The organism is Pseudomonas trutticola BRTCR10 (genome assembly GCF_056155105.1).
Map to the genome: position 1 here is coordinate 6,357,857 of NZ_CM149552.1, position 56,851 is coordinate 6,414,707.

A 56,851-nucleotide genomic window follows, 5' to 3' on the forward strand; every position below is an offset into this window, starting at 1 on the left:
GTCGGTGTAGTCGAAACCGACGAACAGCACCGCAATCACCTTGCCGCTGCCATCGCGCACCGGGGTGTATTGAGTCATGTAGGAGCGATCGAACAACAAGGCGCGGCCGACATAACCCTGCCCCGCCATCAACTTCGCGTAAGCCGGGTGCGCGTGATCGAGCAAGGTGCCGATAGCGCGAGTGCCATCCTGTTTGGTCAGCGAGGTGCTGACCCGCACGAAGTCTTCGCCGCTGCGCACGAACAGCGTGGCGACGCCGGCCGTCATCTGCTTGAACTCGTCAACTTCCTTGAAGTTGTTGTTCAGCACTTCGCCGCCCAGGTGCAGGCCCGGGGTCTGGGTGCCGGCAACGGTCACCGGCTCACTCGGGTGAATGCTCAGACCTGCGCTGAAGCGCTTCTCGAACAACCCGCTCAGACGCTGGGTGCTTTCACGCAGCGTGCCGTGAAAGGTGCTCAGTTGGTCGGCCAGCAGCCGCGCCTCACTGGCCAAGTGCTCTTCACGGGTGGCGAGGTTGGCGGTATCCAGCGAACGCAGGGCGAACACCGTACTGCCGCTGATGACAATCGCCAGTATCACGGCGAGCGCGAGGCCCAGCTGCGAGGCGATCCGAGCGCGAGGTTGAGACATGGACAGCTCCTGGCCGAACTTGCCGATCCTCCTTGATCGCAGCTCGGATAATTTTCTAATGGGGGTGAATCGTGGAGACCGGCACGACGGTTCCACATGCACGTATTCGGCGGTAGAACCGAATACTTGAGCGATCAGCAGGGTTATGGCACAAGGCCGGCATTGTGGCGGCTCTAACGTTTCAGCTCAAGCGTGTTACAGCCGGCAGCGCCATGGCGCGGACTTCGCCTTGCAGGAAGTCGCTGAGGCGGCGCAAACGTTCACCTCCCGGACGGGTTTTTGGCCACACGAGGTAATAATTCAGGCCGCTGGCGACGGCGGTCGGCCACGGCAGACTCAAGCGCCCCTGCGCCACATCCTCGGCGACCATCAGCAAATCGCCCATCGACACGCCGTACCCACGAGCCGCCGCGATCATGCCCAACTCCAGGGTATCGAACACCTGCCCGCCCTTGAGCGAGACCTGATCAGACAGCCCCATGTGCTCCAGCCAACTGCGCCAGTCGCGGCGATCCGGTGTCGGGTGCAGCAACTCGGCGCTGGCCAGTCGCGCCACGTCCCAGGGCTGATCGTTCAGCAGGTTCGGCGCACCGACCGGAATCAGCTCCTCGGGAAACAGCTGGCTGGCCTCCCAGTCTGGCGGGAAATGTCCGTCGCTCAGAAGCACCGCACAATCGAACGGCTCATTGTTGAAGTCCACCGAATCCACGTCCATCCACGCGCTGGTCAATTGCACTTCGTTGCCCGGCTGCAAATGACGGAAGCGACTGAGCCGCGCCAGCAACCAGCGCATGGTCAGGGTCGACGGCGCTTTCATGCGCAGGATGTCGTCCTCGGCACGCAAGGTATTGCAAGCGCGCTCCAAAGCGGTGAACCCGTCACGGATGCCCGGCAACAGCATCCGCGCCGATTCGGTCAGTTGCAGATTACGCCCGCTGCGGTGAAACAGCCGGCAGGCGAAATGTTCCTCAAGCGTACGAATATGCCGACTGACCGCACTTTGAGTGATCGACAACTCTTCGGCGGCGCGGGTGAACGAGCTATGCCGCGCCGCCGCTTCAAATGCGCGCAGGGCATACAACGGAGGAAGTCGACGGGACATGCACAAAGCTCCTGTTTACGGGATACGGCCAATCTGTCGGCATCTTCTCAGGATGAGTTTTAATCATGCAACCCATCCTTTTTATCCCTTTGTGCAATCCCCTCCAAGCGCCGAGAATCGACGGTCCCTTGTTCCCTCTATTGATGAGTGGTGATGACCATGCAGCATCCTGTGCGTACCGAACTCTGGGCCATCCTGCGGCTATCGGGGCCGTTGATCGCTTCACAGTTGGCGCACATGTTGATGGTGCTGACCGACACCCTGATGATGGCGCGCATCAGCCCCGAAGCCCTGGCCGGCGGCGGGCTGGGCGCGGCGAGCTATTCGTTCGTGTCGATCTTCTGCATCGGCGTGATCGCTGCGGTCGGCACCCTGGTGGCGATCCGTCAGGGCGCCGGCGACATCATTGGCGCGGCACGCCTGACTCAGGCCGGATTGTGGCTGGCGTGGCTGATGGCGCTGGGTGCCGGGTTGCTGCTGTGGAATCTGAAACCGCTGTTACTGCTGTTCGGCCAGACCGAAACCAACGTCACCGCAGCCGGACAATTCCTGATCGCCCTGCCCTTCGCCCTGCCGGGCTATTTGAGCTTCATGGCCCTGCGCGGCTTCACCAGTGCAATTGGCCGGGCGACCCCGGTGATGGTCATCAGCCTTGGCGGCACGGTGGCCAATTTCCTGCTCAATTACGCATTGATCACCGGTATGTTCGGCCTGCCGAAACTGGGCCTGATGGGCATCGGTCTGGTCACGGCGATTGTCGCCAACTGCATGGCGCTCGCGCTGGCCTGGCATATCCGTCGGCATCCGGCCTACGACGCTTATCCATTGCGTACCGGCCTGTCGCGGCCAAATCGCCAATACTTGAAAGAGTTGTGGCGCCTCGGCCTGCCGATTGGAGGCACCTACGCAGTGGAGGTCGGTTTGTTCGCCTTCGCGGCGCTGTGCATGGGCACCATGGGCAGTACGCAAATGGGTGCGCACCAGATTGCCCTGCAGATCGTTTCGGTAGCGTTCATGGTGCCAGCGGGCATGTCGTACGCGATCACCATGCGCATCGGCCAGCATTACGGCGCCGGACAATTGAACGTTGCGCGGATGTCCGGGCGGGTCGGGATCGTCTTCGGTGCGGTGGTGATGCTGGGTTTTGCCATGGTGTTCTGGCTGCTGCCGAATCAATTGGTCGGGTTGTTCCTTGATCACAATGATCCGGCGTTTGCTGAAGTGATTCGCCTGGCAGTGAGCCTGCTGGCGGTGGCGGCGTGGTTCGAGTTGTTCGACGGCACGCAGACGATTGCCATGGGCTGCATCCGTGGGCTCAAGGATGCCAAGACCACGTTCTTGGTCGGGCTCGGTTGCTATTGGCTGATCGGTGCGCCGGCGGCGTGGTGGATGGCGTTCCACTTGAACTGGGGGCCGACGGGGGTGTGGTGGGGGCTGGCGCTGGGGCTGGCGTGTGCGGCAGTGAGTTTGACGCTGGCGTTTGAGTGGAAGATGAAGCGGATGATTCGGCGTGAACCTGCATCCTCAAGTCACTACACGGTCGCGCAGCCTGACTGAGATCCCTTGTAGGAGTGAGCCTTTGTGGCGAGGGGTTTTATCCCCGATGGGTGGCGAAGCCGCCCCAACACCGGTAGCTGAGGTTTATAAGATGTTCCCAGTGCTAAGGTTTGCGACTGCTTCGCAGCCGATCGGGGATAAATCCCCTCGCCACAATGTTGTTCCAAATTGAGTTATGGAGTTAGCTCACGACTTCCAGTGCTGGGTGCTGACTCGATCCGAAGGTCAGGTACGCCACTAGCTCCGCCAACGGCAGCGGCTTGCTGATCAGATAGCCCTGCACCTGATCGCAGCCAAACCCGCGCAGCAATTCGAGCTGCTCCGGCGTTTCCACCCCTTCCGCCACCACCTCCAGATGCAGGTTGTGCGCAAGATTGATCATCGCGTGCACCAGTTTGCGGTTTTCTTCGCGCTGTTCCATGCCGCCGACGAAGCTCTTGTCGATCTTCAGCAGAGTGATCGGCAGGCTGTTGAGGTGCACGAACGATGAGAATCCGGTGCCGAAGTCATCCAGCGAAAAGCGCACGCCAAGACGGCCGAGGGCGTCCATGGTCTGTTTGACCAGATCGCTGCGGCGCATCACCGCAGTTTCGGTCAGCTCGAATTCCAGCCACTGCGCCTCGACCCCACGTTCGGCAATCAGCCGACTGAGGGTCGGCAGCAACTGACTGTCCTGAAACTGACGGAAGGACAGGTTGATCGCCATGTGCAGCGCCGGTAAACCGTGCTCGCGCAGGGCCTGCATGTCGCGCAGCGCACGGGAAATCACCCAGTAGCCCAGCGGCACAATCAAGCCACTCTGCTCGGCCAGCGGCACGAATTCGCTTGGCGGCAGCAAGCCACGCTCACTGTGACGCCAGCGCACCAAGGCTTCGAGGCCGACGATCTGGCCGTCTTCGAGATTCAGCCGTGGCTGGTAATGCAGCTCCAGCTCATCGCGACGCAAGGCCCGGCGCAGCTCGCTTTCGAGGTCGGCCATGCTCCGTGCGTTGCGATTGATGCGTTCGTTGAAGATATGGAAGGTGCAGCCCTGGGTGCTCTTGGCCTGCTGCATGGCGATGTGCGCGTGCCACATCAGCGGGTCGGCGCCACCCTGTGCGCGGGCATGGGCAATACCAAGGCTCGAGCCGATCAACAGGCTTTCGCCGTCGACCCAATAAGGTTCGGCCAAGGCTTCGGTGATGCGTTCGGCCATCCACTCGGCGCGCTGCGGTGCGCGGCGGGTGTCGATCAGCAGGGCAAACTCATCGCTGCCGAGGCGCGCCAGTTGATCGCCGGCCTCCAGCTGGCTTTTCAGCCGCGAGACGACTTGCAGAATCAAGCGGTCGCCGGCCTGATGGCCGAGGGCGTCGTTGGCGTGACGGAAATTATCGAGGTCGAGATGCCCGAGCGCCAGGCCACGACCATCGCCTTCGGCAAGGCGCGCGGTGAGCAAGGTCTGGAAGCCCTGACGGTTGGCGATACCGGTCAGCGGGTCCTGTTCGGCAAGACGTTGCAGGGTGTTTTCGAGAACGCCGCGTTCGCGCACATGGCGCAGGCAACGCCGCAGCATGCCGGCATCGAGCGCGTCGAACACCAGCCAGTCACTGACGCCAACGGGCGCGGTCTCGGGTTCGTGTTCCAGCAGCAATACCGTCGGCAGGCTGCAACGACCGGGCGCCGGCTGCAACGCGGGAAGGGTCAACAGCACCGCATGGCGGTTGTCTTCGAACAAACTGCTGACCGACTCCCAGCTCGGCGCGCTGATCAGCACCGCCGCGCTCCCCATCGGAGCCAGACACTCACGCAATAACGCTGTCCACGCTGGCTCTTCGGCCAGTAGCAGCAAACGCAAGGGTTCGACAGGCGTAGACAAGCTAGCTCCCTAGACTCTGCAATGGTGTGGGCGGGGCATTATGCCGTTGCGCAGTTCAATGACCAAATGACAACGGTTATCAAAACGTTATTTTGTGTCACGAATGAGAACATTAGTCGCAAAATCTCCGCGCATCCTCCGCGAAAGTAACAAAACCGGCAAATTTGAATCGCGTGGTGCGTCACAAGTCGGACAGAGCAGCACAATTCTCTGAGCCTGTTAAAATGCCGGCCCATTTCGTCAACGACTCCCGAATTTTCGTATGTCCCGACTCAATCCCCGGCAGCAAGAAGCCGTGAACTACGTCGGCGGCCCTCTATTGGTGCTCGCCGGTGCTGGCTCCGGCAAGACCAGCGTGATCACGCGCAAGATCGCGCACCTGATCCAGAACTGCGGCATCCGCGCCCAGTACATCGTCGCCATGACCTTTACCAACAAGGCCGCGCGCGAGATGAAGGAGCGGGTCGGCACCCTGCTGCGTGCCGGCGAAGGTCGCGGCCTGACGGTCTGCACCTTCCACAACCTGGGCCTGAACATCATCCGCAAGGAACACGCGCGGCTGGGCTACAAACCCGGTTTCTCGATCTTCGACGAGACCGACGTCAAAGCCCTGATGACCGACATCATGCAGAAGGAATACGCAGGCGACGACGGCGTCGACGAGATCAAGAACATGATCGGCGCCTGGAAAAACGACCTGATCCTGCCGCCGCAAGCGCTGGAGAACGCGCGCAATCCGAAAGAACAGACTGCCGCGATCGTCTACACCCACTACCAGCGCACGCTCAAGGCGTTCAACGCGGTGGACTTCGACGACCTGATCCTGCTGCCGGTAAAGCTCTTCGAGGAGCACGCCGACATTCTCGAAAAGTGGCAGAACAAGGTGCGCTACCTGCTGGTCGACGAATACCAGGACACCAACGCCAGCCAGTACCTGCTGGTGAAAATGCTGATCGGCAAGCGCAACCAGTTCACTGTGGTAGGCGACGACGACCAGTCGATCTACGCCTGGCGCGGTGCGCGACCAGAAAACCTGATGTTGCTCAAGGACGACTATCCGTCGCTGAAAGTGGTGATGCTGGAGCAGAACTACCGCTCCACCAGCCGCATCCTGCGTTGTGCCAACGTGCTGATTTCGAACAACCCGCACGAATTCGAAAAGCAGCTGTGGAGTGAGATGGGCCACGGTGACGAGATCCGCGTGATCCGCTGCCGCAACGAGGACGCCGAAGCCGAGCGCGTGGCCATGGAAATCCTCAGCCTGCACCTGCGCACCGACCGTCCGTACAGCGATTTCGCGATCCTCTATCGCGGTAACTACCAGGCCAAGCTGATCGAGCTGAAGTTGCAGCACCACCAGGTGCCGTACCGCCTGAGCGGCGGCAACAGCTTCTTCGGCCGTCAGGAAGTGAAAGACCTGATGGCCTACTTCCGCCTGATCGTGAACCCGGACGACGACAACGCCTTCCTGCGGGTGATCAACGTGCCGCGCCGTGAAATCGGCTCGACCACCCTGGAAAAACTCGGCAACTACGCCACCGAACGCAAGATCTCGATGTACGCCGCCACCGACGAAATCGGCCTTGGCGAACACCTCGACAGCCGCTTCACCGATCGTCTGGCGCGCTTCAAGCGCTTCATGGACAAGGTCCGCGAGCAGTGCGCCGGCGAAGACCCGATCTCGGCGCTGCGCAGCATGGTCATGGACATCGACTACGAGAACTGGCTGCGCACCAACAGCTCCAGCGACAAGGCTGCCGACTACCGGATGAGCAACGTCTGGTTCCTGATCGAGGCGTTGAAAAACACGCTCGAGAAGGACGAAGAAGGCGAGATGACCGTCGAAGACGCCATTGGCAAACTGGTCCTGCGCGACATGCTCGAGCGTCAGCAGGAAGAAGAGGACGGCGCCGAAGGCGTGCAGATGATGACCCTGCATGCGTCCAAGGGTCTGGAATTCCCCTACGTGTTCATCATGGGCATGGAAGAGGAAATACTCCCGCACCGTTCCAGCATCGAAGCCGACACCATCGAAGAAGAACGCCGCTTGGCCTACGTGGGCATCACCCGCGCCCGTCAGACCCTGGCCTTCACCTTCGCTGCCAAGCGCAAACAGTACGGCGAGATCATCGATTGCGCGCCCAGCCGCTTCCTCGATGAGCTGCCGCCGGACGATCTGGCGTGGGAAGGCAACGACGACACACCGACCGAAGTCAAAGCCGTGCGCGGCAACAACGCATTGGCCGATATACGCGCGATGTTAAAGCGCTAGAATTGACCACTTTTTACTAGACCTTCGGCGCTCAAAGCGCCAAATGAGGACAGCTTCATGGAAGCATTGCAGCAGAAAATCCGCGAACAAGGCATTGTGCTTTCCGACCAGGTCCTGAAGGTCGACGCCTTCCTGAACCACCAGATCGACCCGGCCCTGATGAAGCTGATCGGCGACGAATTCGCCACGCTGTTCAAGGATTCGGGCATCACCAAGATCGTCACCATCGAAGCTTCGGGCATTGCCCCGGCGATCATGACCGGTCTGAACCTCGGCGTGCCGGTGATCTTCGCCCGCAAGCACCAGTCCCTGACCCTGACCGAAAACCTGCTGTCGGCGACTGTTTACTCGTTCACCAAGCAGACCGAAAGCACCGTCGCCATCTCCCCGCGTCACCTGACCAGCAGCGACCGCGTGCTGATCATCGACGACTTCCTGGCCAACGGTAAGGCGTCGCAGGCGCTGATCTCGATCATCAAACAGGCTGGCGCGACCGTGGCCGGTCTGGGCATCGTCATCGAGAAGTCGTTCCAGGGCGGCCGCGCCGAGCTGGACTCGCAGGGTTATCGCGTTGAGTCGCTGGCTCGCGTGAAATCGCTGAAGGATGGCGTCGTTACCTTCATCGAATAACCAAACGACTCAATACCTGTGGGAGCTGGCTTGCCAGCGATGGCGCCCTATCCTTCAACATCCAAGTTGACTGATACACCGCCATCGCGGGCAAGCCCGCTCCCACAGGTTTTTTTGTCGTTTTTTATTGCGCGGTGGCCTTCAGGCCGGTCAACAGCAGGCGCTGGAAAAGGTCTTCCTTCAGGCCTTCCGGGTTCGTGAGCTGCATCCGCTCCAGATGCTCTGGATACAACGAAGCCTCCGGCGCATCCAGCGCTGCTTTGCCCAGCTCCAGAATCTCGGTCAGCTTGAACTTGCTCTTCAGCCAGTTCAGCGCCCGCAGCAAATCCCTCTCTATCACTGTGAAATCACAGCCCAGCGGATACTCCGGAAACAGATGCGGATGCTTCGCTGCAATTGCCTGCAAACGTTGCGGCGTGTTCTCGGCAAATCGCGGATCGATGCGGAAACCCTTCGGCAATTTACCAACCTTCTGCGCCTGCTCGATCAGCCCCGGCTGGAAGCGTGAGTCGCTGATATTGAGCAACGCCTCAATGACCGCCGCGTCGGTCTTGCCGCGCAAATCAGCAATGCCGTATTCGGTGACCACGATATCGCGCAGATGCCGTGGAATCGTGCAATGGCCATATTCCCAGACGATGTTGGAACTGACATCGCCACCGGACTCACGCCAGCTGCGCAGTATCAGAATCGAACGCGCATCGTGCAGCGCGTGGCCCTGGGCGACGAAGTTGTACTGTCCGCCAACGCCGCTGAGCACCCGCCCGTCTTCCAGTTGATCGGCCACGCCTGCGCCCATCAGCGTCATGGTGAACACGGTGTTGATGAACCGCGCGTCGAGACGCTGCAAGCGCTTCAACTCTTCCTGCCCGTACAGCTCGTTGATGTAGCTGATGCGGGTCATGTTGAATTCGAGGCGCTTGCTCTGCGGCAGCTCGCGCAGGCGCTCGTAAAAACTGCGCGGGCCGAGGAAGAAACCGCCGTGCACCGAGATGCCATCGATTTGCGCCGCTTCATCGAGAGTGCCGGCATTGGCCTGTTCCTGCGTCTGCACGTCGGGGTAGACCTTGCGCCGGATGATCCCGGCGTCCGCCAGCACCAGCAGGCCGTTGACGAACATTTCGCTGCAACCGTACAGGCCTTTGGCGAACGGTCCGGTGCCACCCTCGCGCTCGATCAACTGCGCCCACTGGCTGAGGTTTATGTCGTTGAGCAACGCTTGATAACCGCCATTATCGGCCTGACGCGCGAGCAATGCGGCAGTCAGCGCATCGCCCATCGAGCCGATGCCGATCTGCAACGTACCGCCGTCGCGCACCAGCGTACTGGCGTGCAGACCGATGAAATGATCCTGAAAACCGACCGGCATGTTCGGTGTGGAAAACAGCGTGCTGCTGTCCTTCGCGTCGATCAGCAGGTCGAAAGTGTCGATGTCGACCTCGGCATCGCCAGGCATGTACGGCAGATCGGTGTGCACCTGCCCGACCAGCAGAATCGTCTCCCCAGCCTCACGGCGTTTGGCGATCATCGGCAACAGGTCGAGGGTGATGTCCGGGTTGCAACTCAGGCTTAGACGATCAGGATGTTCGCTACTGCTGGCGAGCAACTGCGCCACCAGATTCAGCCCGGCGGCATTGATGTCGCGGGCGGCGTGGCTGTAGTTGCTGCTGACGTAATCCTGCTGGGCCGGCGCGCTGTTGAGCAGGCTGCCGGGCTGCATGAAGAACTGCTCGATGCGGATATTGGCGGGCAGGCTGTCGCGTTGCAGATCGGCGAGGAAATCGAATTCGGGGTAATCACCGAAGACACGCTCGACGAAGGGCTCGATGAAGCGCTTCTGCAGACCGTCGCCCAGGCTCGGCCGCCCCAGGCAGAGCGCGGTGTAGATCGTCAGTTGCCGTTCGGGCAGGTCCTTGATGCGCCGGTACAGCGCGTTGACGAAATGATTGGGCTTGCCCAGCCCCAGCGGCAAGCCCATGTGGATATGCACCGGCAACCGTGCGAGCACGTCGTCCACTGCCTGTTCGATCGAACACAACTGCACCATCTGAAGCCTCCCGCCCGTTCCGTGAATAGAGGTAGACCGAGCTTGCCGGGGATTTACTTCAGAGGGAAGGCAATTACTGCGAAAAAAATGAAATAGGCGAGAGTGGTGTTTGGTGCAAGCACATCCAAAAAAACTTTCAACAATAACAATGAATTAAAAACACCAAGAGAATCATCGTACAAACCTGCAGCTTATTTCCTACATTGGTTCGAATTTAATCATGCAGAACTTCAAGACACTTCTGAATTGAAGTTATTTGAGTCACAGCTAGCATTAAAACGTAACACTTCATTAGCAACCAATGCCTTTAGGCCAAACATAAATTTATGAGGAAACGTTATAGAAATCGACTTCTTAGCAATCCGTAGTGCACGGGCACGCATTTTAAATTCAAGCGCACCTATTTCAACGTTGGCAATTCAAGCATTCAGCAACTTGAGTGCAGCCAGCAGTGGTTCGCGCCCATGCACTAGTTGCTGTTCACAATGTTGGCAGGGATGCTGCTACGCGACTTACATGTAGTTATGAGTCAGGGGCGGTCAATACGTGCCGCCCCTCTTACTTTCTTTAGGATTTTTACATTGAAAACGCCGATTGAGTTTTTAACTGAACCCTTGAACTCCAACCGAAGCCTTACCACTGACTGCCCGGTATGGCCATACCTGTCTTACTATATTTATCATATCGAAAAGAAACTTCCAAAAGCATCCGGAAACACCCTGAAAGCTCAGTCAGTTATTATCAGCGGCTTCGCAACTAACCTAGCAGCGAGAATTACCAACGCAGCTAATAATGTTCTAATCACTGAAAAACAAATATTTGAAAAATCCATCATCGGCCAAGAGATGGAAACTTCACTTTACTTCAAGTTAGTTAGCGAAAACAAAAACTATCTCACCGAGATTATTAAAGCCTATCCGGAGCTAGATCGAGTCCTCACCAAAATATCACAAAATTTTGTCGAATTTACGTTACAGCTTATTACTGACTTGATGGAAGACAGGCAGGAGATTAACGAAGTATTCAATATCGGGGCTGACGTCAATCTCTCCGCAATTGATGTCTCGGCTGGCGAAACGCATTATGGATCGAGGACCGTCTGCACGCTTTCCTTTAACTCCATAAAAATAGTTTATAAACCAAGAAATCTTAAACTTGAAGCGGAGGCATCCGGTCTTCTACTGTCTTTGAGCAGAGCCGCCGACAATGATTTTTGCGGATGGAAAATACCAGTTTACTTGGTGAAAAAAGAACATGGATGGTCAGAGCATACACCTCAAAAGCAGGCAGAAACTGAAGAAGATGTACGGCAATACTTTAAAAGGGCAGGGTTTTTATTAGGTTATTGCACTGCTTTTATGGCTGCTGACATTACCTCTGACAATCTGATTGCACATGGAGCAAGCCCTATACCAATTGATCTGGAGACAATTTTTTACAGCACATTAAACATTGAGACAATCCCGAGAGAAGTCCGATGGAATGTGACACAAACAAGTATTCTTCCGAATTGGACTTGGAAAGGCACCGATGGCATCGGTGTAGACTTGAGCGCGCTGGGTGGATTATCAGAGCAATATGTCAGTCTAAATCTGTATCAGCACTTAGAAGACGAAACAGGTCACAGCCAGTTTGGAATGGACGGAATTAAAATCTATCCAAATCAGAACGTTTTGCATCTTAATGGGAAACCCGCACAGCCGTGGGATTACGAAAAAGAAATCATTGAGGGCCTAAACGCACTATTTCTTATGTTGACCAATGAACAAACACTAATTTTTGAAAAGATTAAATCTTTTAGAGGTCGACAAAACAGGTATATTCCCAGACCGACCGCGACATATCACTACGCCATTCAATGTTCCCTGCATGCAACCTTAATGCGCTGCACTGACAAACGAACGGCCTTTCTGGAAAACATCCTTAATAACGACACAGCCCCCGCGATAGGTTTTCTTGACGCGGAGGTCTTAGCTTGCTTGGATCTGGACATACCTTTTGCTCGAGGACAAGCCGGTATTCTTGAGTTCTACGAACCCAGTTACAGCGGTTCAGGGCACCTCGATAGCAATGATTATATAAACGGAATAGATAACAGCATCCAATACATAAAAACCTTGGACAAAAACAGAATTGCATTTGAAAAAAAACTAACTTCAAATACCCTCTTAGCAATGAAAAATATGTATGAGCACGGAAATAAACTCACGGACCACTCCTTCAAACAACACGACGACGTGAAAGACGCCCGCTATTCGAATATAGACGAAATTATTAACAAAATCAGAGCGTCATCGAAAATCAACGCATGCTTGATCAATGAAATGTTACGTACCGAAATTTCGAGTAACGGACTCTGGCTAGGTTTTCACTCATCACCTGGTGGCTATATGGAATTCTCGGAGTTAGGAGATGATTTCTATTACGGGTTGTCCGGTATTCTTTATGGCTGCGTAGTGGCGGCCAGTCATAGTAGCGCCATAGATAAAACCCTGGTAACCGAACTACTCAATCATTGCCACACTAGAGTAATTAAAAAACTGACACATAAGGGTACGCACCTAGGGGGCTTTCACTTCGGTCTATCGTCTGCAATGATTCCGCTCCTGATAGCCTTAAATTATTTTGAGGATGAAAGGCAAAACCAACTGCTACAACTGTATAAAAAATATGTTGAAGACGTACTGACAGACCCGTGGTGGCAAAAATATTTTTGGGGTTCTGACTTTCTATCAGGCATGTTCGGCACTCTAAATGTACTCACACTGCTATTCGACCTTACCAAAGATTTATCGTTTTCCGATTTAGCTAGCTCCTTATACGAAAAAATAGAGACCGAACTCACTTTTATATCTGGAAGAAGACTAACCACATTCGACAATGCAATTACAACGAGAAGCGACGCTTTATTGAGTGGTCTATCTCACGGAATAATGGGATGCGCATACTCATTATTTTATTTTAATAACGTGATCGCAAAAAAAGATTCAATCCACGAATTATTCCTAGGATTTCTGTCTTGGGAGCTTAACGAATATGATGAGTCAATTGAAAATTGGCGTGACTACAGAAAACGCTCGGAATCAAGCGCCGGCGAGTTTGCGTGGAGCCACGGTTTACCTGGAAATTATTTGGCGATCAGCTATTTCGCAAACAATGGAGTCCAGCCCGCGCTAGATTTCTTGGAAAGGCACCCACCCAAAGCTGCATTCTCATATTCGAATCTCGAAAAGAGAAAGAGACCCGTCAATGACTCTTTATGTCATGGTGCTTACGGGATTCTGAATATCATGAAAAAGATCTCACCCGAATCGTTGCTCGATCCACAAGTTTTTCTATGGTCGAATATCATCAATTTAAGCGAACAAGACTCAAGAGTCTTGAGAACAAAAACTGCCGATCCATTAGGATTATGGATTGGGCGCGTGGGTTCACTACTCGGCTCCATTGGTTTGATTGACCGTAACTACGAGTTTCCATTTCTTCCGCACCAAATGGAATTTATCAAACCATGAAAAGCAACCTCATACTTTGCTGCTTTGGCCTGGGCGTCTCAGTTCTAACAAGCGCATCGCCCTACCTAATCGGTAATTCAATTAATTTGTATCTATCCCAAGATCGCCTATATTTATATGCACTCGCAGGCGCTTCGCTTCTTATCATCGCGACGCCTCCCTTGAAGCTAGCAGCTAACATGTATCTACAAAGGACTGCTGCCAAGACAAGATATACTCTGAAAAGGAAAATCCTAACGCACCTGCGAAGCAAGGCATCCACACACACGAGAAACCAGGGTGAACAGATCGAACTCATAGACGGTGATGTTGACGGCTCGATGTATCTTTACCACTCGGTATTCTTTGACACTTCACTCAACTTCAGCATCATAATCTTCGCACTGATTATAACAGCTCAGTATCATCCACTTCTGGCGCTAGCCCCCCTTGGCGGTCTGCTATATGCCTCAGCTGCATATTTTATAACCCGGAAAAAGAGCGAAACCCTTTTTGAAGAATACGTACAAAAAAACACCGTTGCAATCGGGGCAATCTGTGCGCATGTATGCAATGCAAAACCATACAACGATAGAGTCAAGCTGGACATCAAAAACATTGAGCGCCTCGCTTTTCGCTCAAATCTGAAAGCATCATTTTTCGAATCAATTTCAGGAATCTGTTACTTGGTAGCGATAGTTTTTTTATTCTTGATATCTGCTCATTTAATAAGTGAACGCGCTTTGACAACAGGCGCTATCTTTGCCTCCGCCATCTACCTCGAACGCGTGCTCAGCCCAACTATGTCGCTTATATCCATTTACTACTCAAGCAGAGAGGCCTCTTATCGCCGCAACCGAATTCTGAGCTATAAACTACAGTACGGGGGGCGTTGAATTATGCTTATGTGCTTGCAGAAAAACGTGGCATTATTTTTGTTTTCAACAATGTGCCTGACTTTAGCAGCTGCATGTCAGTTGCTAATACCTTCGATCGTGGCAGAGGGACTTACTGCTCTCAGCAGTGGTGCTGTAAGCACTAATCTGTATTTCATTCTCACCGCTGTTTTTTTATCAAAACTCGCGACGCAAACTCTGGGCAGCTCCATGGCGGCGCTCATGGAAGCGAAATCTCGCTTTTCACTCATCAATTTCATTGTGCATGATGAAAGACCTTGTCCATTAAGCTGTCGCGTGACGATGATCAAAGAAGATGCCGAGAAAATTGCTTCAGTCCTTCATGACTCAATTCATCTGGCAGGATCTTGTATTCTGACATTTGCCACAGCCTATATCTTACTTCGTGAAAACGCTTATTTTTTCATCCCCCTGACATTTATCATTGTGTTGACCTGTGTGCAGTTAAAATTTGTCAAACCACAAATCCAGAGTCTGTATAAAGCAGAAATGATCAATGAAGACCTGTACAAGGAGTCGCTCATCAGCACTTTCAGTTCACCCACAACTGATGAGCAAAGTTATCAGGCACTTATCAGCAGTAGTAATGAATGTTTAAGGAACACAATACTAGCACGCTACAAATATCAAAAAGCCAACGCCATTCAGTGCTTCTGGCCGGAAATGGCTATCTCGGCCGGGACAGTATCGGTCATCATTTTTAGCGCCACTGCGACGCCGGAGTTATTCGGCGAGCGTCTTATTGCCTATCTTGGCTACGTCGGGATTTTTACCATGACTAGCACGAGTTCGATAAGACTTGGCATCACGATGATTGGAGTAAAGGTATCCGTAGGCAGAGTATTCAGGGGGCACCAATATGAATGATTTATTCATCCAGCAGATACGCCTGAAACCAGACAGGGTAGCGGCTCATTTTCTACGCGGCCTTTTTCCGCTTCAATTCAGTAACAGAATTACCGTATTTATCGGTGAAAACGGTTCTGGAAAATCCACGCTGCTTGAAGCACTTGCCATCAATTTAGGATGCAATCCAGAAGGCGGCGGGAAGAACTTCAACTTTTCGACCGAGAATACTCACTCGGAATTACACGAAACTCTGAGACTATCAAAAGGTTATCGAAGGGAGAAGGATGTATTTTTCTACAGAGCCGAAACCTTTTATAACTTGAACACTGCGATTCGCAAGCTTGATCAAGAGACAAGCTTTGATCCCGAAATAAAGACCTATTATGGCGGTGTGGATCTGCATTGCATGTCTCATGGCGAAGCAATGGAGGCACTGTTTCAACACCGGTTCAAAGCTCAGGGGCTGTATGTTCTTGACGAACCGGAAGCGTCGCTATCTCCATTGAGGCAATTGGTATTTATCAACCGCGTAATGGAGCTATCGCGCAAAGGCGCACAGTTCATCATTGCTACTCACTCACCTCTCATTATGTCGATCCCGGGATGTGATCTGAGACAGATATCGGAAGGGCGCTCCGAACCAATAGCCCCGGTAGATACTGATGCTTATGCTGTGTACAAAGCTGTGCTTAATTCTTCCGGCGCCTATATCGTGAAAAACATGCAGTGAGATTGCAGACACAAAAAAACCGTCCGAAGACGGTTTTTTTCATCAGATGCGCGCCTTACTTCAGGCCGGACATCTTCTGGATTGCGCCCTTGAGCTCGTCATCCGAGCAATCGGCGCAGGTGCCTTTCGGCGGCATGGCGTTGATGCCGGTGATGGCTTTGGCCAGGATGCCGTCGAGACCGCCTTGGTGATCGGCGCGGTCTTTCCAGGCCGCCGTGTCACCGATTTTCGGTGCGCCCAGCAGGCCGGTGCCGTGGCAAGCGTTGCAATGTTTGGCAATCACTTCATCCGGGGTTTTCGCACCGCCACCGCCGCCGGCAGTTGCAGCCACTTCCATCCCCTTGCATTCCTGCCCTTGAACACACACCTGGCCAACCGGCTCGAGGCGTTTGGCAATGTCGTCATTCGTCGCAGCTTGAGCGCTGACAGCCCAGAGGGCCAGTACGGTTGCTGGTGCGGCCAGCATTTTCATAATTAGGTTCACGCGTTCACCCTCAATGGTGGCTATTCACGCCTGCGGCCACGGTTCGCAGGCGGGCGGAAGTATAGCGGGTAGCCCGCCACACTGAAACAACCCCATAGTCGAAGGGGTTATACCGCACGGTGGAAAAACTCGTTGGATGCCTTCGCCGTCATGGCTTGGCGCCTCTATCTTTAAAAATTCGCCGGCGTGGCTGCGCTGATTAGTCGCGCAGGCGCGTCGAACGGATTACGGAAACGATGCGGCTTGGTACTTTCAAAGTAGTAGCTGTCGCCGGCTTCGAGAATAAAAGTTTCCAGACCCACCACTAGCTCCAGACGACCTTCGACCAGAATCCCGGTTTCCTCGCCCTCATGGGTGAGCATTTCTTCGCCGGTATCGGCGCCCGGCGGGTAGATTTCGTTGAGAAACGCGATAGCCCGGCTCGGGTGTGCGCGGCCGACCAGCTTCATGGTGACGGCGCCGTCGGAAATGTCGATCAGCTCGTTGGCCTTGTAGACGATCTGGGTCGGGACTTCCTGCAGGATTTCTTCGGAAAAGAACTCGACCATGGACATGGGAATGCCGCCCAGAACTTTTCTCAGCGAACTGATCGAAGGGCTGACGCTGTTCTTTTCGATCATCGAAATGGTGCTGTTGGTGACGCCCGCGCGTTTGGCGAGTTCACGCTGGGAAAGCCCTTTGAGCTTGCGGATCGATTGCAGTCGTTCACCGACGTCCAAGGCTGGAGCCTCCAGAGTGTTGTAGAAATATTGAGCGTTATCATGGCGACAGCGTTCAGTATTTACAACACTCGGGACCCGTCGCAGCCTCAAGCCTCGGAATAGAGCCTTGGCACTCGACGCAGGTTGCAGAAGATCTGGTAGGGAATGGTGTCGGCCCACTGCGCGACTTCGCTGGCGAGGATGTTTTTGCCCCACAGCTCGACGGTCGAACCGAGGTCCGCTTCCGGCACATCGGTAAGGTCGATGCAGAGCATGTCCATCGACACGCGGCCAAGGATGCGGCTGCGTTTACCGGCCACCAGCACCGGTGTGCCAGTCGGCGCCTGACGCGGGTAGCCATCGGCGTAACCCATGGCCACCACGCCGATGCGCATTGGCTTGTCAGTGATGAATCTGGCGCCGTAGCCGATAGGCTCGCCGGCCGGCAATTCACGCACGCAGATGACTTTCGATTCGAGAGTCATCACCGGTTGCAGGCGATCAGCCACGGCGTTGGCTTCTTCGAACGGCGTGGCGCCGTAGAGCATGATGCCCGGGCGAACCCAGTCGCTGTGGATCTGCGGCCAACCGAGCACGGCAGGCGAGTTGCGCAAGCTGACTTCTGCAGCCAGACCCTGGCGAGCCGCCTCAAACACCGCAACTTGCTCGGTGCTGCTTTGCTCGTGCAATTCATCGGCACGGGCGAAGTGGCTCATCAAAACGATCTTCGCCACCTTGCCGCTGGCCAGCAGGCGTTGATACGCCGCCGGGTAATCCTTTGGATGCAAACCGACGCGGTGCATGCCCGAATCGAGTTTCAGCCACACAGTGATGGGTTTGCTCAGCGCAGCCTGCTCGATCGCTTCGAGTTGCCACAGCGAGTGCACCACGGTCCAGAAATCATGCTCGACGATCAGCGCCAGTTCATCGGCCTCGAAGATGCCTTCGAGCAACAACACCGGGGCCTTGATGCCGGCGGCGCGCAGCTCCAGCGCTTCTTCTATGCAGGCGACGGCGAAACCATCGGCCTCGGCCTCCAGCGCCTGGGCGCAACGCACCGCGCCATGGCCATAGGCATCAGCCTTGATCACGGCGAGCGCCTTGGCGCCGGTGACTTCGCGGGCAATTCGGTAGTTGTGGCGCAGGGCTTCTAGGTCGATCAGGGCACGGGCAGGACGCATGGCGGCAGACTTCTAGGCGGTCATGGGAATAAAAACCGGCGCTGGCTGACGGCGTGAACCGCCAACAGCACCGGGAGAGGGATCTTTACAGCGGTTTACGGCAGCGCGGCGACGATGGAAATCTCAACCAGGATGCTCGGCTTGGCCATCTTCGCTTCGACGGTGGCACGGGCCGGGGCGGCGCCTTTGGGCAGCCACTGATCCCACACTGAGTTCATCCCGGCAAAGTGCGCTTCGATGTCGTTCAGGTAGATCGTCGCCGACAACAGGTGCTGTTTATCGGTGCCCGCGAGATCGAGCAGGCGCTCGATATTGGCCAGTACGTCGCGAGTCTGCTGTTCAATCCCGGCGTCGAAATCGTCGCCGACCTGCCCGGCCAGATACACGGTGCCGTTGTGGCTGACGATCTGACTCATGCGCTCATTGGTGAGCTGGCGCTGGATTGCCATGTTTTGCGGACTCCTGGGTCTTGTTGCCGTAACGGGAAATATCGAGGCCTTCGGCGCTGATCTGCGGCTTTTTCTTCGCCATCAGGTCAGCCAGCAAGCGACCGGAACCGCACGCCATGGTCCAGCCGAGAGTGCCGTGACCGGTGTTGAGGAACAGGTTCTTGAACGGGGTGGCGCCAACGATCGGCGTGCCGTCCGGCGTGGTCGGACGCAGGCCGGTCCAGAAGCTCGCCTCGGCCAGATTGCCGCCCTGAGGATAAAGGTCGTTGACGATCATCTCCAGGGTTTCGCGGCGACGCGGGTTGAGCGACAGGTCAAAACCGGCGATCTCAGCCATGCCGCCGACGCGAATACGGTTGTCGAAACGGGTGATCGCGACCTTGTAGGTCTCGTCGAGAATGGTCGAGGTCGGGGCCATCGCCGGATTGGTGATCGGCACGGTCAGCGAGTAACCCTTCAAAGGATAAACCGGAGCTTTGATGCCCAGCGGCTTGAGCAGTTGCGGCGAGTAGCTGCCGAGGGCCAGCACGTAACGGTCGGCGGTTTCCAGCTTGCCGTCGATCCATACGCCGTTGATGCGGTCACCGGCGAAGTCGAGTTTCTGGATGTCCTGGCCGAAGCGGAATTCCACACCCAGTTTCACCGCCATTTCAGCGAGACGGGTGGTGAAGATCTGGCAGTCGCCAGTCTGGTCGTTCGGCAGGCGCAAAGCACCGGCGAGGATGTCGGTGACATTTGCGAGTGCCGGCTCGACGCGGGCAATGCCGGCGCGGTCGAGGACTTCAAACGGTACACCGGACTCTTTCAGCACGGCGATGTCTTTGGCGGCGCCATCAAGTTGCGCCTGGGTGCGGAACAGTTGCGTGGTGCCGAGGCTGCGGCCTTCGTAGGCGATGCCGGTTTCGGCGCGCAATTCGTCGAGGCAGTCACGGCTGTACTCGGACAGACGCACCATGCGCTCTTTGTTCACCGCGTAACGGTTGGCGGTGCAGTTGCGCAGCATCTGCGCCATCCACAGGTATTGATCGATGTCGGCGGTGGCCTTGATCGCGAGAGGCGCGTGACGTTGCAGCAGCCACTTGATCGCCTTGAGCGGTACGCCCGGCGCGGCCCACGGCGAGGCGTAGCCCGGCGAGACCTGGCCGGCGTTGGCGAAACTGGTCTCCATGGCGGCGGCTGGCTGCCGGTCGACCACCACCACTTCAAACCCGGCACGGGCCAGATAGTAAGCACTGGCGGTACCGATGACGCCGCTACCCAAGACCATTACGCGCATTTTGTATCCCTCATCGCGGCAGGGGCCGCGTACGTCTGTTGTTAGAGCAATGATGCGCGCAGTGTAAAAAATAAATGCCAGTGCTTTTCACTATATAAGCGCCTATATTTGGCGACAATTCTCGGCAAAAACCCTTTTCACGGAGGCGCATCCCCTATGCGTACCAACACTCAGACCAAACGTGAGCTGGACAAGATCGACCGCAACATTTTGCGGATCCTGCAGGCGGACGGGCGGATTTCCTTCACCGAGCTCGGGGAAAAGGTCGGCCTCTCCACCACGCCGTGCACCGAGCGGGTGCGGCGTCTGGAGCGTGAGGGGATCATCATGGGCTACAACGCCCGGCTGAATCCGCAGCATTTGAAGGGTAGCTTGCTGGTGTTCGTCGAGATCAGCCTCGATTACAAATCCGGCGACACTTTCGAAGAGTTCCGACGTGCGGTGCTGAAGTTGCCGCATGTGTTGGAGTGCCACTTGGTGTCAGGGGATTTCGACTATCTGGTGAAGGCGCGAATTTCCGAGATGGCCTCGTACCGCAAGCTGTTGGGCGACATTCTGTTGAAGCTGCCGCATGTGCGCGAGTCGAAGAGCTATATCGTGATGGAAGAGGTGAAGGAGAGCCTGAGCCTGCCGATCCCGGACTGATTTTTGCCGGGCCTGACCCGGCCCTATCGCTGGCAAGCCAGCTCCCACAGGTTCAGTGTCCAACGCAAATTCTGTGTCCGACAACAATAACTGTGGGAGCTGGCTTGCCAGCGATGGCCTCGACTCGGTCAGGAGTGAACCCACTAAACCAACACCTGCCGATTCGCCGCCATGTACTCGAAGATCTGCTTTTCTGCGCGCGGATGAATCAGCTCCACCGGCCCCCGCCCATTCGGGCACGGCAATGTTTTGGTGGTGCCAAACAACCTGCAAATCAACGGCCGCTCGCCATACACCGTGCAGCCATTCGGCCCCAGGTGCACACAGTTCAGCTCTTCCATCGCCGCATCCTGCTCGGCGCGGGTCTTGCGCGGCAGGCGCGCCATTTCTTCCGGCGATGTTGTCACCGGCCCACAACAATCGTGGCAGCCGGGCACACACTCGAACGAGGGAATCTGCTGACGCAGGGTGCGGATTTTCTCGCTGTTACAGCTCATCGAAACGGTGACCAACGTGGAATAGGCGGCAATTGTGCCGCAAAAGCCGCAATCCAGACACCGTAGACCGACCAATGTTGCCCACCTTCGCGGGTGCGGCTTATGCTCCGTCAAATTTTCTCGACACCCCGCTCAGGATGACGCCCATGACCGCCCGCGCCCAAACCACCGCGAGCCAACCCCACGTTGCCTCTTACTACGCCGCCAGCAGCCTGCCGCAACCGGACCATCCGCGGCTGCAAGGTGAAGTGATTGCCGACGTGTGCGTGGTCGGCGGCGGCTTTTCCGGGCTGAACACCGCGCTGGAACTGGCCGAACGCGGCCTCAGCGTGGTGCTGTTGGAAGCACACAGGATCGGCTGGGGCGCGAGCGGTCGCAATGGTGGGCAACTGATTCGCGGCGTCGGTCATGGTCTCGACCAGTTCGCCAACGTGATCGGCACCGACGGCGTGCGGCAGATGAAATTGATGGGCCTGGAAGCCGTGGAAATCGTCCGCCAGCGCGTCGAGCGCTTTCAGATCCCCTGCGATCTGACCTGGGGCTATTGCGACCTCGCCAACAAGCCGTCTGACCTCGAGGGTTTTGCCGAGGACGCCGAAGAGCTGCGCAGCCTTGGTTATCGCTACGAAACCCGTCTGCTGCAAGCCAATGAAATGCACACAGTGGTCGGTTCCAAACGCTACGTTGGCGGCTTGGTCGATATGGGGTCCGGGCATCTGCATCCGCTGAATCTGGCATTGGGCGAAGCCGCAGCGGCGCAGCAACTGGGCGTGCAGCTGTACGAGCAATCGGCGGTGACCCGCATTGATTACGGCCCTGAAGTGAAAGTGCACACGGCGCAAGGCTCGGTGCGGGCGAAGACGCTGGTGTTGGGATGCAACGCCTATCTCAATGGCCTCAACCCGCAACTCAGCGGAAAGGTCCTGCCCGCCGGCAGCTACATCATCGCCACCGAGCCGCTGTCCGAAGAGCAGGCGCATGGCCTTTTGCCGCAAAACATGGCGGTCTGCGACCAGCGTGTGGCGCTGGATTACTACCGGCTCTCGGCGGATCGCCGATTGCTGTTCGGCGGCGCCTGTCATTACTCGGGGCGCGACCCGAAGGACATCGCCGCGTACATGCAGCCGAAGATGCTCGAAGTTTTCCCGCAACTGGCCGGAGTAAACATTGATTATCAGTGGGGCGGCATGATCGGCATCGGCGCCAACCGTTTGCCGCAGATTGGCCGGCTCGCGGATCAGCCGAACGTGTATTACGCCCAGGCGTATTCAGGGCATGGGGTGAACGCCACGCACCTGGCGGGCAAGTTGCTCGCCGAGGCGATCAGCGGGCAGCACAGCGGCGGCTTTGATCTGTTTGCCAAGGTGCCGCATATCACCTTTCCAGGGGGCAAGCATTTGCGCTCGCCGTTGCTGGCGCTGGGGATGTTGTGGCATCGACTTAAAGAGTTGGTCTGATCGATTCTCGGCGTTCTTGCGGACGCCATCGCTGGCAAGTCGAATCGTCGCACCGCAGCTCCCACAGTGATTAGCGGTGTTCACAAAATCAGTGTCCAGCACAGACCCTGTGGGAGCTGGCTTGCCAGCGATGAGGCCCGAAAAACAATACAGCTCTCAGATCCGCCAGCACGGTTTCAAGCCCTCCTCCAGCGCCTGCTCCCGCGTCAGCCGACATCCTTGAGCTGCTCGGGCGTCAAACCGAGCAATGCCTTGCGCGTGTGCAGACGATGCCAGAACAGACCCCAGCGACTGAGGCCGGACGGCGCGTTGCGCATGGCCGTGTTCCACGCACTGTCCTCCTGCCCTGCCTCCAGTTCCTGACTGTGTAACGTCAGCCGCACATCGCTCAAGCCGTTCATTTTTGTCGCTCCTGTTTACTTGGGTAGCCAGAGATTCCATGATGCGCGGGTCGGCAAAAGCATTACAGATTCAACACATCTGTATTATTTCCATACAGATTTGCTGTTTCTGCCACTGAATTGTCGATTTACGCCGCATCTGTACTGGTTTTTCGAATCACCTGCATTGAGGCAGTGCCATGACGCTTTATGTGAACCTCGCCGAGCTGCTCGGCACCCGCATCGAACAAGGCTTCTATCGTCCGGGTGACCGGTTGCCGTCGGTGCGCGCCTTGAGCGTAGAACATGGCGTCAGTCTCAGCACGGTGCAGCAGGCTTACCGCATGCTTGAGGACAGTGGCCTGGCCACGCCGAAACCCAAATCAGGCTATTTCGTGCCGGTCGGCCGCGAGTTGCCGGAGTTGCCCGCCGTCGGCCGTCCGGCGCAGCGGCCGGTGGAGATCTCGCAGTGGGATCAGGTGCTGGAACTGATTCGCGCGGTGCCGCGCAAGGATGTGGTGCAACTCGGTCGAGGCATGCCCGACGTCACCTCACCGACCATGAAACCGCTGCTGCGTGGCCTGGCGCGAATCAGTCGTCGGCAGGACATGCCCGGTCTGTATTACGACAATATCCACGGCACCCTCGAACTGCGCGAACAGATCGCCCGATTGATGCTCGACTCCGGCTGCCAGTTGAGCGCCAGCGACCTCGTCGTCACCACCGGCTGCCACGAAGCGCTGTCCACCAGCATCCACGCGATTTGTGAGCCGGGCGACATCGTCGCGGTGGATTCGCCGAGTTTTCACGGCGCCATGCAGACCCTCAAAGGGCTGGGCATGAAGGCTCTGGAAATCCCCACCGACCCGCTCACCGGCATCAGCCTCGAAGCGCTGGAACTGGCGCTGGAGCAATGGCCGATCAAGGTCATTCAGCTCACGCCCAACTGCAACAATCCGCTCGGCTACATCATGCCGGAGTCGCGCAAACGCGCGCTGCTCAACCTCGCGCAGCGCTTCGACGTGGCGATTATCGAAGACGACGTGTACGGCGAACTGGCCTACACCTACCCCCGTCCGCGCACGATCAAATCCTTCGATGAAGATGGCCGCGTGTTGCTGTGCAGTTCGTTTTCCAAGACCCTGGCGCCGGGGCTGCGCATCGGCTGGGTTGCGCCGGGCCGCTATCTGGAACGCGTGCTGCACATGAAATACATCAGCACCGGTTCCACCGCGCCACAACCGCAGATCGCCATTGCAGAATTTCTCAAGTCCGGCCATTTCGAACCGCATTTGCGGCGGATGCGCACGCAATACCAGCGTAATCGCGACCTGATGATCGACTGGGTAACCCGCTATTTCCCGGCCGGCACCCGCGCCAGCCGTCCGCAGGGCAGTTTCATGTTGTGGGTGGAATTGCCGGAAGGTTTTGACACCTTGAAACTCAATCGTGAGCTGCATGATCAAGGCGTACAGATTGCCGTCGGCAGCATCTTTTCCGCCTCGGGCAAGTACCGCAATTGCCTGCGCATGAACTACGCAGCCAAACCGACGCCGCAGATCGAAGAAGCGGTGCGCAAGGTCGGCGCGACGGCAATCCGGCTGCTGGCCGAAGCGAACACCCTCAACTCAGGCTGAAACGTGCAGGCGGGTCGTCTTCAGTCGAGCAGAAATGTCCCCTGTGCCTCATGACGGGTCAAGTCGCGAACCCGGCTCATGGCTTCATCCACATGGGCCTCGATCCGCAACTCGACCTCCAGATGTCCGCCCTGGACAACTGCACCTGAACGCCATGTCACCAGGCGCTCACCCGGGCGCAACAGATCCGCCTCGACGGCGTCATCGCCGGCCCGCCGCAGTCGCACTGCCATTCCGTCCAGCCGCGCCGCAATGATGCGGATCTGAAACGTACCCGCAGACCAGCGGTAACGCTGGGCATCCGCCATCGTCGCAACGAACCCCCACGTCATGGCACGAGGAACGGCGCATTGAATTCGCAAATGGAGCGTGCGCCCACCGAAACCGCCGCCCTCACCGAACGAGCCCGAACGCTCGAACAGCTCGGCCCGAGTGAGTGATCCAAAATCCACCCCCACCGGGGACAGCCCCAGTCGGCATTGGTCGCTCGCCAGCGCAAAAGGTGAGAACAGGCAAACAAGCAAGACCACAGTAACCAATACATTCATGTCAGACACTCGCTCAGGACAGCTCGACAGGGGTGCACATCGCATCGACGCGCTCAATCTGTGCGCTGTCTTCGGGGGCATCGGAAAGGGCGAACTGCAAAATGCACCGTGTGGTGTCGGGCAGTTGCACCAGCAAGGTCTGATCGGACTTCACATCCGGCAGAAAAATGGTTCCGGACTCCAGCACGGTTGTCAGATAACGGCCCTGCTCGTCCTCGACTGTCAGCCCCTGAGTCAGCCACTGCCGATCAACTGTCATGGCCCTCAACAACAAACGCCTGACAGTCACGATAGAGAAATCCAGGTGCTTCACCGAGCCGCGCCCCATCGTCACCTCTTGCAACCCGTCGAGCACCTCGACATTACGCGGCAGACTCAAAGGATCGACTTCCAGCCTGGCCGTCGAATAGGCAGGGAGCGTCGCGGCTATCGCGTGGCCTGTGCCGTCGGTCCAGACCGGGCCCTGAGGCGTGTTCAGTTTGACGCCGGCCCGATCACCGGCCTTCAGCACGCCAATCGTGTCTCTTAGCGGATAGGGCGACAATGTCACACCGTCGCGATGAAACGCTGCGCCTCCACGTAGTCCCACGTCATAGTCCGTCGCACCGGAGCGCTGGCCGACCCCCAGATCAAGGCTTGTGTAGTACGGCAGGGCGTTGATGCGCGCAGCGTAGTTGGCGGACGCCGCGTCCGGATATTCCGCCCGGACGGTGTAAGCCAGGTTTTCGCTGAGCACATCGCTGACCGCCAGGCCCTTGCGCGTTCCGGATTGTTCATCAGTGCGCAGGTAACTTCGCAGCCTCGCCTGACCGCCAAGCGGAACCCCCAGGGTCAGATAGGCGGAAGTACCCCGCCTCTCTCGCGATTGCCCCCCCACATCCCGTTCCAGACTGACGGAAAGGCTGATTCGCTGTGGCAATGTCCGTGACCAGGACAAACCCGTCCGCGATTGTGGCGGTGCGCCCTCGCTCAGGTAACGCGACCACGTCGCACCAAAGGCGCCCCAGTGTTCGGTCGAGAGATTGAGTGAACCCTGTAAGTGGTTGCGACTGCGTGACCCGGGCTCGCCGCGCTCCTGATTCCAGCCGGTATCCGATAGCGTGCGAAAACCCCCGCTCTGATGCACCGCGATCAGGCTGGTCGACAGTGTTGGCGATATTGACGCGTTAAGCGTCATCTGCACCTGATTGCCGGACACGCCCTCGACGCCCGCGTCAGAAAACACTTGTTGCACGCCCAGGTTGAGATCGCCCCACTGCCTTTGCAACCCCCAACCTGCCGACAGATAGTCCGTTCCCGCCAACAAGCCGCCGGTGATGCGACTGACTCGGTTCCAGTCCCAGTCCTTGCTGAATGTGGCAAAGGACGGCGCATGTCGGTCGTCCGTTCCCAGTCGCCGTACGCTACCGAGCGCAAAATTGAATCCACCCGTCCCCTCAACCATCCCCTCGCGCAGGTTGGCGGACGGAACCTGGTATCGCCGTATCTGCCCATCTTGCTCATGGACGCTCACTTCAAGATCGAGCTGATTGCTCAACAGTGGCAACGCACGCAACGTAAAGGGGCCGCCCGGCACCATCGTGGTGTAGATCACCACACCGTTCTGCCGGACCTCGATCCGGGACGGCGAGTAAGCCACCCCTTCGACGTGACCACGAGCACCGTTCTGCGCGGCACGCAACTGCGCGAATGCCGTCTCGGGAAGGATCTGCACACCAGTGAAGGATTCACCGGCAAAGAGCGCTGAGGCCAGATTCAACTGACCGACTTGCACACTGGCCTCGTAGGCCTCCAACGTGCGCATGCCATAGGCGTAAAGATGTTCGAATCGCGTACTGCCGGGTAACGCCGTGTAAGACTGCCGGCTGCGCAATATCCAGTTTCCGGCATTCAAGCCGACTTCGGAGCCAAGGTTTCGATAAGTGCTGCGCTGCCCTCCGAGCTCGCTGCCCGCCACCAGCAAGTCGTAGTTGAACACGCCGGCGACACCACCATCGTCAAAGTCATGCGCGGTACGCTCCGGCAACGCAAGGGTTCTGGTGGGCACCAACAACTCGACCTGCTCCCTGCCTGGATACAGTTGCACAATGGCGTCGGGAAAACCTTCTTTGACGGTCACGCATCCATCCGGTTGCGACTTGGCCACCGGAGACAAGGGCCGTATGCCGGCAGCCTTCAACCACTGCGGCTCCAGACACAACTCGCCATGAGCACTGAAGGTCATGCGCACGCGCCCCTTGGGCTGACCGTTGACCTCCAGCGCGACTAAACGCGAGCCTTGGGTAAAGCGCGGCGAATCACGAAAATATTGCGCCAGTGCCGGATCGATTCCGCGGTCCTTCAGTACTTTGGCATCAAATTCCACAGGCTCGCGCGCTGTCACGAAACTCGAACCGCTCACCAGAACCACCATCAGCCAACGGCGAAAATTGACCCACACTAGCGAGTGACCGGGGCATCGAAGTGTTCAACCGAAAATCCGTAAGTGGTCGCCGGATAGATCCGCACCGACATTGTTCGTACGGAGGTGCTCAAGGGCAGCGCAATGTTCAAGCGTTCGCCGGGCAAGATGTAGGTACGCGGCAAATTGGCCATGTCTGAGCCGGGCAACGGCACAAAGGCTTTGGCCAGCCGTACGACATAAGGGCTGGGGTTGAACACCTGTAGGCCGCCAGGTGTGGCACTCCAGCTCAGTCGTTTCCACGGCTCTCGTTCAACCGCCAGCCCAGCGGGACGCAGAATCACCGGCAAATTCTGCCTTATCCCCAGGCTGACTCGGGCGCCACTGGAGTCTGCTGCAGGAGCAATGCCTTCAAACACCACCCGCTTCAAGCGCTCGACCTGCAAAGAACGGGGGTTTTGCAGGATGAACCGCACCTGCTGAATGCCGCCCGCTTCGACGCGCGCCAGAGGGGGCGTAACGAGGAGCAGTATTTCATCATCCTGCTCGACGTTTTCAACACTTGAATGCAGCAACGCAGGATGCAAATCCGTGTTGCGCACATTCATGACGGCTTCACCCACGCCCTCCTCCACCACGAGGACCGGCGTTTGTGGAACCATGCCGGCGGAGTGGGCGATAGCGATCGAAAGCCAGGCGAGCGGGCACAGCAGTGCCGCCTTGAACAAAAGACTGAGAGAAATAGGCATCGGGATATCCGGGAGAATCCTGGGAGCGCCCCGGGCCGTGCCGGGGCGCTCTTGCATAGGCGAACGGTACTCGACGATACGCAACCGCCGGGGCAGGCCGTCAGATGTAGAAAATGTCGAACGTTACCGAGCCATCAAGCGGGATTTCGTTGGCAATCGGCAAAGCGTTGCTGGGGCCAATGATCGGCAGCAAGTGCATCGGGAAGGCATGGTGCCTGGCTCCGATCGGACCGGTGGCGGCGCTAATACCCCAGGAATACAAATCCGGTGCATTTCTCACCAATGTGCTGGTGGGCACCTGCCAAGGAGAAAGGAAGCTCGCTCGGGTCAGCAACGCCCGGCCCGTGCCGTCGGTTTCGGGAGTGCCGTGACGCAGGGCAAATCCACCAATACGCGTGCCATTGATATCGCCGAGACCAAAGAACAGTGCCGGATCAGTCTGGCCCGTGCCATCGCTGATGCCGGGCAATTTGGTTGCCTCGCGGTTATCGCGAACCGACACTTCAACTTGTGCCACAGCATCGCAGTTGATGGTCAGCGAAACATCGCGACCTGCGAGAATGGTTTGCGCTGTCTGATTCAGTGTTGCAGCGGAGATCTTGCGCAAATCCACTGTCCCACCGCCGGCAAAGGCAGGAATGCAGGCGGTTGGAATGATGGTGCCGATAACGTTCAGGTCAACGCTTTCGGCCATCGCCGATACGGGTAGAAGCATCGCCGCCAGAGCAGCAATCCGAATTGTCTTTTTCATAAGTCGTCATATCCATTTAAATGAAAGTTCGTTCCCTACTAACTTTTGATGCAAGTAAGCGGGTAGATGATTGCGGCTTATGAGAGATAAATCTGTAGGAAACGACACTGATCACAAAGGGAAAGCACGACAACTTCTATAGGCAAAATTCGTTTACTAACTCTTTCCTACTGCATGAACAGCACGCACTTACTGCCAGCGTTGATGTCATTGCAGTGCGTGCCATACTTCGCCTCCTGTCACGATTTGAGAACACAACGTGCGCCCTGGACTAAAGCTGTTTGCTGTGTGCCTTCTGGTCACTTGGATCGCTGGATGTGCCGGCCTCGAAATACCTCGCGAACCCAGCCAGGCATTACCAGCCGGAGACTCCAGCTTTGGTCGCTCGATCCAGGCACAGGCCGCGCCACATCAGGGGCGCTCCGGTTTCCGTCTACTGTCCAACAGCACCGAAGCCTTCACCGCCCGCGCCGAACTGATCCGCAATGCACAAAACAGCCTCGACCTGCAGTACTACATTGTCCATGACGGCATCAGCACGCGGATGCTGGTGGAAGAACTGCTCAAGGCTGCCGACCGTGGCGTCCGGGTGCGGGTTCTGCTCGATGACACCACCAGCGACGGCCTCGACCAGATCATCGCTACCCTCGCGGCGCATCCGCAGATCCAGATTCGCCTGTTCAATCCGTTGCATCTGGGTCGTAGCACGGGTGTCACGCGGGCAGCCGGGCGCCTGTTCAATCTGTCGCTGCAACATCGGCGGATGCACAACAAACTGTGGCTGGCGGACAACAGCGTGGCGATTGTCGGCGGACGCAACCTGGGCGACGAGTATTTCGATGCCGAGCCAAACCTGAATTTCACCGACATCGACATGCTCAGCGTCGGCCCGGTGGCCGAACAGCTCGGGCACAGTTTCGACCAGTACTGGAACAGTGCGCTGAGCAAGCCGATCGACGAGTTTCTCTCGAGCAGACCGACCGCCAAGGACTTGCAGAACACCCGCACACGCCTGGAAGAATCCCTCGAAGAAACCCGCAAGCAGAATCACGCGCTGTATCAGCAGTTGATGACGTTCAAGACCGAACCGCGCATGGACATCTGGCGCAAGGAACTGATCTGGGCGTGGAATCAGGCGCTGTGGGATGCACCAAGCAAGGTGTTGGCCAAGGCCGAGCCGGATCCGCAATTGCTGCTGACCACGCAACTGGCACCGGAACTGCGCGGCGTCAGCAAAGAACTGATCATGATCTCTGCCTACTTCGTTCCGGGCCAGCCAGGGCTCGTGTACCTGACCGGACGCGCCGACGCCGGAGTCTCGGTGAGCTTGCTGACCAACTCACTGGAAGCCACCGATGTGCCGGCGGTGCACGGTGGCTACGCGCCTTATCGCAAGGCACTGCTGGAGCATGGGGTGAAATTGTTCGAACTGCGGCGCCAGCCGGGGGACGGTGGCGGCAGCGCCCCGCACGTGTTCTACAGCAAATCGTTTCGCGGCTCGGATTCGAGCCTGCACAGCAAGGCGATGATCTTCGACCGGCAAAAAGCGTTTATCGGCTCGTTCAACTTCGACCCTCGCTCAGTGCTGTGGAACACCGAGGTGGGCGTGCTGGTGGACAGTCCGGAGCTGGCCGAACACGTCCGCGAACTGGCGTTGCAAGGTATGGCGCCGGCGCTCAGCTACGAAGCGAAAATGCAGAATGGAAATATCGTCTGGGTGACCGAGGACAACGGCCAGATGCACACTCTGACCAAGGAGCCTGGGAGCTGGTGGCGGCGCTTCAATGCGTGGTTCAGCACCTCGGTCGGTTTGGAACGGATGTTGTAGCCGGACACGCACCTTCTACTGTGAGAGGAGGCTCTTGTGGTGAGGGGATTTATCCCCGATAGACCGCATAGCAGTCCCGCTGTCATGTGGAAAAAAGCAGGGCCGCTGCGCGCTCCATCGGGGATGAATACCCTCACCAAAAGGTAATCACAAACTTTGCAACCAGACTCAGGCCGGCTCGGCCACCGTACCGAATGCACCTTGTCGCATAAGGAGAATCACCAGCCCGAACGCCCCTGCCGCCATCAACCACGGCAATGCATGCCCACTGACCCACTGACTGCCCGCCCCCGCCATCAAAGGCCCGATCAGACAACCCACACCCCACAGCTGCGCAATGTGCGCATTGGCCCGCACCAGCGCATCGTCGCGATAGCGCTCACCGATCAGGATCAGTGACAAGGTGAACAGCCCGCCGGCGCTGGCCCCGAACAGCACCCACAACGGCCAGATCAGCAGCGTGTCGATCAGCATTGGAATCGCCAGGCTCGACAGCATCAACACCACCGCGCAGCCGGTGAACAACGTGCGCCGCGACAGGTAATCGGCCAACGCGCCAATCGGCAGTTGCAGCAACGCATCGCCGACCACCACCGTGCTGACCATCGCCAACGCGATCTCGGCGGTGAAGCCCTGCTGCAGGCAGTACACCGGCAGCAGCGTCAGGATCATCGCCTCGAACGCGGCGAACAACGACACCGCCCAGGCAATCGCCGACAGCTCGCGGGCAAAGCCCCACAGATCGCTGAAGGTCACGCTGCTCGCTTCACTGCTCGGCGCACCGCTGCGGCGCAGCAACAGCAAGGGCGAGATTGTCAGCAGCGCAACACCAACCCAGAAGCCGTAATCGTGTTCGGTGCCGAGCGCGCCCAGCAGCAACGGACCAGACAGTTGGCTCAACGCATAGCTGCTGCCATACAGCGCCACCAGCCGTCCGCGCCATTGCTCCACCACCAATTGGTTGATCCAGCTCTCGCCGAGGATAAAAACGATGGTCAGGATCACGCCGATCATCAAGCGCAACAGCAGCCAGATCGGGTAACTCGGTAGCAGCGCCAGCAAACCGATCGACAGGGCTCCGGCCCACAGGCACAGGCGCATCAGGTTCGCCGTGCCGAAACGCGCCGCCAAGTGACTGGAAATCTTCGCGCCCAACAACACGCCAATCGCCGGCATTGCCGCCATCACGCCAATCGCGAAGGAGCCGTAACCCCAGCCCTCCAGACGCAACGACACCAGCGGCATGCTGACCCCCAGGGCCAGGCCGACACTCAAGACAGACGCCAACACGGCGAAATACGTCGCCCAACGCATGGTCCACGCTCCTGTGGATTATTTTTATGTGCACCACAAAACCAAATGTGGGAGCAAACCCTGTGGCGAGGGGATTCATCCCCGACAGGTCGCGCAGCGACCTCAAAACCTGCACCCTCGCATGCACTGGTTTTGCGACTGCTTCGCAGCCGATCGGGGATGAATCCCCTCACCTCAAAAGCTTGCTCCCACAGGGGGATCTCTATAGTTCGGGAGCCTGAACGAGCCAGGCTCCCGCTAAAGGCTTACAGCTTGATCCACGTCGCCTTCAGCTCGGTGTATTTGTCGAACGCATGCAGCGATTTATCGCGACCGTTACCCGACTGCTTGAAGCCGCCGAATGGCGCGGTCATGTCGCCGCCGTCGTACTGATTGACCCACACGCTGCCGGCACGCAGAGCCTTGGCGGTCAGATGTGCCTTGGAGATGTCCTGAGTCCACACCGCAGCGGCGAGGCCATAAGGTGTGTCGTTGGCAATCTGGATCGCCTCTTCGGCTGTATCAAAAGCGATGACCGAAAGCACCGGGCCGAAGATCTCTTCCTGAGCGATCTTCATGGCGTTGCTCACGCCGTCGAAAATCGTTGGCTCAACATACGTGCCGCCGGTTTCCTGAAGGATGCGCTTGCCACCGGCCACCAGTTTGGCGCCATCGGCATGACCGGATTCGATGTACGACAGCACGGTGTTCATCTGCTGGGTATCGACCAGCGCACCCACGTTGGTCGCCGGATCCAGCGGATTGCCCGGTTTCCAGGTTTTCAGCGCCTCAATGACCATCGGCAGGAATTTGTCCTTGATCGAACGCTCGACCAGCAGACGCGAACCAGCGGTGCAGACCTCGCCCTGGTTGAAGGCGATGGCGCTGGCGGCGGATTCGGCAGCAGCCTGCAGATCCGGCGCATCGGCAAAGACGATGTTCGGGCTCTTGCCGCCGGCTTCCAGCCAGACGCGCTTCATGTTCGATTCGCCGGAGTAGATCATCAGTTGCTTGGCGATCTTGGTCGAACCGGTGAACACCAGAGTGTCGACATCGTTGTGCAGGGCCAACGCCTTGCCAACGGTGTGACCGTAACCTGGCAGCACGTTGAGCACGCCTTTCGGGATGCCGGCTTCGACTGCCAGCGCGGCGATGCGGATGGCGGTCAGCGGGGATTTTTCCGACGGCTTGAGGATCACCGAGTTACCCGTCGACAGCGCCGGGCCGAGCTTCCAGCAGGCCATCATCAGCGGGAAGTTCCACGGCACGATGGCGCCAACCACGCCGACCGGCTCGCGGGTCACCAGACCCAGTTGATCGTGCGGGGTGGCCGCGACTTCGTCGTAGATCTTGTCGATCGCCTCACCGCTCCAGCTCAGCGCTTGCGCCGCGCCCGGAACGTCGATGTACAACGAGTCACTGATCGGTTTGCCCATATCGAGGGTTTCGAGCAGGGCCAGCTCTTCGGCGTGCTGCTTGAGCAGGCCGGCGAAACGGATCATGGTGGCTTTGCGTTTGGTCGGTGCCAGGCGCGACCAGACGCCGGAATTGAAGGTGGCGCGGGCGTTTTCCACGGCGCGCTGGGCGTCGGCGGCGTCACAGCTGGCAATCTTGCCCAGCAGACGGCCATCGACCGGGCTGATGCACTCGAAGGTCTCGCCGGAAACGGCGTCGGTATATTCGCCGTTGAGGTAGGCGCGGCCTTCGATCTTCAGGTCGCGGGCGCGTTGTTCCCAATCGGCACGAGTCAGGGTGGTCATTCGAGTGTCCTCCTCTTGTTGAATAGAGCGCCGCGCTCTTCGCAGACGTCTTCAGGAATTCTGCCAGGCCAGCATGCTTTCGGCCCAAGGCACCCGCCACCCTAAACCAGCGGCCGGGGTTGTTTCAATATATTTGACATAAGCGCGCTATACGGCCTTGCGGTGTTCATTTTAATAAACATAGACTTTGGCCCTTTCAAGCCATCGCGCCGTCATCACGGGAGAAAACAACAATGAACATCCAGAACGTCGTCGACATCAGCCTGACCGGCAGCGAAGCCGAACGCTATCGCCCGGACCCGGCCAAAGTGCTCAAGGGCGACCCCGAACAAGCCGTGTTCCATCAATACGAAAGCCCTTGTGGGCAAATGGGTGTCGGCGTGTGGGAAGGCGCAGTCGGGCAATGGACGGTGAATTACACCGAGCATGAGTATTGCGAGATCCTGCAGGGAGTTTCGGTGCTGCGTGACAGCGATGGCAATGCCAAGACCTTGCGTGTTGGCGACCGCTTTGTGATTCCGGCTGGCTTCCGTGGCACTTGGGAAGTGCTGGAGGCGTGCCGCAAGATCTATGTGATCTTTGAACAGAAGGGCTGATCCGACACAGAAGGTGACGAGACAGGTAGGACGTGGGCAAGCCCTTTGAGCGAAACTTCGCGAAGGCGCCGAATTTCAGCGTTAATTCCCATGCCGGCACAGGAAGTGTCGACGGGCTTGACCAGAAGGCGCCTTTCTTTCGAATCGACGCAAGGAGGCATCATGCCCAACTACTGCAACCTGAATAACGCAAAATTTTTCCTCGGCGATATTGCCGACTCGGACAACCTGCTCGCTGTGCGCAATGCCGCCGGCGTGAAGAAACATCGCCTGGAAGTGCCAGACGGCCTGTACAACCTGCGCACTGATCCGGACCGAATTCGAGTGTTGGTGAACGAGCGCAACGAGATCATTGAACTCATTTGCGGTTGATTACCCTTTCAAAGGCAACAAAAAAGGCCCGTATCGTGAGATACGGGCCTTTTTCGTAAGTCAGGAAAAATCAATTACTTGATTTTGCCTTCCTTGTAGATCACGTGCTTGCGAACAACCGGATCATATTTCTTGATCTCGATTTTGTCCGGAGTAGTACGCTTGTTCTTGTCGGTAGTGTAGAAGTGACCAGTACCGGCGCTCGAGATCAAACGAATCAATTCACGCATGATTAGCTCCCTTAAATCTTGCCATCGCGGCGAAGTTCGGCCAGCACGACAGTGATGCCGCGCTTGTCGATGATACGCATGCCTTTGGCAGATACGCGCAGACGCACGAAACGTTTCTCTTCTTCAACCCAGAAGCGGTGATGCTGCAGGTTCGGCAGGAAACGACGACGGGTTTTGTTGTTTGCGTGGGAAATGTTATTCCCAGTCACCGGACCCTTACCGGTAACTTGACATACTCTCGACATGCCTCAGCCCTCTAAAACCACATGCCCAACCCGGCATGGGTTGGCCGCTTAATCTCTCAGTCATTTGGCGCCAGGCGCCGCGTTTCTTTAGAGGTCTTACCGGCTACACCTACAGTGAAGGAACCGGGCCCCTAGAAAAGAGCGCTGCTTTATACCAGAAAGACCGGGGTGCAACAACTTTCCGTGTGCAATCAATCAACAAAAATGCGCTTTTCCGACCCGCGAACGCCTTGGATAAAGGCTGGCACCGGTTTTTACCACTCGTCGCAGAAAACCGCCTACAGGCAAGATTGGCGCCCTTCGCGCTGTCGACCGCCAAGCGAAACTGCATGACAGCGGCCCCAAAAATACAAAAAGGGGATAGTCATTTGCAATCGCGACCTCTAGGGTAGGCCTTTTCCAGACTGCACTTGCAGATGGGCCTTCGATCTGTAAAAGGAAGCCGACCATGCGCCTCGCTGCCCTACCCCTGTTGCTCGCCCCGCTCCTGCTGAGCCCATTGGCCCAGGCCGCCGCGCTGAGCGTTTGTACCGAGGCCAGCCCTGAAGGGTTCGACGTGGTGCAGTACAACTCGCTGACCACCACCAATGCCTCGGCCGATGTGCTGATGAACCGCCTGGTGGAGTTCGACACCGCCAGCGGCAAGGTCGTCCCGAGCCTGGCTGACAGCTGGGAAGTCAGCACCGACGGCCTGACCTACGTATTCAAGCTACATCCACAGGTGAAGTTTCACACGACCGATTACTTCAAGCCGAGCCGTGAACTGACCGCTGAAGACGTCAAATTCAGCTTCGACCGCATGCTCGACCCGGCGAACCCTTGGCATAAAGTCGCCCAGAGTGGCTTCCCGCATGCGCAGTCGATGCAGTTGCCGACGCTGATCAAGAAGATCGACGCACTGGATCCGCTGACCGTGCGCTTCACCCTTGATCACCCGGACTCGACCTTCCTGGCAACGCTGAGCATGGGCTTCGCCTCGGTCTATTCCGCCGAATACGCCGACAAGTTATTGAAAGCCAACGCGACCGAAAAGCTCAACAGTCAGCCGATCGGCACCGGCCCGTTCGTCTTCACCCGCTTCCAGAAAGACGCCGCCATCCGCTACAAGGCCAACCCGGACTATTTCGCCGGCAAGCCATCGGTTGACCCGCTGATCTTCGCCATCACCCCGGACGCCAACGTGCGCCTGCAAAAACTGCGACGTAACGAATGCCAGATCGCCCTGTCGCCGAAGCCACTGGACGTACAGGCTGCGCTGAAAGAACCGACACTGAAAGTCGAAAAGACTGACGCCTTCATGACCGCTTTCGTCGGCATCAACAGCCAGCATCCACCGCTGGACAAGCCGGAAGTGCGCCAGGCGATCAACCTCGCCTTCGACAAGGCCAACTACATCAAAGCCGTGTTCGAAGACACCGCCGAACCCGCCAACGGCCCTTACCCGCCGAACACCTGGAGCTACGCGAAAAACCTGCCGGGCTACCCGCACGACGTCGTGAAAGCCAAAGCGCTGCTGGCCAAGGCCGGTTTGAAAGACGGTTTCCAGACCACTATCTGGACGCGGCCGTCCGGCAGCCTGCTCAACCCGAATCCGAGCCTCGGCGCACAGATGTTGCAGTCGGATCTGGCGGAGATCGGCATTCAGGCGGAAATCCGCGTAATCGAATGGGGCGAGTTGATTCGCCGCGCCAAGGCTGGCGAGCATGACCTGTTGTTCATGGGCTGGGCCGGTGACAACGGCGATCCGGACAACTTCCTCACACCGCAGTTTTCCTGTGCAGCGGTCAAGTCCGGCACCAACTTCGCCCGTTATTGCAATGCTGACCTGGACAAACTGATCAGCGCTGGCAAGACCACTAGCGAGCAAGGTGTTCGCACCAAGCTGTACGAACAGGCACAGGCGCAGATTCAGCAGCAGGCGCTGTGGCTGCCGCTGGCGCACCCGACCGCGTACGCACTGACCCGCAAGGATGTGCAGGGTTACTCGGTTAGCCCGTTCGGGCGCCAGGACTATTCCAAGGTCAATCTCAAATAACTGCCATACCCTGAAATCTGTGGGAGCTGGCTTGCCAGCGATGACGGCGGCACATTCAGTACAAATGTTGTCTGTCAGTCCGCTATCGCTGGCAAGCCAGCTCCCACAGGGTTTGTATTCTCCCTTAGGCGCTACATCCAGCCACACTCCGCCATCGACAGGGGCTCCCCTTCGCCAATGATGAAGTGATCCAGAATCCGCACATCAATCAGCTCCAGCGCCTTCTGCAAACGCTTGGTGAGCAGCTTGTCCGCCTGACTCGGATCGGTATTGCCCGACGGATGGTTATGGCAGAGGATCACCGCCGCGGCGTTATTCGCCAATGCACGCTTCACCACTTCACGCGGATGCACACTGGTGTTGTCGATCGAGCCGCGAAACAGCGCCTCGAACGTCAACACTTGGTGCCTGGAATCCAGAAACAGGCAACCAAACACCTCGTGCGGCTCGTGTCGGAGCATGGATTTGAGGTAATCGCGAACAGCCTGCGGATTCTCCAGCGCCGGCTCTCTGCGTGAGCGCTCGGCCAGATACCGGCGGTTCATTTCTTGAGCAGCCTGCAACTGTGCAAACTTTGCCGGCCCCAGTCCCAACTGTTTGCTGAATGCTTCCTGATCGGCCTCAAGCAACAAACGCAGGCTGCCGAACTGATTCAACAAGTGTCGCGCCAAGTCCACTGCGCTTTTTCCAACGACTCCCGTGCGCAAAAAAATCGCCAGTAACTCGGCGTCCGAAAGGCTCGCAGAGCCCTGTTCAAGTAACCGTTCCCGCGGCCGTTCCGCCGCTGGCCAATCGCGAATACTCATACACATTCCTTGTCTGTGGGCGCCGCTGTTCCGTAGCGGTCGCTGTGATATCGTAGCCCATCTTTTTTGCGGGCGAATTCACCCTGGGGAGGGGGTTTCGCCACGTATGTCACCCACGAAATGAAAGGCAGACCTATGCAGCGGCTGTATCGGAAACGCATCGTTCTGGGCGTCGGCGGCGGCATTGCAGCCTACAAGAGCGCCGATCTGGTTCGACGCCTGATCGACCAGGGTGCCGAGGTGCGCGTGGTCATGACCCATGGCGGTGCCGAGTTCATCACCCCGCTGACCATGCAGGCCCTGTCCGGGCACCCGGTCCACCTGGATCTGCTCGACCCGGCCGCTGAAGCGGCGATGGGCCACATCGAATTGGCCAAGTGGGCCGATCTGGTGCTGATCGCCCCGGCCACCGCCGACCTGCTCGCCCGTCTGGCCCAAGGCATTGCCAACGATCTGCTGACGACTTTGGTGCTGGCCACCGATGCCGTCGTGGCCGTTGCGCCGGCGATGAATCAGGCGATGTGGCGCGACCCGGCCACCCAGGCCAACCTGCAACTTCTGGAAAGCCGTGGCCTGAAGACCTTCGGCCCAGCCTCCGGCAGCCAGGCCTGCGGCGACGTCGGCATGGGCCGGATGATGGAAGCCACCGATCTGGCGCAGTGCGCGGCAGACTGCTTCCAGCGTCAGGCACTGACCGGCAAGCACGTAGTGATTACCGCCGGCCCGACCCAGGAAAACATCGACCCGGTGCGCTACATCACCAACCACAGCTCCGGAAAAATGGGCTTTGCCCTGGCCGAAGCCGCAGTAGAGGCCGGCGCCCGCGTGACCCTGATCAGCGGCCCGGTGCATCTGCCAACACCAGATCGCGTCACCCGCATCGACGTGGTCAGCGCCCGGGACATGCTCGCCGCGTGCGAAGCCGCGATCCCGTGTGATGTGTTTATCTCTTCGGCAGCGGTCGCGGACTACCGCCCGGAAGTCGTTGCCCCGCAAAAGCTCAAGAAAGACCCTACGAGCGGTGACGGCTTCGTCCTGCAAATGGTGCGTAACCCGGACATCCTGGCCACCATCGCGACCCGTCCCGACCGTCCGTTCAGTGTCGGCTTCGCCGCCGAGACCGAACATCTGCTCGACTACGCTGCACGCAAGCTGAAGGACAAGAATCTCGATTTGATCGTCGCCAACGACGTCGCCAACCCGAGCATCGGTTTCAACAGCGAAGAAAACGCCTGCAGCGTGATTGACCGTGAGCTGCACGCCACGGTTTTCGCCCAGACCAGCAAGAGCAAGATCGCTCGCCAACTGGTCACTTTTATCGCCGAACGTCTGAACCAGGTTTAATTTACATGCACGCTTTGCAAGCCAAAATCCTCGACCCACGCATCGGCACCGAATTCCCGCTGCCGCAATACGCCACCCCGGGCTCCGCCGGCCTCGACCTGCGCGCCATGCTGGAACAGGACATCGTGATCAAGCCGGGTGAAACCGTGCTGATCCCTACCGGTCTGTCGGTGTACATCGGCGATCCGAACCTCGCCGCGCTGATCCTGCCGCGCTCGGGCATGGGCCACAAACACGGCATCGTGCTGGGCAACCTCGTCGGTCTGATCGACTCCGACTATCAGGGTCCGCTGATGGTGTCCTGCTGGAACCGTGGCCAGACCGACTTCACCATGACCGTCGGCGAACGTCTGGCGCAATTGGTGCTGGTACCGGTGGTGCAGGCGCACTTCGAAATGGTTGAAGAGTTCGTCGAAACTGAACGCGGCACTGGCGGTTTCGGCCATACCGGCACGAAATAACAGATAACCCGTTACTGTGGCGAGGGAGCTTGCTCCCGCTTGGGTGCGCAGCGCCCACAAGATCTTTGGGGCCGCTACGCAACCCAGCGGGAGCAAGCTCCCTCGCCACAAAAAATGCGCTACATCGGCAGCAGGTTTTAGCACCGCAAATCAAGGTTTTGCCGGGCGAAAGCCACGCCAGACAAGGCGTCATGGCCCTTTCACACCACGAACTCTCTGTGGAAAACGCCGTCATACCCTTCAGTTTGAGCCTGCCGTCGAACGATTCGTCGGTCTGTCCCGCCACTTTCGAGATGGAGCATTTCCGTAGATGAGCACCCCAGCCAAGATCGCCCCGAAGCTGCCCGACAGCATTTTCCGAGCCTATGACATTCGCGGCACTGTGCCGGAATTTCTCAATGCCGAAACCGCTTACTGGATCGGCCGCGCTATCGGCTCGCAGAGCCTGGCCCAAGGCGAGCCTAACGTTTCCGTCGGTCGCGACGGCCGTTTGTCCGGCCCGGAGCTGGTCGCAGAACTGATCCGCGGTATTGCCGAGAGCGGCTGCCACGTCAGCGACGTCGGCCTGGTACCGACCCCTGCGCTGTACTACGCCGCCAACGTACTGGCCGGCAAATCCGGGGTGATGCTCACCGGCAGCCACAACCCGTCGAACTACAACGGCTTCAAGATCGTCATCGCCGGCGACACCCTCGCCAACGAACAGATTCAGGCCCTGCACGAGCGCCTCAAGACCAACAACCTGAGCAGCGGCACGGGCAGCGTCACGCAGGTCGAGATTCTCGACCGCTACAACACCGAAATCGTCCAGGACATCAAACTGGCCCGGCGCATGAAGGTCGTGGTCGACTGCGGCAACGGCGCGGCCGGGGTTATCGCCCCGCAGCTGATCGAAGCGTTGAACTGCGAAGTCATCCCGCTGTTCTGCGAAGTCGACGGCAACTTCCCGAACCATCACCCGGACCCGGGCAAGCCTGAGAACCTCGTTGACCTCATCGCCAAGGTCAAGGAAACCAACGCCGACATCGGCCTGGCCTTCGACGGCGACGGCGACCGCGTCGGCGTGGTGACCAACACCGGTAGCATCGTCTACCCGGATCGCCTGCTGATGCTGTTCGCCCGTGACGTGGTCGCGCGCAACCCGGACGCCGAGATCATTTTCGACGTCAAATGCACCCGTCGCCTGGTGCCGCTGATCAAGGAATACGGTGGTCGTCCGCTAATGTGGAAGACCGGTCATTCGTTGATCAAAAAGAAGATGAAACAATCCGGTGCCCTATTGGCCGGTGAAATGAGCGGGCACATCTTCTTCAAGGAGCGCTGGTTCGGTTTCGACGACGGCATCTACAGCGCCGCACGGCTGCTGGAGATCCTCAGCAAGGAAAAATCCACGGCGGAGGAGCTGTTTGCGACCTTCCCGAATGATATTTCTACGCCTGAAATCAATATCCATGTGACCGAAGAGAGCAAATTCAGCATCATTGATGCACTGCACGACGCACAGTGGGGCGCAGGCGCTGACCTGACCACCATTGACGGCGTGCGAGTCGACTACGCCAAAGGCTGGGGCCTGGTGCGCGCATCCAACACCACACCGGTGCTGGTGCTGCGCTTCGAGGCCGATGACGAGGCTGAATTGCAGCGCATCAAGGATGTGTTTCACGCCCAACTGAAACGCGTTGCACCTGATCTCCAACTACCGTTCTGATTCACCCGGAGCCCTGAATGACCCTCGAACGCGAAGCCGCCGCCCACACCGCCCAGGTCCTGTCCGAAGCGTTGCCTTACATCCGACGTTATGTCGGCAAGACCCTGGTGATCAAATACGGCGGCAACGCGATGGAAAGCGAGGAGCTGAAAACCGGCTTCGCCCGCGACATCGTCTTGATGAAAGCCGTGGGTATCAACCCGGTGGTGGTTCACGGTGGTGGTCCGCAGATCGGTGATCTGCTCAAGCGCCTGTCGATCGAAAGCCATTTCGTCGACGGCATGCGTGTCACCGACGCTGCGACCATGGACGTGGTGGAAATGGTCCTCGGCGGCCAGGTCAACAAAAGCATCGTCAACCTGATCAACCGTCACGGCGGCAGCGCCATCGGCCTGACCGGTAAAGACGCCGGGTTGATTCGCGCGAAGAAGCTGACCGTTACCCGTCAGACGCCGGAGATGACCCAGCCGGAAATCATCGACATCGGTCAGGTGGGCGAAGTGGTCGGGATCAACACCGAACTGCTCAACCTGCTGGTCAAAGGCAACTTCATCCCGGTGATCGCGCCGATTGGCGTGGGTGAGAACGGCGAGTCGTACAACATCAACGCTGACCTGGTGGCCGGTAAAGTCGCCGAAGCGCTGAAAGCCGAGAAGCTGATGCTGCTGACCAACATCGCCGGGCTCATGGACAAGTCGGGCACGGTCCTGACTGGCCTGAGCACCCAGCAGGTCGACGACCTGATCGCCGACGGCACGATCTACGGCGGCATGCTGCCGAAGATCCGTTGTGCGCTGGAAGCGGTTCAGGGCGGCGTCGGCAGCTCGCTGATCATCGATGGTCGTGTACCGAACGCGATCCTGCTGGAAATCTTCACCGATACCGGCGTGGGTACGCTGATCAGCAATCGCAAGCGTCCCTGATTGCTGAAACACAAAAGATCGCGGTCTGCGGCAGCTCCTGCAACACAGTACGAAAGTGCTGTAGGAACTGACGAAGTCCGCGATCTTTTTTATGCGCGCAGGAAGTTTCTGACTTCACTAAGCGAAACGTCCGACAGCCCATCAGAACAAATCTCCCTAGGATCTTCCCTTCACCTACCGGAGATCTACCCATGCAAAAAGACTACGTTCCCTATGGCAGTGATGTTGCCCCAGGCACCTACGAGTGCGTGGATTGCGGCCACCAGTATTCCAATCAAGCCAAAACCTCGATGCCGCCCTGCCCGCAATTTCGCAAGACCGCGCACGTTCTGAACGGCTGGAAGATCCTGACCGGACAAGGTGACGCGCCTAATGATCCCTATCCACAGAAAACCGATAAGCCTTCCGGCATCAAGAGCGCCGAGGTCATTAGGCCCTCGCACAAAAAATAATCCCGGAGCGCCTGAGCCATGCAGATCTCGTTCACGATCGACGCCGACGCTTTCGAGCAAGAACAAAAGGAACCGGTCAAGAAGACCTTGCGGATTGGCGATGCGGAAATCACCCACGCCCTGCAGCGTATCGCCAAGGCCAGCCTGACCGAATACCTGAAAATGCTGGTCGAGGGCGGCATGCCCAGCCGGGCCGACGAGGCCAAACAGGACCGCCTGCTCTATCTGATTCAAAGTTACTTTGGGCAGACATTGCCGACAGAGTCGCAGATCTCGACAATCTTCCAACTGACCCAGAGCCAAAGCAAAACCTTGCTGAAGAACACCGTGTCGCGCTTCCGCAATCAACTCGACGACATCCTGCAGCACAGCATGCGCGCGGTCGTCGAGTCTGCGGAACATGCGAAAGATGTCTATCTGGTGGTCATCAGTTCAGACGTGATTCGCGATGAACTGAACATGCTGATTACACAAAACGAGCCGACCTTCAAACCCATCACCAAGCGCAAAGGCAGCGCCGGGCAATTCGAGATCAGTGAGGATTCCCACGATTTACTGTGTGCCACGCTGGGGCTCAATGCCGTTCGGTGACATCGTCGCGGTCAGTGGCTTGCTGCTGACCCTGACCACTTTCCTGTTCAATCTGGCTTGGCCCAGGCTCAATGAAGCCTTGGCACTGGATGAATACCAACAAGGCCTTCAGGTGAGAAAACGCAGCAGAGAAAAGATCATGGGGACTTTTTTGAACTGTGGGTTGCCGCTGACATGCGCCTTTGCAGCGCTGTTTTACGTCAACCTCCCCGCCGCCGTGTGCATTATTCGCAGCAGCACGCTGGATCTGTGGGACTTTGATGTTGATCGTACGCTGTACGTGATGGTAGTACTGGCGTTGCTGGCGTTTGCACTGATCAACGCGAGATTGACCCTGAAACTGCTGAAAAAATGGAGCAACCTGCGCTAGCGCAGACAAAAAGACCCCGTTCATCCTGAATGAACGGGGTCTTTCACTATGAAGCACTTTTTGTGGCGAGGGAGCTTGCTCCCGCTGGGCGGCGCTGCGGCCCCAAAATCTTGTGAGCGCTACGCACTCAAGCGGGAGCAAGCTCCCTCGCCACAGAGCTCACTCCAGGCAATTACACGCCGAACTGGGCGCGGTACGCTTCCACGGCAGGCAAATGCTGCTTGAGCTGTGGGTCATCAGCGAGGAATTCCAGAACCTGATTCAGCGAAACAATGCTGATCACTGGAATACCGAAATCGCGCTCGACTTCCTGGATCGCCGACAATTCACCGTTGCCACGTTCCTGACGGTTCAGGGCGATCAGCACGCCTGCGGCCTTGGCGCCATCCTGGGAAGCGATGATCTGCATCACTTCGCGGATCGCGGTGCCGGCGGTGATCACGTCATCGATGATCAGCACTTCGCCGGTCAACGGTGCACCGACCAGGCTGCCGCCTTCGCCATGGGCCTTGGCTTCCTTGCGGTTGAAGCACCAAGGCAGGTCACGGTTGTGGTGTTCAGCCAACGCGACGGCGGTGGTTGCCGCCAACGGGATGCCTTTGTAGGCCGGGCCGAACAGCACGTCGAAGGGAATGCCGCTCTCGGCAATGGCTGCGGCGTAGAAACGCCCCAGCTGCGCGAGGGCCGAGCCCGAGTTGAACAGGCCGGCATTGAAGAAGTAGGGACTGGTGCGCCCGGACTTCAGGGTGAACTCACCGAAGCGCAAAACGCCGCGATCGATGGCAAAACGAATGAAATCGCGCTGATACGCTTGCATGAAAAAAACCCCAAATACCACGGATTTAGCTAATTAGCTTGACGCCGTGTATCATACACGCACGCGATTTTTGGGGCCATTTATGCGGATCATCAGTGTGAACGTCAATGGTATTCAGGCGGCAGTCGAGCGTGGTTTGCTCAGTTGGCTGCAAGCACAGAATGCCGACGTCATCTGCCTGCAGGACACCCGTGCCTCCGCCTTTGAACTGGATGACCCAGCCTTCCAACTGGATGGCTACTTCCTTTATGCCTGCGATGCTGAAGTCCCTGCCCAAGGTGGCGTGGCTTTGTATTCGCGGTTGCAACCGAAGGCTGTCATCAGCGGTCTCGGTTTCGAGACGGCCGACCGCTACGGGCGCTACCTGCAAGCAGATTTCGACAAAGTCAGTATTGCCACCTTGCTGCTTCCTTCCGGGATGAACGGCGATGAGGACTTGAACCAGAAGTTCAAGCTCATGGACGACTTCGGCAAGTATCTGGACAAACAGCGGCGTAAACGTCGCGAGTACATTTATTGTGGCTCGCTGTACGTGGCGCAGCAGAAGCTCGACATCAAGAACTGGCGCGACAGCCAGCAATCCCCGGGCTTCCTGGCGCCAGAACGCGCCTGGATGGACGAGATTGTCGGCAACATGGGCTATGTCGACGCCCTGCGCGAAGTCAGCCGTGAAGGCGACCAGTACAGCTGGTGGCCGGACAACGAACAGGCCGAGATGCTCAATCTCGGCTGGCGCTTCGACTACCAGATCCTGACCCCGGGTCTGCGCCGCTTTGTACGCAGCGCACGCCTGCCACGTCAGCCACGGTTCTCGCAGCACGCGCCGCTGATCGTCGACTACGACTGGACGCTGACCATCTAAGCGTCGATTCGCAGACATGAAAAATGCCCGTATCAAACGATACGGGCATTTTTTTATGCGCCAACCCACGCTAAAGCCGATCGCCGGACATGAACCGGGGATCAGACGGCAACGAAAAACGGCAGTACCAGGTACAGCTTGATAACGATCACGTTAATGATGTCGATAAAGAACGCCCCCACCATCGGCACCACCAGAAACGCGATCTGCGAAGGCCCGTAGCGCTGAGTCACCGCCTGCATGTTGGCGATGGCCGTTGGCGTCGCACCTAGCCCGAAACCGCAGTGACCTGCTGCCAGTACCGCCGCATCGTAGTTACTACCCATCATTCTGAATGTCACGAAGATCGCGAACAGCGCCATGACCAAGGCCTGTACCGCCAGGATGATGAAAATCGGCAACGCCAGAGCGGCCAGATCCCACAATTTGAGCGACATCAAGGCAATTGCCAGGAACAGCGACAGGCTGACATTTCCCAGCACAGAGACTTCTCGCTCGAAGACCTGATACAAGCCCAACGCTGACAAGCCGTTACGCAGCACGACCCCGACGAACAGCACGCAGACAAACGTCGGCAACTCAAAAGCCGTTCCTTGCAACAGGCCATTCAAGAGATTGCCGCCCAGCAGGCTGACTGCGATCAAAGCCAGCGTCTCGATAAACGAAAACGGTGTAATCGAGCGCTCTTTGTTCGGCTGCTCAAATCCCTTTGGCAAACGTGGCGTTTCCTGTGGATTGCAGCCCGGCACTTGAACACGCTTGATCAGCAGACGAGCCACCGGACCACCAATCAAGCCACCCAGCACCAGGCCAAACGTCGCAGAGGCAATCGCCAGTTCGGAAGCCGATGCCAAGCCATATTTCTCGCTGAACACCGTTCCCCACGCAGCGCCTGTGCCGTGGCCACCCGCCAAGGTAATCGAGCCCGTCAGCAGGCCCATCAACGGATCCAGCCCGAGCATCGTCGCAAGGCCGATGCCCATGGCGTTCTGAACGACCAGAAGGCCGGTTACCGCCAATAGAAATATGCCTACGACCCGGCCACCCTTCTTCAGGCTGGCGAAGTCCGCACTCAATCCGATGGTGGCAAAAAATGCCAACATCAAAGGAGTTTGCAGGGAAGTATCGAATCGAATTTCAATTTCGAAAGTGCGCAATAGCAATAAAACCAGAGCAACCACTAAACCGCCCGCGACGGGCTCCGGGATATTGTAATTACGCAAACATCCGACACGTGCAACAAGTCCGCGCCCCAGCAGAAGTACCAAGGAGGCGGCAACAAGCGTTCCATAAAAATCGAGCTGAATCATTGGGATTATTCTTGGCTATATATTCAGAGGCGCACTTTTTACCTGGGCACGCCCCATGAATCGGCTGATCGTCTCAACACTGATTGCTGTGAAATTCAAGAACCTTCGATGGTCTGAATATATCGAAATATTTCAACAGGAATATAACGTGCGACGACTTTAACAATCACGAACTCTAATTGCCAAGATCGTGCACAGCACTAAGGCTGTGCAGTTGTGACTAAAAGTGTAAAAACGAAAATGATGTTACAAGCTATTTATCCGCTTATCGCAAGCAGACTAATCCTACGCGTCAGGAAAACTATTTCAGTTGCAAAAATACAAATGCCCTGACAAGTCAGGGCATTTATTTTAAAGCACTACGAACTTCAACAATTCCCAGGAGAAATGTGCACTGATCGTTATTTGATCAAGCGCCAAGTGAACGGATAACGATAAGGAAAACCTTCGTTGGCCTTCACTCCGGCGATGATCGTCAACACCAGCGCACCGATGGCCAGCAGACCGAGCAGGAAGAAACCGATGATCAACACCATCAGCAGCAGAGAGATCGCTGCAGCAATCGCCACGGTGATCTGAAAATTCAGCGCTTCCTTGCCCTGGGCATCAATGAACGGATCCGACTCGCGCTTCATCTGCCACAGGATCAACGGCCCGATCAGATTACCGAACGGAATCCAGATCCCCAGCAAGGCGGACAGGTGACAAAACATCGCCCATTGGCGAACCTCCTGGCTCGGTTTGGGCAGCAACTCTTGCTCGTCACTCATCGCGTCCTCCTTGCGGGTTGGAACCTGCTCAGTCGGCCAGTGCGGCCTTCTGCAGTTCGAAAATTTCGTTCATGCCTTTCTTGGCCAGCTCCAGCATGGCGTTCAAGTCTTCAGGCTGGAACGGCGCGCCTTCGGCGGTGCCCTGCACCTCGATGAAACCGCCGGTGCTGGTCATGACCACGTTGAGGTCAGTCTCGGCGGCGGAATCTTCAAGATAGTCCAGATCCAGCACAGGCTCACCCTGATACATGCCGACCGATACCGCGCCGATCATTTGCTTGAGCGGGTCGCCGCCTTTCAGGCCGCCGCGCTTCTTGATGACCTTCAACGCATCGACCAGCGCGACCATGGCACCTGTGATGGACGCGGTGCGGGTGCCGCCGTCAGCCTGGATCACGTCGCAGTCGACGTACAGCGTCACGTCGCCCAGCTTCGACATGTCCAGCGCAGCGCGCAACGAACGGCCGATCAGACGCTGGATTTCCAGGGTGCGGCCGCCTTGCTTGCCACGGCTCGCTTCACGCTGGTTACGCTCGCCAGTGGCGCGCGGCAGCATGCCGTACTCGGCAGTCAACCAGCCCTGGCCCTGGCCCTTGAGGAAACGCGGCACGCCGTTTTCGACGCTGACGGTGCAGATGACTTTGGTATCACCGAACTCGACCAGTACGGACCCCTCGGCGTGTTTGGTGTAGTTGCGGGTAATGCGGATCGAGCGGAGCTGATCGGCAGCGCGACCACTTGGACGTTTCATAGGGAATACCTGTACTAGGGACGGAAAACTGCCGAGCATTATAGAGCGCTGCACCGTCACTGGGCACTTGTTAAAAATCCGCGCCGACGACCGAAGCCCCTGAACCACGCATTACCGACGGGCTGCAGCCCTTTGTCACACCGTGTGTTTGGGCGCATTCGCCGCACTGCGCTACAATCCTGCGCCTTTGCTGCCAGTCGGCTTAAATTCATTCATATCGCGCCCGTGGAACTGCAGTTCCGCGCCGATCTGCATTGCGAGGTCACCGCCATGGTGCACAGCATGACCGCCTTCGCCCGCGTCGAAAAAGCCGGCGTCCAGGGCACCCTGAGCTGGGAATTGCGCTCGGTCAACAGCCGCTATCTGGAACCGCACCTGCGCCTGCCGGAGTCGTTCCGCGACCTTGAGGGCGCCGTCCGCGAAGCCCTGCGTCAGGGCCTGTCGCGAGGCAAACTGGAATGCACCCTGCGTTTCACCGAAGAAAGCACCGGCAAGCCGCTGCAAGTTGATCGCGAGCGCGCCGCGCAATTGGTCGCCGCCGCCGAAACCGTTGCCGGGCTGATCAAGAATCCGGCCGCGCTGAACCCGCTGGAGGTGCTGGCATGGCCTGGCGTGCTGGTTGCTGATGCAAGCGATCCGCAAGCGCTGAATGCCGAAGCCCTCGCACTGTTCAATCAAGGCCTGAAAGATTTGAAAGCGGGCCGCGAGCGTGAAGGCTCAGAGCTGGCTCGACTGATCAACGAACGCCTGACGTCCATTGAAGAAGACGTCGTGACCCTGCGTGAACTGGTACCGCAGATGCTCGCGACCCAGCGCCAGAAGGTTCTCGACCGCTTCGCCGACATGAAGGCCGAACTGGATCCGCAGCGTCTGGAACAGGAAATGGTCATCCTCGCGCAAAAAAGCGATGTGGCCGAAGAGCTGGACCGCTTGAGCACCCATATCATCGAAGTTCGCCGGGTACTCAAGTCCGGTGGTGCGGCCGGGCGCCGCCTCGACTTCCTGATGCAGGAACTCAACCGCGAAGCCAACACACTGGGCTCCAAGGCCTTCGACCCGCGCAGCACCCAAGCCGCCGTCAACCTCAAGGTGTTGATCGAGCAGATGCGCGAACAAGTGCAGAATATTGAGTAAGGCAACAGACATGACCCACAGCACCGGCACCCTGTACATCATTTCCGCGCCATCGGGTGCGGGCAAAAGCAGCCTCGTCAAAGCTTTGACCGATGCCAATCCGGAGATTCGCGTATCGATCTCCCACACCACACGCGCCATGCGTCCGGGTGAAGTGGACGGCGTTAACTATCACTTCGTGACCCGCGAAGAGTTCGTGAAGATGGGCGAGCACGGCGACTTCCTCGAACGCGCCGAAGTCTTCGGCAACTTCTACGGCACCTCGCAAAGCCGCCTGCAGCAAACCCTGGACGAAGGTCACGACCTGATTCTGGAAATCGACTGGCAAGGCGCCGAGCAAGTGCGCAAGCTGATGCCGCAGGCACGTTCGATCTTCATCCTGCCGCCGTCGCTGCAAGCATTGCATCAGCGCCTGACCAACCGCGGCCAGGACAGCGACGAGATCATTGCCGGGCGGATGCGCGAAGCCGTCAGTGAAATGAGCCACTATGTCGAGTACGACTACCTGATCATCAACGATGATTTCGGCCACGCGCTGGACGATCTGAAGGCGATTTTCCGTGCCAATCAGCTGCAGCAGAAACGCCAACAGGTGCGTTTCGGCAAATTACTGGCCGAATTGCTCGGCTAATCAGCACTTCCCAAAACCGCTGCAAGGGCTTTACATTGGCACTTGCGGCGCGTTGAAGGGCTTGGTTAAAAAATCAGCGCTTCCCTAATCGCTGGTGATTTTTTAAACTGTTGAGTCCGCTCGCCCAACCGGGCAGCGCGCATATTGCATTCGCTCCGAGGAATACCATGGCCCGCGTAACCGTTGAAGACTGCCTGAACCACGTGGAAAACCGTTTTGAGCTGGTCATGCTCTCTACCAAACGTGCCCGTCAACTGGCCACCGGCGGCAAAGAGCCACTGGTTCAGTGGGAAAACGACAAGCCTACCGTTGTAGCGCTGCGTGAAATCGCTGAAGGCCTGATGAGCTACGAGTTCATCGCCAACGCTGAAATCGTCGAAGACGAACCGCTGTTCGCAGCGTTCGAGGACGAGTCCAACGAGGCCGTCTAAGCCTATGCCTGGTCGACGTAGCACGGCGCGGGATCACAGCCTACGGCAGGAATCATCATGCCGAGCATAGACGCCCTCGCCGACCGCTTATCGACCTACCTCGGCAATGACCAGGTCAACCTGGTCCGCCGAGCGTATTTCTACGCCGAACAAGCCCACGACGGCCAGCGCCGCCGCAGCGGCGAGGCGTACGTCACGCATCCTCTTGCCGTGGCCAATATTCTTGCCGACATGCACATGGACCATCAGAGCCTGATGGCCGCGATGCTGCATGACGTGATCGAAGACACCGGTATCGCCAAAGAAGCGCTGCAAGCGCAGTTCGGTGAAACCGTGGCCGAACTGGTCGACGGGGTCAGCAAACTGACCCAGATGAATTTCGAGACCAAGGCCGAAGCACAAGCCGAAAACTTCCAGAAAATGGCCATGGCCATGGCGCGCGACATTCGCGTGATCCTGGTCAAGCTTGCCGACCGCCTGCACAACATGCGCACGCTGGAAGTGCTGTCCGGCGAAAAACGCCGGCGCATCGCCAAGGAAACCCTCGAAATCTACGCGCCCATCGCCAACCGGCTGGGCATGCACGCGATCCGCATCGAATTCGAAGACCTCGGTTTCAAGGCCATGCACCCGATGCGTTCCGCGCGGATCTACCAGGCCGTCAAGCGCGCCCGGGGCAACCGCAAGGAAATCGTCAACAAGATCGAAGAGTCCCTCGGCCATTGCCTCGCCATCGACGGCATCCAGGGTGAAGTCAGCGGTCGCCAGAAACACCTCTACGGCATCTACAAGAAAATGCGCGGCAAGCGTCGAGCCTTCAACGAGATCATGGACGTCTACGCGTTCCGGATCATCGTCGACAAGGTCGATACCTGCTACCGCGTGCTAGGCGCTGTGCATAATTTGTACAAACCGTTGCCGGGGCGCTTCAAGGACTACATCGCGATTCCCAAGGCCAACGGCTATCAGTCGCTGCACACCACGCTGTTCGGCATGCACGGCGTACCGATCGAGATCCAGATCCGCACCCGCGAAATGGAAGAGATGGCCAACAACGGCATTGCCGCCCATTGGCTGTACAAATCCAGCGGTGACGAGCAGCCGAAAGGCACTCACGCCCGCGCCCGCCAGTGGGTCAAAGGCGTGCTGGAAATGCAGCAACGTGCCGGCAACTCGCTGGAATTCATCGAGAGCGTGAAGATCGACCTGTTCCCGGACGAGGTCTACGTGTTCACGCCCAAAGGCCGGATCATGGAGCTGCCAAAAGGCTCCACGGCGGTCGACTTCGCCTACGCGGTGCACACCGACGTCGGCAACAGCTGTATCGCCTGCCGGATCAACCGCCGCCTCGCACCGCTGTCCGAACCGCTGCAAAGCGGCTCCACGGTCGAGATCGTCAGCGCCCCCGGTGCACGACCGAACCCGGCCTGGCTCAACTTCGTCGTCACCGGCAAGGCGCGAACGCACATTCGCCATGCGCTGAAACTGCAACGCCGCTCGGAATCCATCAGCCTCGGCGAACGCCTGCTGAACAAGGTCCTCAACGGTTTCGACAGCGCGCTGGAGAAGATCCCGGCCGAACGCGTAAAAGCGATGCTCACCGAGTACCGCCTCGAACTGATTGAAGACCTGCTCGAAGACATTGGTCTGGGCAATCGCATGGCCTACGTCGTCGCCCGCCGCTTGCTCGGTGAAGGCGAACAACTGCCGAGTCCGGAAGGCCCGCTGGCGATTCGCGGCACCGAAGGTCTGGTTCTCAGCTACGCCAAATGTTGTACGCCGATCCCGGGCGACCCGATTGTCGGGCATCTGTCGGCGGGCAAAGGCATGGTCGTGCACCTCGACAACTGCCGCAACATCAGCGAAATCCGCCACAACCCGGAAAAATGCATCCAGCTCTCGTGGGCCAAGGATGTCACAGGCGAATTCAACGTCGAGCTGCGCGTCGAGCTGGAACACCAGCGCGGCCTGATCGCTCTGCTGGCCAGCAGCGTCAACGCGGCCGACGGCAATATCGAGAAAATCAGCATGGACGAACGCGATGGTCGCATCAGCGTTGTCCAGTTGGTGGTCAGCGTCCACGACCGTGTGCACCTGGCCCGCGTGATCAAGAAACTGCGCGCCCTGACCGGGGTAATCCGCATTACCCGCATGCGTGCATAACTCACACCTAACAAGGAGTCATACATGACCAAGACTGTTATCACCAGCGACAAGGCCCCGGCCGCCATCGGTACTTACTCCCAGGCGATCAAGGCTGGTAACACCGTCTACATGTCGGGCCAGATTCCTCTGGACCCAAAAACCATGGAACTGGTTGAAGGCTTCGAAGCCCAGACCGTCCAGGTGTTCGAGAACCTCAAAGCCGTGGCCGAAGCTGCCGGTGGTTCGTTCAAGGACATCGTCAAACTGAACATCTTCCTCACCGACCTGAGCCACTTCGCCAAGGTCAACGAGATCATGGGCAAGTACTTCGACCAGCCATACCCGGCCCGCGCCGCCATCGGCGTAGCTGCCTTGCCGAAGGGTTCGCAGGTTGAAATGGATGCCATTCTGGTCATCGAGTGATGCGCACGGCGCGGCCTTCAAACGCCGCGCCGACTGCTCAGCAAGACAAGGTTTTGAAAGGATTCCACCATGCGCAAAGCGCTAGCTCTCCCGCTGCTCGCCATTTTCCTCGGCGGCTGCGCCAGCAACCCTGCCGACCGTGACATCAGCGGCACCTGGATCAACCAGGTGGCGATCGATGCTGCCACCAAGGGCGGCTCCCTGCGCGAAGCGCTTCAGGCCTACGGCCCGAATCTGGAATGGGATATCAACACCAAGGCCAGCCAGGCCCGCTACACCAACGGTTTCGAGAACGTCGAAGGACGGCTGCTGGGTGAAAAATCCGGCGCCTGGAAAGTCGACTTCTATGGCAGCTCCGCCAGCGAGCTGAAACGTGATGGCGGGCAACTGCAGCAAGCCGCCAGCGACAACGAACCGGAACAGGTCTTCGACCGCGCCCAGATCCCGGTGCCGGAAGGCGCACCGATCGGCGCCAGTTTCGAACGCGCGCTGTATTCCGCTTACATGGGCGGCAGCTGGAAAATCGCCAGCGGCCAGGGTGAAGGCAACACCGTGCAGTTCCAGGCCGATGGCCAGGTCTCCGGTTTGCCGGGTGCCGATCGCTATGCCCTGTGCCTGGCGGGTGACTGCGCATCAATGAGCAGCACCAATGACAATATGTGGCTGCAGCTCAATGGTCAGGGCAACGCCTACATCTTTGCGCGCAAGGGCAAGGAACTGGAGATCTTCCAGGCGGTGAACACTGCATTGGCTGATGAAATGCCGCAGTACACGCCGGGCGAACGCAAGTGGTTGCTCGAAAAACAGTAAGCACACGTTGAGAACAACACATAACCCTGTGGGAGCGGGCTTGCCCACGATGAGGCCATCAGACTCAACACTTGTGTTGACTGCCATGCCGCCATCGCGGGCAAGCCCGCTCCCACACTGGTTTGTGGTGTGCGGGAGTCAGCACTTACCTTCAAGAATTGCGGCATAACCTTCGCGGTAGCTTGGGTAAGTCGGCGTCCAGCCCAACGCTTTCGCCCGGGCGTTGCTGCAACGCTTGCTGCCGGTGCGCCGAACGCTGGCATCTTCCGCCCATTCGGTAACGCCCAGATACTCGCGCAGCCAGCCCACCACTTCGGCCAACGGCGCCGGTGCATCGTCGACGCCGATGTAGAAATCCTCCAGCTTCACGCCCTGCCGAGCCTTCTCCAACAGGAATGCCAGCAAACCGGCTGCATCGTCAGCATGAATCCGATTGCCATACAGCGGCGGCTCCACCGCCACGCGATAACCGCGACGCACTTGAGTCAACAACCATTCGCGGCCCGGGCCATAGATGCCAGTCAGACGCAGAATGCTCGCCGGAATGCAGCTATTGAGCGCCACCTGCTCAGCCTCCAGCATCAAGCGCCCGGAATAACCGGCAGCGACGGTCTCTGAGTGTTCATCCACCCACTCCCCATCCTGCTGTCCATAAACGCTGCTGCTGGACACAAAGATCAGCCGCTCCGGCACCTGACCATAGTCGTCGAGCCAGCTCAGGACATTCTGCAAACCCTGCACGTAAGCGGCGCGATAACCAGCCTCGTCGTGATCGGTGGCTGCCGCGCAATACACCAGATAGTCCACGGCACCCACCGGCCAGGTCGCCGGACAGTCTTCGTTGAACAGGTCGCCGGCAACGCCGATCACACCGTCGGGCAGCTTCGAAACATCCCGACGCAAGCCATGAACTTCCCAGCCAGCCGCCAGCAATTGCTTGGCCAGACGACTGCCAACATCACCACAACCGGCAATCAAAACAGAAGGCGCGGACATCAAAAAACTCCTATCGGAAAGATACAGACTAGCGCTGGCAAAGGACGGGCGGCTAGCAATGAAGGAAAAAAAGATACTCTATTACTTTTGTTAACAAGAATTACTTGCAATAATGCACGCCACTTTTGTTCTCGGCCTTACGAGGCCTGGAAGAGCATCAACGTTTTTCTATCTCAGGTCCGGCCAGCATGACACGCAATCAAATTCCCGCTTCGCCAACCAATCGACCTCGCGCCTGGAGCGCAATGGCGGCTTTGCTGCTCAGCCTGATGCTGGCACCAACCGCTGCTTTCGCCGACGCCCAGGCACCAGCCGCCCCGGCCGCGACCGAACAGCGTGCACCTGCTACTGACGCGCCAGCCGCTGCTCCGACCGCCACCGATCCGGTGCAAGCAGTAGACGCTGCCGACGTTCCTGAAGTCCTCGAAGCCGACAACTCCCTGGGCATGGCCCACGACCTGTCGCCATGGGGCATGTACCAGAACGCCGACATCATCGTGAAAATCGTGATGATCGGTCTGGCCATCGCGTCGATCATCACCTGGACCATCTGGATCGCCAAAGGCTTCGAGCTGATGGGCGCCAAGCGTCGTCTGCGTAGTGAAATCGCCGCTCTGAAGAAAGCCACCACCCTTAAGGAAGCCAGCGCCACGGCGGGCAAGGAAGGCACCCTCGCCAACCTGCTGGTGCACGACGCGCTCGAAGAAATGCGCCTGTCGGTCAACAGCCGCGAGAAAGAAGGCATCAAGGAACGCGTCAGCTTCCGTCTCGAGCGTCTGGTTGCAGCCTGCGGTCGCAACATGAGCAGCGGCACTGGCGTTCTCGCCACCATCGGTTCCACCGCACCGTTCGTGGGTCTGTTCGGTACTGTGTGGGGCATCATGAACTCCTTCATCGGCATCGCCAAAACCCAGACCACCAACCTTGCCGTCGTGGCGCCAGGTATCGCTGAAGCGCTGCTGGCCACTGCATTGGGTCTGGTTGCGGCCATTCCTGCGGTGGTGATCTACAACGTCTTCGCCCGCTCCATCGCCGGTTACAAGGCGCAGGTTTCCGATGCCTCGGCAGAAGTTCTGCTGCTGGTCAGCCGCGACCTCGACCACCAGCCTGAGCGCAGCTCGCAGCCGCACATGGTAAAAGTGGGGTAATCGGCCATGGGCCTGCATTTGAAAGAAGGCGCAGACGACGATCTGGCCGAGAACCATGAAATCAACGTCACGCCGTTCATCGACGTGATGCTGGTGTTGTTGATCATCTTCATGGTGGCCGCTCCATTGGCCACCGTCGATATCAAAGTCGACCTGCCTGCCTCGACCGCCAAACCGGCGCCGCGGCCAGAGAAACCGGTATTCCTCAGCGTCAAGGCTGACCAGCGCCTGTTCCTCGGTGAAGACGAAGTGAAGCCCGAAACACTGGGTGCCACCCTCGACGCCCGCACCAAAGGCAAAAAAGACACGACGATCTTCTTCCAGGCCGACAAAGGCGTGGACTACGGCGACCTGATGAGCGTGATGGATA

Annotated in this window: 53 protein-coding genes and 2 pseudogenes (2 of these 55 cut by a window edge); 30 read left to right on the plus strand and 25 right to left on the minus strand. The window is 58.0% G+C overall.

All coding sequences use genetic code 11. The features are described from left to right. Together ACVVH8_RS28970 and ACVVH8_RS28975 are read right to left on the minus strand one after the other, a co-directional pair. Positions 1-630: the 5' portion of a methyl-accepting chemotaxis protein gene (locus tag ACVVH8_RS28970; protein WP_103302571.1), read on the minus strand. The gene continues 1,347 nt to the left of window position 1, outside the view; the window shows 630 of its 1,977 coding nt (coding positions 1-630); the start codon lies at positions 628-630; its stop codon lies off the left edge, out of view. Between the two features lie 181 nt (positions 631-811). Next, a complete protein-coding gene (locus ACVVH8_RS28975; protein WP_103302572.1) occupies positions 812-1,732 on the minus strand; it encodes a LysR substrate-binding domain-containing protein in 921 nt (306 codons plus the stop codon). A gap of 159 nt (positions 1,733-1,891) precedes the next feature. Between ACVVH8_RS28975 and ACVVH8_RS28980 the strand changes: the two genes are divergently transcribed. Beyond that, positions 1,892-3,289 carry a NorM family multidrug efflux MATE transporter gene (locus ACVVH8_RS28980; RefSeq protein WP_213026950.1) on the plus strand — a complete coding sequence of 466 codons (1,398 nt, stop codon included), beginning with the start codon at positions 1,892-1,894 and terminating at the stop codon, positions 3,287-3,289. 181 nt (positions 3,290-3,470) lie between these two features. Here ACVVH8_RS28980 and ACVVH8_RS28985 read toward each other — a convergent pair whose 3' ends face one another. Next, positions 3,471-5,144 carry a putative bifunctional diguanylate cyclase/phosphodiesterase gene (locus ACVVH8_RS28985; protein ID WP_103302573.1) on the minus strand — a complete coding sequence of 558 codons (1,674 nt, stop codon included), beginning with the start codon at positions 5,142-5,144 and terminating at the stop codon, positions 3,471-3,473. Positions 5,145-5,406: 262 nt separating this feature from the next. Between ACVVH8_RS28985 and rep the strand changes: the two genes are divergently transcribed. Continuing rightward, a complete protein-coding gene (gene rep, locus ACVVH8_RS28990) occupies positions 5,407-7,416 on the plus strand; it encodes a DNA helicase Rep (RefSeq protein ID WP_103302574.1) in 2,010 nt (669 codons plus the stop codon). 57 nt (positions 7,417-7,473) lie between these two features. Continuing rightward, positions 7,474-8,046 carry a xanthine phosphoribosyltransferase gene (locus tag ACVVH8_RS28995; protein WP_047596759.1) on the plus strand — a complete coding sequence of 191 codons (573 nt, stop codon included), beginning with the start codon at positions 7,474-7,476 and terminating at the stop codon, positions 8,044-8,046. A 124-nt stretch (positions 8,047-8,170) separates the two neighbouring features. Here the strand turns inward: ACVVH8_RS28995 and ACVVH8_RS29000 are convergent, their stop codons facing one another. Beyond that, complete coding sequence (locus ACVVH8_RS29000; protein WP_475227609.1) at positions 8,171-10,093, minus strand: acetyl-CoA hydrolase/transferase C-terminal domain-containing protein; 1,923 nt, start codon at positions 10,091-10,093, stop codon at positions 8,171-8,173. A gap of 581 nt (positions 10,094-10,674) precedes the next feature. Here ACVVH8_RS29000 and lanM point away from each other — a divergent pair. Genes lanM through ACVVH8_RS29020 form a run of 4 tightly spaced genes read left to right on the plus strand, consistent with a single transcriptional unit; the run spans position 10,675 to position 16,083 of the window. After that, positions 10,675-13,608: a type 2 lanthipeptide synthetase LanM gene (gene lanM, locus ACVVH8_RS29005; RefSeq protein WP_475227613.1), complete on the plus strand. Its 2,934-nt coding sequence runs from the start codon at positions 10,675-10,677 to the stop codon at positions 13,606-13,608. Beyond that, positions 13,605-14,483: an ABC transporter transmembrane domain-containing protein gene (locus tag ACVVH8_RS29010; protein ID WP_315445043.1), complete on the plus strand. Its 879-nt coding sequence runs from the start codon at positions 13,605-13,607 to the stop codon at positions 14,481-14,483. The genes lanM and ACVVH8_RS29010 overlap by 4 nt, the downstream gene beginning before the upstream one ends. A 9-nt stretch (positions 14,484-14,492) precedes the next feature. After that, a complete protein-coding gene (locus tag ACVVH8_RS29015) occupies positions 14,493-15,371 on the plus strand; it encodes a hypothetical protein (protein ID WP_475227615.1) in 879 nt (292 codons plus the stop codon). Then, positions 15,364-16,083: an AAA family ATPase gene (locus ACVVH8_RS29020; RefSeq protein ID WP_315445041.1), complete on the plus strand. Its 720-nt coding sequence runs from the start codon at positions 15,364-15,366 to the stop codon at positions 16,081-16,083. Before ACVVH8_RS29015 ends, ACVVH8_RS29020 begins: the two co-directional genes overlap by 8 nt. Before the next feature lie 55 nt (positions 16,084-16,138). Here the strand turns inward: ACVVH8_RS29020 and ACVVH8_RS29025 are convergent, their stop codons facing one another. The 5 genes from ACVVH8_RS29025 to dadA all read right to left on the minus strand — a co-directional run bounded on the left by ACVVH8_RS29025 (position 16,139) and on the right by dadA (position 20,174). Then, positions 16,139-16,555, minus strand: coding sequence for a c-type cytochrome (locus tag ACVVH8_RS29025; RefSeq protein ID WP_047596762.1), 417 nt, complete (start codon positions 16,553-16,555; stop codon positions 16,139-16,141). Between the two features lie 182 nt (positions 16,556-16,737). Beyond that, positions 16,738-17,286, minus strand: a complete 549-nt coding sequence (locus tag ACVVH8_RS29030) for a cupin domain-containing protein (protein ID WP_007920393.1) — start codon at positions 17,284-17,286, stop codon at positions 16,738-16,740. A gap of 89 nt (positions 17,287-17,375) precedes the next feature. Next, positions 17,376-18,449, minus strand: a complete 1,074-nt coding sequence (gene alr / locus ACVVH8_RS29035; protein WP_475227618.1) for an alanine racemase — start codon at positions 18,447-18,449, stop codon at positions 17,376-17,378. A gap of 95 nt (positions 18,450-18,544) precedes the next feature. Continuing rightward, a complete protein-coding gene (locus tag ACVVH8_RS29040) occupies positions 18,545-18,898 on the minus strand; it encodes a RidA family protein (RefSeq protein ID WP_038359209.1) in 354 nt (117 codons plus the stop codon). Continuing rightward, positions 18,870-20,174 (minus strand): D-amino acid dehydrogenase, encoded by a 1,305-nt coding sequence (gene dadA, locus ACVVH8_RS29045; protein ID WP_103302581.1) that lies wholly within the window; start codon positions 20,172-20,174, stop codon positions 18,870-18,872. The genes ACVVH8_RS29040 and dadA overlap by 29 nt, the downstream gene beginning before the upstream one ends. A 156-nt stretch (positions 20,175-20,330) precedes the next feature. Between dadA and ACVVH8_RS29050 the strand changes: the two genes are divergently transcribed. Next, positions 20,331-20,819, plus strand: a complete 489-nt coding sequence (locus ACVVH8_RS29050; protein WP_003177284.1) for an Lrp/AsnC ligand binding domain-containing protein — start codon at positions 20,331-20,333, stop codon at positions 20,817-20,819. 143 nt (positions 20,820-20,962) lie between these two features. Here ACVVH8_RS29050 and ACVVH8_RS29055 read toward each other — a convergent pair whose 3' ends face one another. Next, positions 20,963-21,316: a YkgJ family cysteine cluster protein gene (locus tag ACVVH8_RS29055; RefSeq protein WP_103302949.1), complete on the minus strand. Its 354-nt coding sequence runs from the start codon at positions 21,314-21,316 to the stop codon at positions 20,963-20,965. A 146-nt stretch (positions 21,317-21,462) separates the two neighbouring features. Between ACVVH8_RS29055 and ACVVH8_RS29060 the strand changes: the two genes are divergently transcribed. Further along, the gene (locus tag ACVVH8_RS29060) at positions 21,463-22,773 is read left to right on the plus strand and encodes an NAD(P)/FAD-dependent oxidoreductase (RefSeq protein WP_475227620.1); all 1,311 of its coding nucleotides are present in this window, start codon (positions 21,463-21,465) and stop codon (positions 22,771-22,773) included. Between the two features lie 156 nt (positions 22,774-22,929). On the opposite strand, the pseudogene ACVVH8_RS29065 reads toward ACVVH8_RS29060, so the two are convergent. After that, positions 22,930-23,174, minus strand: a pseudogene (locus ACVVH8_RS29065) (DUF1127 domain-containing protein). Positions 23,175-23,353: 179 nt separating this feature from the next. On the opposite strand from ACVVH8_RS29065, the gene ACVVH8_RS29070 reads away from it, so the two are divergent. Next, the gene (locus ACVVH8_RS29070) at positions 23,354-24,790 is read left to right on the plus strand and encodes an aminotransferase-like domain-containing protein (RefSeq protein WP_213026959.1); all 1,437 of its coding nucleotides are present in this window, start codon (positions 23,354-23,356) and stop codon (positions 24,788-24,790) included. A gap of 20 nt (positions 24,791-24,810) precedes the next feature. On the opposite strand, the gene ACVVH8_RS29075 is transcribed toward ACVVH8_RS29070, so the two are convergent. Genes ACVVH8_RS29075 through ACVVH8_RS29090 form a run of 4 tightly spaced genes read right to left on the minus strand, consistent with a single transcriptional unit; the run spans position 24,811 to position 29,239 of the window. After that, positions 24,811-25,338, minus strand: a complete 528-nt coding sequence (locus ACVVH8_RS29075) for a hypothetical protein (RefSeq protein ID WP_213026960.1) — start codon at positions 25,336-25,338, stop codon at positions 24,811-24,813. Between the two features lie 13 nt (positions 25,339-25,351). Then, entirely contained in the window at positions 25,352-27,739 is a 2,388-nt protein-coding gene (locus tag ACVVH8_RS29080) for a fimbria/pilus outer membrane usher protein (RefSeq protein ID WP_475227622.1), read from the minus strand. A gap of 38 nt (positions 27,740-27,777) precedes the next feature. After that, the gene (locus ACVVH8_RS29085) at positions 27,778-28,545 is read right to left on the minus strand and encodes a fimbria/pilus chaperone family protein (protein WP_315445035.1); all 768 of its coding nucleotides are present in this window, start codon (positions 28,543-28,545) and stop codon (positions 27,778-27,780) included. A 43-nt stretch (positions 28,546-28,588) separates the two neighbouring features. Further along, entirely contained in the window at positions 28,589-29,239 is a 651-nt protein-coding gene (locus ACVVH8_RS29090) for a DUF1120 domain-containing protein (RefSeq protein WP_213026961.1), read from the minus strand. Between the two features lie 277 nt (positions 29,240-29,516). On the opposite strand from ACVVH8_RS29090, the gene ACVVH8_RS29095 reads away from it, so the two are divergent. Further along, positions 29,517-31,067 carry a phospholipase D family protein gene (locus tag ACVVH8_RS29095; protein ID WP_475231242.1) on the plus strand — a complete coding sequence of 517 codons (1,551 nt, stop codon included), beginning with the start codon at positions 29,517-29,519 and terminating at the stop codon, positions 31,065-31,067. A gap of 168 nt (positions 31,068-31,235) precedes the next feature. Here ACVVH8_RS29095 and ACVVH8_RS29100 read toward each other — a convergent pair whose 3' ends face one another. Together ACVVH8_RS29100 and ACVVH8_RS29105 are read right to left on the minus strand one after the other, a co-directional pair. Continuing rightward, positions 31,236-32,381 (minus strand): MFS transporter, encoded by a 1,146-nt coding sequence (locus ACVVH8_RS29100; protein ID WP_475227624.1) that lies wholly within the window; start codon positions 32,379-32,381, stop codon positions 31,236-31,238. Between the two features lie 245 nt (positions 32,382-32,626). Beyond that, a complete protein-coding gene (locus ACVVH8_RS29105) occupies positions 32,627-34,120 on the minus strand; it encodes an aldehyde dehydrogenase (protein ID WP_213026963.1) in 1,494 nt (497 codons plus the stop codon). 233 nt (positions 34,121-34,353) lie between these two features. On the opposite strand from ACVVH8_RS29105, the gene ACVVH8_RS29110 reads away from it, so the two are divergent. Together ACVVH8_RS29110 and ACVVH8_RS29115 are read left to right on the plus strand one after the other, a co-directional pair. After that, positions 34,354-34,716 carry a cupin domain-containing protein gene (locus tag ACVVH8_RS29110; RefSeq protein WP_103302591.1) on the plus strand — a complete coding sequence of 121 codons (363 nt, stop codon included), beginning with the start codon at positions 34,354-34,356 and terminating at the stop codon, positions 34,714-34,716. 162 nt (positions 34,717-34,878) lie between these two features. Continuing rightward, positions 34,879-35,088, plus strand: a complete 210-nt coding sequence (locus ACVVH8_RS29115; RefSeq protein ID WP_103302592.1) for a peptidase inhibitor — start codon at positions 34,879-34,881, stop codon at positions 35,086-35,088. A gap of 74 nt (positions 35,089-35,162) precedes the next feature. Here the strand turns inward: ACVVH8_RS29115 and rpmG are convergent, their stop codons facing one another. Together rpmG and rpmB are read right to left on the minus strand one after the other, a co-directional pair. Further along, positions 35,163-35,318 carry a 50S ribosomal protein L33 gene (rpmG, locus tag ACVVH8_RS29120; protein ID WP_003177274.1) on the minus strand — a complete coding sequence of 52 codons (156 nt, stop codon included), beginning with the start codon at positions 35,316-35,318 and terminating at the stop codon, positions 35,163-35,165. A gap of 11 nt (positions 35,319-35,329) precedes the next feature. Beyond that, entirely contained in the window at positions 35,330-35,563 is a 234-nt protein-coding gene (rpmB, locus tag ACVVH8_RS29125; protein ID WP_007920377.1) for a 50S ribosomal protein L28, read from the minus strand. Positions 35,564-36,011: 448 nt separating this feature from the next. Between rpmB and ACVVH8_RS29130 the strand changes: the two genes are divergently transcribed. Next, complete coding sequence (locus tag ACVVH8_RS29130; RefSeq protein WP_475227627.1) at positions 36,012-37,598, plus strand: ABC transporter substrate-binding protein; 1,587 nt, start codon at positions 36,012-36,014, stop codon at positions 37,596-37,598. Between the two features lie 131 nt (positions 37,599-37,729). On the opposite strand, the gene radC is transcribed toward ACVVH8_RS29130, so the two are convergent. After that, entirely contained in the window at positions 37,730-38,404 is a 675-nt protein-coding gene (gene radC / locus ACVVH8_RS29135) for a RadC family protein (RefSeq protein ID WP_213026965.1), read from the minus strand. Between the two features lie 135 nt (positions 38,405-38,539). Between radC and coaBC the strand changes: the two genes are divergently transcribed. The 7 genes and pseudogenes from coaBC (at position 38,540) to ACVVH8_RS29170 (ending at position 44,253) form a co-directional block, all read left to right on the plus strand. Then, positions 38,540-39,748 carry a bifunctional phosphopantothenoylcysteine decarboxylase/phosphopantothenate--cysteine ligase CoaBC gene (gene coaBC / locus ACVVH8_RS29140; protein WP_103302595.1) on the plus strand — a complete coding sequence of 403 codons (1,209 nt, stop codon included), beginning with the start codon at positions 38,540-38,542 and terminating at the stop codon, positions 39,746-39,748. Positions 39,749-39,753: 5 nt separating this feature from the next. Continuing rightward, the gene (gene dut / locus ACVVH8_RS29145; RefSeq protein ID WP_016985816.1) at positions 39,754-40,209 is read left to right on the plus strand and encodes a dUTP diphosphatase; all 456 of its coding nucleotides are present in this window, start codon (positions 39,754-39,756) and stop codon (positions 40,207-40,209) included. Between the two features lie 331 nt (positions 40,210-40,540). After that, positions 40,541-41,917: pseudogene (locus ACVVH8_RS29150) on the plus strand (phosphomannomutase/phosphoglucomutase); the annotation flags it as partial. 17 nt (positions 41,918-41,934) lie between these two features. Further along, the gene (gene argB / locus ACVVH8_RS29155) at positions 41,935-42,840 is read left to right on the plus strand and encodes an acetylglutamate kinase (RefSeq protein WP_003229488.1); all 906 of its coding nucleotides are present in this window, start codon (positions 41,935-41,937) and stop codon (positions 42,838-42,840) included. Between the two features lie 191 nt (positions 42,841-43,031). Continuing rightward, positions 43,032-43,292 (plus strand): hypothetical protein, encoded by a 261-nt coding sequence (locus ACVVH8_RS29160; RefSeq protein WP_103302597.1) that lies wholly within the window; start codon positions 43,032-43,034, stop codon positions 43,290-43,292. An 18-nt stretch (positions 43,293-43,310) separates the two neighbouring features. Then, entirely contained in the window at positions 43,311-43,883 is a 573-nt protein-coding gene (locus ACVVH8_RS29165; RefSeq protein WP_103302598.1) for a hypothetical protein, read from the plus strand. Then, a complete protein-coding gene (locus tag ACVVH8_RS29170; RefSeq protein ID WP_213026966.1) occupies positions 43,870-44,253 on the plus strand; it encodes a hypothetical protein in 384 nt (127 codons plus the stop codon). Before ACVVH8_RS29165 ends, ACVVH8_RS29170 begins: the two co-directional genes overlap by 14 nt. 172 nt (positions 44,254-44,425) lie before the next feature. Here the strand turns inward: ACVVH8_RS29170 and pyrE are convergent, their stop codons facing one another. Further along, positions 44,426-45,070, minus strand: coding sequence for an orotate phosphoribosyltransferase (gene pyrE / locus ACVVH8_RS29175; RefSeq protein ID WP_007954442.1), 645 nt, complete (start codon positions 45,068-45,070; stop codon positions 44,426-44,428). Between the two features lie 82 nt (positions 45,071-45,152). Here pyrE and ACVVH8_RS29180 point away from each other — a divergent pair, with 82 nt between their 5' ends. Next, positions 45,153-45,932 (plus strand): exodeoxyribonuclease III, encoded by a 780-nt coding sequence (locus ACVVH8_RS29180; RefSeq protein ID WP_007920349.1) that lies wholly within the window; start codon positions 45,153-45,155, stop codon positions 45,930-45,932. Between the two features lie 101 nt (positions 45,933-46,033). On the opposite strand, the gene gltS is transcribed toward ACVVH8_RS29180, so the two are convergent. The 3 genes from gltS to rph all read right to left on the minus strand — a co-directional run bounded on the left by gltS (position 46,034) and on the right by rph (position 48,763). Continuing rightward, positions 46,034-47,242 (minus strand): sodium/glutamate symporter, encoded by a 1,209-nt coding sequence (gene gltS / locus ACVVH8_RS29185; RefSeq protein WP_315445031.1) that lies wholly within the window; start codon positions 47,240-47,242, stop codon positions 46,034-46,036. A gap of 401 nt (positions 47,243-47,643) precedes the next feature. Beyond that, positions 47,644-48,012, minus strand: a complete 369-nt coding sequence (locus ACVVH8_RS29190) for a DUF4870 domain-containing protein (protein WP_103302601.1) — start codon at positions 48,010-48,012, stop codon at positions 47,644-47,646. 28 nt (positions 48,013-48,040) lie between these two features. Further along, positions 48,041-48,763: a ribonuclease PH gene (gene rph, locus ACVVH8_RS29195; protein ID WP_027610407.1), complete on the minus strand. Its 723-nt coding sequence runs from the start codon at positions 48,761-48,763 to the stop codon at positions 48,041-48,043. Positions 48,764-49,033: 270 nt separating this feature from the next. Here rph and ACVVH8_RS29200 point away from each other — a divergent pair, with 270 nt between their 5' ends. From ACVVH8_RS29200 to ACVVH8_RS29225, 6 genes are all read left to right on the plus strand, one after another. Continuing rightward, complete coding sequence (locus ACVVH8_RS29200) at positions 49,034-49,897, plus strand: YicC/YloC family endoribonuclease (protein WP_103302951.1); 864 nt, start codon at positions 49,034-49,036, stop codon at positions 49,895-49,897. A gap of 10 nt (positions 49,898-49,907) precedes the next feature. Beyond that, positions 49,908-50,528: a guanylate kinase gene (gene gmk, locus ACVVH8_RS29205; protein WP_103302602.1), complete on the plus strand. Its 621-nt coding sequence runs from the start codon at positions 49,908-49,910 to the stop codon at positions 50,526-50,528. Between the two features lie 167 nt (positions 50,529-50,695). Further along, positions 50,696-50,959, plus strand: coding sequence for a DNA-directed RNA polymerase subunit omega (gene rpoZ / locus ACVVH8_RS29210; protein ID WP_007894670.1), 264 nt, complete (start codon positions 50,696-50,698; stop codon positions 50,957-50,959). A 57-nt stretch (positions 50,960-51,016) separates the two neighbouring features. Continuing rightward, on the plus strand, positions 51,017-53,122 hold the full coding sequence (spoT, locus tag ACVVH8_RS29215) for a bifunctional GTP diphosphokinase/guanosine-3',5'-bis pyrophosphate 3'-pyrophosphohydrolase (RefSeq protein ID WP_064589822.1): 2,106 nt from the start codon (positions 51,017-51,019) through the stop codon (positions 53,120-53,122). A 24-nt stretch (positions 53,123-53,146) separates the two neighbouring features. Further along, positions 53,147-53,527, plus strand: coding sequence for a RidA family protein (locus ACVVH8_RS29220; RefSeq protein ID WP_003229509.1), 381 nt, complete (start codon positions 53,147-53,149; stop codon positions 53,525-53,527). Between the two features lie 69 nt (positions 53,528-53,596). Continuing rightward, complete coding sequence (locus tag ACVVH8_RS29225) at positions 53,597-54,337, plus strand: putative periplasmic lipoprotein (protein WP_103302603.1); 741 nt, start codon at positions 53,597-53,599, stop codon at positions 54,335-54,337. Between the two features lie 138 nt (positions 54,338-54,475). Here the strand turns inward: ACVVH8_RS29225 and ACVVH8_RS29230 are convergent, their stop codons facing one another. Further along, positions 54,476-55,333: an SDR family oxidoreductase gene (locus ACVVH8_RS29230; protein WP_475227629.1), complete on the minus strand. Its 858-nt coding sequence runs from the start codon at positions 55,331-55,333 to the stop codon at positions 54,476-54,478. A gap of 188 nt (positions 55,334-55,521) precedes the next feature. On the opposite strand from ACVVH8_RS29230, the gene exbB reads away from it, so the two are divergent. Further along, a complete protein-coding gene (gene exbB / locus ACVVH8_RS29235) occupies positions 55,522-56,481 on the plus strand; it encodes a tonB-system energizer ExbB (RefSeq protein WP_475227632.1) in 960 nt (319 codons plus the stop codon). A 6-nt stretch (positions 56,482-56,487) separates the two neighbouring features. After that, positions 56,488-56,851: the 5' portion of a TonB system transport protein ExbD gene (gene exbD, locus ACVVH8_RS29240; RefSeq protein ID WP_103302606.1), read on the plus strand. The gene runs 65 nt beyond the window's last position; the window shows 364 of its 429 coding nt (coding positions 1-364); it begins with the start codon at positions 56,488-56,490; its stop codon lies off the right edge, out of view.

Excerpts from the sequence above, each read along its gene's own strand:
- ACVVH8_RS28975 (WP_103302572.1), bottom strand. The coding sequence starts at position 1,732 with ATGTCCCGTCGACTTCCTCCGTTGTATGCCCTGCGCGCATTTGAAGCG.
- ACVVH8_RS28980 (WP_213026950.1), top strand. The coding sequence starts at position 1,892 with ATGCAGCATCCTGTGCGTACCGAACTCTGGGCCATCCTGCGGCTATCG.
- rep (WP_103302574.1), top strand. The coding sequence starts at position 5,407 with ATGTCCCGACTCAATCCCCGGCAGCAAGAAGCCGTGAACTACGTCGGC.
- ACVVH8_RS28995 (WP_047596759.1), top strand. The coding sequence starts at position 7,474 with ATGGAAGCATTGCAGCAGAAAATCCGCGAACAAGGCATTGTGCTTTCC.
- ACVVH8_RS29000 (WP_475227609.1), bottom strand. The coding sequence starts at position 10,093 with ATGGTGCAGTTGTGTTCGATCGAACAGGCAGTGGACGACGTGCTCGCA.
- ACVVH8_RS29010 (WP_315445043.1), top strand. The coding sequence starts at position 13,605 with ATGAAAAGCAACCTCATACTTTGCTGCTTTGGCCTGGGCGTCTCAGTT.
- ACVVH8_RS29015 (WP_475227615.1), top strand. The coding sequence starts at position 14,493 with ATGTGCTTGCAGAAAAACGTGGCATTATTTTTGTTTTCAACAATGTGC.
- ACVVH8_RS29020 (WP_315445041.1), top strand. The coding sequence starts at position 15,364 with ATGAATGATTTATTCATCCAGCAGATACGCCTGAAACCAGACAGGGTA.
- ACVVH8_RS29025 (WP_047596762.1), bottom strand. The coding sequence starts at position 16,555 with ATGAAAATGCTGGCCGCACCAGCAACCGTACTGGCCCTCTGGGCTGTC.
- alr (WP_475227618.1), bottom strand. The coding sequence starts at position 18,449 with ATGCGTCCTGCCCGTGCCCTGATCGACCTAGAAGCCCTGCGCCACAAC.
- ACVVH8_RS29040 (WP_038359209.1), bottom strand. The coding sequence starts at position 18,898 with ATGGCAATCCAGCGCCAGCTCACCAATGAGCGCATGAGTCAGATCGTC.
- dadA (WP_103302581.1), bottom strand. The coding sequence starts at position 20,174 with ATGCGCGTAATGGTCTTGGGTAGCGGCGTCATCGGTACCGCCAGTGCT.
- ACVVH8_RS29050 (WP_003177284.1), top strand. The coding sequence starts at position 20,331 with ATGCGTACCAACACTCAGACCAAACGTGAGCTGGACAAGATCGACCGC.
- ACVVH8_RS29055 (WP_103302949.1), bottom strand. The coding sequence starts at position 21,316 with ATGAGCTGTAACAGCGAGAAAATCCGCACCCTGCGTCAGCAGATTCCC.
- ACVVH8_RS29060 (WP_475227620.1), top strand. The coding sequence starts at position 21,463 with ATGACCGCCCGCGCCCAAACCACCGCGAGCCAACCCCACGTTGCCTCT.
- ACVVH8_RS29070 (WP_213026959.1), top strand. The coding sequence starts at position 23,354 with ATGACGCTTTATGTGAACCTCGCCGAGCTGCTCGGCACCCGCATCGAA.
- ACVVH8_RS29075 (WP_213026960.1), bottom strand. The coding sequence starts at position 25,338 with ATGAATGTATTGGTTACTGTGGTCTTGCTTGTTTGCCTGTTCTCACCT.
- ACVVH8_RS29085 (WP_315445035.1), bottom strand. The coding sequence starts at position 28,545 with ATGCAAGAGCGCCCCGGCACGGCCCGGGGCGCTCCCAGGATTCTCCCG.
- ACVVH8_RS29090 (WP_213026961.1), bottom strand. The coding sequence starts at position 29,239 with ATGAAAAAGACAATTCGGATTGCTGCTCTGGCGGCGATGCTTCTACCC.
- ACVVH8_RS29100 (WP_475227624.1), bottom strand. The coding sequence starts at position 32,381 with ATGCGTTGGGCGACGTATTTCGCCGTGTTGGCGTCTGTCTTGAGTGTC.
- ACVVH8_RS29105 (WP_213026963.1), bottom strand. The coding sequence starts at position 34,120 with ATGACCACCCTGACTCGTGCCGATTGGGAACAACGCGCCCGCGACCTG.
- ACVVH8_RS29110 (WP_103302591.1), top strand. The coding sequence starts at position 34,354 with ATGAACATCCAGAACGTCGTCGACATCAGCCTGACCGGCAGCGAAGCC.
- ACVVH8_RS29115 (WP_103302592.1), top strand. The coding sequence starts at position 34,879 with ATGCCCAACTACTGCAACCTGAATAACGCAAAATTTTTCCTCGGCGAT.
- rpmG (WP_003177274.1), bottom strand. The coding sequence starts at position 35,318 with ATGCGTGAATTGATTCGTTTGATCTCGAGCGCCGGTACTGGTCACTTC.
- rpmB (WP_007920377.1), bottom strand. The coding sequence starts at position 35,563 with ATGTCGAGAGTATGTCAAGTTACCGGTAAGGGTCCGGTGACTGGGAAT.
- ACVVH8_RS29130 (WP_475227627.1), top strand. The coding sequence starts at position 36,012 with ATGCGCCTCGCTGCCCTACCCCTGTTGCTCGCCCCGCTCCTGCTGAGC.
- radC (WP_213026965.1), bottom strand. The coding sequence starts at position 38,404 with ATGAGTATTCGCGATTGGCCAGCGGCGGAACGGCCGCGGGAACGGTTA.
- coaBC (WP_103302595.1), top strand. The coding sequence starts at position 38,540 with ATGCAGCGGCTGTATCGGAAACGCATCGTTCTGGGCGTCGGCGGCGGC.
- dut (WP_016985816.1), top strand. The coding sequence starts at position 39,754 with ATGCACGCTTTGCAAGCCAAAATCCTCGACCCACGCATCGGCACCGAA.
- argB (WP_003229488.1), top strand. The coding sequence starts at position 41,935 with ATGACCCTCGAACGCGAAGCCGCCGCCCACACCGCCCAGGTCCTGTCC.
- ACVVH8_RS29160 (WP_103302597.1), top strand. The coding sequence starts at position 43,032 with ATGCAAAAAGACTACGTTCCCTATGGCAGTGATGTTGCCCCAGGCACC.
- ACVVH8_RS29165 (WP_103302598.1), top strand. The coding sequence starts at position 43,311 with ATGCAGATCTCGTTCACGATCGACGCCGACGCTTTCGAGCAAGAACAA.
- ACVVH8_RS29170 (WP_213026966.1), top strand. The coding sequence starts at position 43,870 with ATGCCGTTCGGTGACATCGTCGCGGTCAGTGGCTTGCTGCTGACCCTG.
- pyrE (WP_007954442.1), bottom strand. The coding sequence starts at position 45,070 with ATGCAAGCGTATCAGCGCGATTTCATTCGTTTTGCCATCGATCGCGGC.
- ACVVH8_RS29180 (WP_007920349.1), top strand. The coding sequence starts at position 45,153 with ATGCGGATCATCAGTGTGAACGTCAATGGTATTCAGGCGGCAGTCGAG.
- gltS (WP_315445031.1), bottom strand. The coding sequence starts at position 47,242 with ATGATTCAGCTCGATTTTTATGGAACGCTTGTTGCCGCCTCCTTGGTA.
- ACVVH8_RS29190 (WP_103302601.1), bottom strand. The coding sequence starts at position 48,012 with ATGAGTGACGAGCAAGAGTTGCTGCCCAAACCGAGCCAGGAGGTTCGC.
- rph (WP_027610407.1), bottom strand. The coding sequence starts at position 48,763 with ATGAAACGTCCAAGTGGTCGCGCTGCCGATCAGCTCCGCTCGATCCGC.
- ACVVH8_RS29200 (WP_103302951.1), top strand. The coding sequence starts at position 49,034 with ATGGTGCACAGCATGACCGCCTTCGCCCGCGTCGAAAAAGCCGGCGTC.
- gmk (WP_103302602.1), top strand. The coding sequence starts at position 49,908 with ATGACCCACAGCACCGGCACCCTGTACATCATTTCCGCGCCATCGGGT.
- rpoZ (WP_007894670.1), top strand. The coding sequence starts at position 50,696 with ATGGCCCGCGTAACCGTTGAAGACTGCCTGAACCACGTGGAAAACCGT.
- spoT (WP_064589822.1), top strand. The coding sequence starts at position 51,017 with ATGCCGAGCATAGACGCCCTCGCCGACCGCTTATCGACCTACCTCGGC.
- ACVVH8_RS29220 (WP_003229509.1), top strand. The coding sequence starts at position 53,147 with ATGACCAAGACTGTTATCACCAGCGACAAGGCCCCGGCCGCCATCGGT.
- ACVVH8_RS29225 (WP_103302603.1), top strand. The coding sequence starts at position 53,597 with ATGCGCAAAGCGCTAGCTCTCCCGCTGCTCGCCATTTTCCTCGGCGGC.
- ACVVH8_RS29230 (WP_475227629.1), bottom strand. The coding sequence starts at position 55,333 with ATGTCCGCGCCTTCTGTTTTGATTGCCGGTTGTGGTGATGTTGGCAGT.
- exbB (WP_475227632.1), top strand. The coding sequence starts at position 55,522 with ATGACACGCAATCAAATTCCCGCTTCGCCAACCAATCGACCTCGCGCC.